Below are 57671 nucleotides of genomic sequence, written 5' to 3'. Positions count from 1 at the left end.
GCACAGATGGCGCGGATTGGCGCGATGGCCGGCGATGTGGATGTTGCGGGCGGTGGCCTCGAGTTCGCCCTCTCCTTCGAGCAAGGTCCCCTCCCCGTCGACGAGGAGCAGGTCCGAAGGGCGCATCTCCAGCCAATGCACGCCGTAGGGATTGAAGAGGTAGAGCTCCTCCGGGCCCGGGACCTGCACCGAGAAATGATTGCAGATGCCTTCATTGTAGTCGAGCTTTGCGGCGAGGCGGAGCGCGGCGGCGAGTTCGCGGCGATAGGTCGTCAGGTTGGACATGGGACAATTCCGGATTGTGCTGGTGGCAGGAGCCTGAGCAGAGATCACGGGCGGGAAGGCCCGGGATCTCCGCAGGACTCTGGAAGGACGCAGCGATTTTCGGATCCATCCATTGGATCGTCCCGAAAATTCTGCTTACCCTCTTTTATTCGACGGTCACGCTCTTCGCCAGATTGCGCGGCTGGTCGACGTCGGTGCCGATGATCACCGCCGTATGATAGGCCAGAAGCTGAATCGGCACCGAATAGACCAGCGGGGTCACCAGCGCCGGCATTTCGGGCAGGACGAGCGTCTTCAGTGTGGCCATGGAGGCAGCGGCGGCTCCCTTGGCGTCGGTGATCAGGATGATGCGGCCGCCACGGGCGGCCACCTCCTGCATGTTGGACACCGTCTTCTCGAAGATGTGGTCGTAGGGGGCGATCACCACCACGGGCATCGTCTCGTCGATGAGGGCGATCGGCCCGTGCTTCAGTTCGCCCGCCGCATAACCTTCAGCGTGTATGTAGCTGATTTCCTTCAGCTTCAGCGCGCCTTCGAGCGAGAGAGGGTAGCTCGTTCCCCGGCCGAGATAGAGCACGTCGGAGGCTTTGGCGAGGTCGCGCGAGAAGCTTTCGATCTCATGCTCCAGATGCAGGGCTTCGGCCATCAGGCGCGGCGTCTCGATCAGCGCATGGACGAGCTCGCGCTCCTGTTCGACCGAGAGGGTGCCGCGAGCCTTGCCCGCGCCGATGGCAAGGCTCGCCAGCGCGGCGAGCTGGCAGGTGAAGGCCTTCGTCGACGCGACGCCGATCTCGGGGCCGGCCAGGGTGCGCACGACGACGTCGCTGTCGCGGGCGATGGTGGACGTCGGCACGTTGACCACCGCCAGCGTGTGCTGGCCCTGCTCCTTGCAATAGCGCAAGGCGGCGAGCGTGTCGGCGGTCTCGCCGGACTGCGATACGAAGATCGCAAGGCCGCCCTCCTCGAGCGGCGCCTCGCGATAGCGGAACTCGGAGGCGATATCGACCTCCACCGGCAGGCGGGCGTAGCGCTCGAACCAGTATTTGGCGATCATGCCGGCGAAGGAGGCCGTGCCGCAGGCCGAGATCGTCAGGCGGCGCAGGTTTCGCCAGTCGAAGGGCAGGTTCTCCGGCAGGCGGATGGTCTCGTCGACCATGTCGACGAAGGATGCCAGCGTATGCGACACCACCTCCGGCTGCTCATGGATCTCCTTGGACATGAAATGCCGATGATTGCCCTTGTCGACGATCATGGCGGAAGCCTGCGACTTCTGGACCGGCCGATGGACCTGCCGGCGGGCGTCGTCATAGATGGTGGCCGAGTTATGGGTGAGCGCCACGCTGTCGCCGTCGTCGAGATAGGCCACCATGTCGGTGAAGGGCGCGAGCGCGATGGCGTCCGAGCCGAGATACATCTCGCCGTCGCCATAGCCGATCGCCAGCGGGGAACCGCGCCGGGCGCCGATGATGAGGTCCTCCTCGCCGGCGAAGATGAATCCGAGCGAGAACGCGCCCCGCAACCGCACGAGGGTGGCGTGCACGGCCGCCAGCGGCGTGAGACCCCGATCGATCTCGCGGGTGACCAGATGGGCGACGACCTCCGTATCGGTATCGCTCTGGAAGCGGGCGCCGTCCGCCGTGAGTTCCTCGCGCAGATCGCGGAAATTCTCGATGATGCCGTTGTGCACCACCGCGAGCCGCCCGGTCGCGTGGGGATGGGCGTTGGCCTCGGTCGGCCTGCCATGGGTCGCCCAGCGGGTATGTCCGATGCCGATGGTGCCGTTGAGCGGGTCGCGGCCGAGCTTGCTTTCGAGATTGCGCAGCTTGCCCTCGGCCCGCCGGCGGACGATCTCGCCGCCCTCGAGCGTGGCGACCCCGGCGGAATCATAGCCGCGATATTCAAGCCGGCGCAACGCGTCGACCAGCGGCAACGCGACCGCTTCCTTGCCCAAAATACCGACGATGCCGCACATCCGCCCCGAACTCCCGCTGACTCGCAAACGCGATCCTACGGCTAGGGGTTTAGGGCTTCGTGAAAGTCCTGCGAAATCAAAATGCCTGACAGATTATGACAGGTCCGCCCTGGGATCAGGAACGGCCGGATATCCGCTCGATCTCCTGGCGGACGAGCCGCTCGACCAGACCGGGCAGATGGGCATCGAGCCAGCTCTGCAGCATCGGGCGCAGGAGATCCTGCATGACATCCTCGACGGTGCGGGCATTCTTGTTGAACACGGCCTGCCCCAGGGTGGCAAAGGACGCAGCCGCTTCGGCGCGGACGGCCGGCGACACCAAAGCGGCGGTGACCGCAGGATCCGGCACGCCAGGGCTGTTCTTGGCCGTAGCCCCGGCCGCCTCCGCCTGTGCAACCGCCGGCGCCTTCTGCTGCCTCGGCGATGCGCTGGAACCGGCGGCGGCCTCGGCCGGTTTGGCCGCCGAGGCGCGTCCCCCGGCCTTCGCGGTCGGGACATCGTCGGAAACGATCTTGCGGATCGATGCGAGGATCTCGTCCATCGACGGCTCCTTCGCAGCCCGCGGCTGATCTACCCGGATGCTGGAAGCGCTGGCTTTAAGCTTCTCGGGTGAAACGGAATTGCCGCGCGCCGGGGGAACCTCGGGAGAGGCATCCTTGCGCCCCCCTTCCGCTTCGCCGCGCGCCCCGCCTGGAAACTCGTTGTTGCTCTGCGGAATCACGTTCACCTTCCATCTGGAATGTCAGTGCCGATCCACTTGTCGCGTACCTGGTTGTAATGAGTTGTCGGGTCGTAGCGGCGAACCTTGAGACCGAGCGCGGTCGCATTGAGCTTGCCGATGGAAGAGAGCAGCGTGTAGGCGGCGACGACCTGGTCGCGCTGCGCCGTGATCAGCGAAGCGCGCGAATTGAGAAGCACCTGCTGCTGCTGCAGGACGTCGAAGGTGGTGCGCTGGCCGACCTTGGCTTCCTCACGCACGCCGGCAAGGGCCACGCCGGCCGCCGTCACCCCGGCCTGGTTCGCCTGGATTTCCGATCGCGAAGCGTCGAAATTGCCCCATGCCTGGACGACGGCGGCCCGCACCTGCTCGCGAAGCACATCCGCCTGGATGCGCGCCTGGCCGAGATTCTCCTTCGCCTGGCGGATCTTCGAATAATCCGCCCCGCCTTCGTAGATCGGAATGGTCAGGAAGGCGCCGATCGACACGGAAGTGTCCATGCGGACCGACGTATCGGAATCATAGGTGTGCTGGAACGAACCCTGGGCGTTCAACGTCGGATAAAGGGCGGCTTCGGCGACCTTCACCTGCTCCGCCGCCATATCGACATTGTGCAGGGCGGACAAGATGGCCGGATGGCCGCCGAGTCCCTGCTGAACGGCGGCGGCCTGGCTTTTCGGCAAGATCCTGAGGGGCTTGGCCGGCGCCAGGCGCTTGGGCTGCGAGCCGATGACCTGGCGGTAGACCGCGGTCGAGGCGTTGAGCTGGGCCTGCGCTGCGATCTCCTGCGAGCGCGCGCTGGCGAGACTGGCATTCGCCTGCTCGACGTCGGTCCGCGTCACCTCGCCGACATCGAAGCGATCCTGGGTCTGCTTGAGCTGCTCCTGGAGCACCTCGACATTGTTCTGCTGGAGATTGTAGAGCGCGGCGTCGCGCAGGACGTTCATATAGGCGGTCACGGCATCGAGCAGGACCGTCTGCTCGGAATCGCGCAGCGATTCCCGCTGGCTGAGGACACCCGCTTCCGCCGACCGGACGGCATTCGCCGTCTTGAAGCCGTCGAACAGCGGCTGTGTGACCGTGAGGCCGACGCCGCGGGGAAAGCGGGTATCTTGATCGTGTCCGGCCCGGGGTACCTTGAAATAGTCCCTCTCGGCACTGGCATTCGCCGTCGCGGTGACCGAAGGACGATAGCCGCTCAAGGCCTGAGGAACGTTTTCGTCGTAGGCACGGGCCCCCGCCCGCTGCGCATTCAAGGTCGGATTGGAAGTGTAGGCTTGAGAAAGGGCCGACTCCAGCGACTGGGCCTGGGCCTGCGAAGCGAGAAAGGCAAGCGAAACGCCAGCCACCAGGGACGACAGGATACGCACAGGTTTCATGACTCTGACCAACCCAAAGTGAAATTGAAACGGTCGCCCGTTCAACCATTTACTGAAAAGTAACGTGTGAAAAGAAAATCACCAAGCCCGAATCGGGGCGGCGAATCGATAATTCCCAGGTTGAAGCAAAAAAGAGACAGTACCCTGGCCCTATGGTTAATTTTGATGGTAAATCAAAACTATACGGGCCTTTTCATAGAACCGGCTAGAAGGTGAAAACCGGCTTGCGTTCAAATCCCGGGAGAGGCGGCAAGGCCGCATCGAAGGCGACGCGGCCGGAAAAGTCTTCGCCGACACGCACGAAGATGGTGGCCCGGCCGGATCGCCCGCGACCGACGACGGCGAGCAGCCTGCCGCCTTCCCGCAGCGAATGAAAGAGGTCCGGGGGAATTTCCTCCACCGACCCCTCCAAGATGATGACGTCGTAAGGGCCGGAAGCGGCGGCCCCCCTCTCCAGCGGGCCGGTGGCGACGGAGACATTGCCGTAAGGCGCGAGCGCCGTCTTCGCGTCGGCGGCAATATCGTCGTCGCATTCGAGGGCGACGACCTTGGCTCCGAGATGGGACAGGACGGCCGAAGAATAGCCCGTGCCCGCACCGACGTCGAGGATCGCATCCGTGTGGAGGATCGTCGCAGCCTGCGCCATCTTCGCCAGGATCATCGGCGGGATCAGATGGCGGGGGGCGCTGGTTTTGCCGAGGGGAATGTCGATATCCGCATAGGCCAGCGCCTTTCGGTCGGCGGGCAGGAAATCTTCACGGGGCACGGCGAGAAAGGCATCGATGACGCGACCTTCGGTGACGTCGTTGGGCCGGATCTGGCAGTCCACCATCGTCCGGCGCGCGTGGGCGAAATCGGTCATCGAGCGAAACCCTTTATTAACCTTGCGTTGTTTGCGGCAAGCTTCCGCAAAAGGCAAGCGGGCAGTCTGCCTCATCCAAGGGCAATCGCGATGGGGCCGGCAAGCCTCCCCTGCAGCCGTCCGGCTCCGGATCCGATCGGGCCGAGGCCCTCCGGCGCTGCCGAGGAACAAACGGGTCTTCCAGTCATAAAATACGCAGAAGGCGGTATTTTATCGAAGATCGAGGTCCAGCGGCGCCGTGATCAAGCCTGGACGTCGATCACGACGTCGACGATCTCGCCGTCCGAATTGACGATCCGATACCCTTCCGCCGCATCGCCGGCCGGGCGTCCTTTCCACAGCAATTGGGCTTCGTGCCGGGCATCTTCAAGCGTGGGTCCGGCCAGGATCGTCCGTTCGGCGTCCACGGGCTCGCAGCCGGGCTTGCCGAGCGCAAGACGCGCGATGAGGGGTCCGATGCTGTCTCGGGCGACGATGCGCTGCATGGCGTAGGGCGGCAGGCCCGGGTCGGAGAGGTTGAGATATTTCTCCATGCAAGGAACCTCCTCGCTGTCGGCTCAGTCGCCGCCTGCAAGGCGCCCCGAGGCGGGCCCATCCGTGCGACGATCGCCCTTCCGGTCAACGGGCGAGTCGTCGGCCTGTTCCCGCCGGATCCGACGTCGCGGCCAGCTCGGCAGGACGGCGTCGACGGCGAGCGGACATGGCGCTGCAGCCCCGATGGGCCGTCGCGCCGGCTCGGGAGCCGACGCCCGACTCCGGCGGCCCGGGGTCAAGGGCATGCGGCCTGCGCTGTACGCATCGCGTTGGTCACGCCGTCGAGAGAGAAGCGGTATTTCGTTTCATTGCCGCGGCTCGACACCGCCTCCACCGTCATCTCGCGGCCCCGCTCGAGAGCGCGGACGAATTCGTCCTCCCGTCCTTTGCCTTCGCGCAGCCAGGCGCTGTTGCCGGCCGAGAACATGTGGAACGCCGCACCGTCGACGCGCGCGCGTATCTCCGATCCCGGCGCGAAGCGGTATCCGGTTTGAAAACTGGCCTCTGTCGATGTGCTCTTGCGAAGAGTGGTGCGGACGAAAAACGTCACCGCTCCGTGATCGAGGCCGGCCGGTTCGCTTAAGACCGGGTTTGAATAGACAAAGCAATGACTGCGCCCTTCATCGAGGTAAGTCCAGGCGCTCCATTTCCCGAAGACACCCAGCGATTTAGGCGTTGCAGCAATTGCAGCGACAGTTGCCAGAAAGAATATCGCAATCGTCAAAGTCATTTGTTGTAACATCGTTGAATTCACCTTCTCCTGTTTACCTTCAAAAGGTCATACCCTAAAGCTTAACAAATTATGAAATGCAAATACTCATCTGCGCACTGGAAGGTTAAATATAATTAACTCGCCAAGACGTTCTTGATCCACCAATCAAGGACGGTCGATTGGTTCTTTGTTCGTTTTAACTATCGGTCAAAGGAGGTGCTTCGGTGACGCTGATTCTGGTCGCGACCCTGCTCGCGGCGACCGCGTTCGCATTTTTCGACCTCTCCGCATGGTGGGCGCAGACGGTCGTCCTCGGCGATGGCAATTTGGTCATTGCCGGCTCGGCCATCGCGTCGATTGCCCTGCTGGCCGTGGCTTTCGAGCTGTTCGCCACCTTTCACGCCAGGCGCTCGACGAGATAGCGCGCCGACAAAACAGGAGGACCTTCATGTCGAATGAGGGACATTTCTTTCCGCCTATGAAGGTTTCGGTTTCAGGGGAACAGCACATGGACGATGTAGCGGTCGACATCACGGCCGGTATCGTGACGGCCTATGTCTCTCATAACAACGTGGCCTCGATCGAACTGCCCAAGCTCATTGCGGACGTCCACGCCGCCCTGAGGAAACTGGCGAAGGGTGAGGCTCCGGAACAGCCGCCGGAGGCCAGACCGGTTCCTGCCGTTCCCATCAGAAAGTCGATAACGCCCGATTACCTCGTCAGCCTCGAGGACGGCAGGAAATACAAGTCGCTCAGGCGCCACCTCAGCGTGCAGTACAATATGACGCCGGACGACTATCGGGCGAAATGGAACCTGCCGGCCGACTATCCGATGGTGGCACCGAACTACTCCAAATCGCGTTCGGACCTCGCCAGGCGGATCGGTTTCGGGCAGACGCTGCGAAAGCGCCCCGCGCCGAAAATGGCTGCCGTGCAGCAATAGGGTGCCGTCGGCGCCATGGTTCACGGCGGGGCGGCTGGAACGGCCGGTCGCCCGACTTGTCGGATTGGGCGAGAGCCTGTATCGGGGATAATTTGCGAGGCCGCGCCCGGAATCGAACCGGGGTAAGGATTTGCAGGCTATAAAGCCCTGCACTTTTACGAATATGTCGGTTCCGCGCATCGGCAAATATGTGGTCGCCGGCACCGAGAAGGACACGCCCTAAGCGCGACTCGGGAACGCCTGGCTGAAGGTAACGGTCAAAAGCAGCTTTTCCTCGGAAGTGTTTTTTACCCTCGCAAGAACTGATAGCCGGAAGTCAGTGTCATTCTCCATAAGCTCGAGAACGATTGTGATCGCCGCAAAGTTAGGCTCTGACAGATAAAGCTCCTCGGGCGTCAGTCCTTGATTGCGCTGCGAAAGCGGTAGTGGGTGCCATACCTGACCAAGCTCTTGTTCCCGCTTCTTATTTTTCTTTGTCCAATTCAAGACCGCATCACCAGTGACCCTCTTGGCGTTGGGAAGGGCAAGAATTTCTGCTCGGCCACGTTGCCATTGGGAGGAAGGTTGTAAGCGCCTGGGCGCATTCCGGGCGACGCCTCGGCGAATTCGCCAGCACCGCCGCCGCGGTGGCTGCGCTAAAATCCGAACATATGCTCGATGGAGCGAGAGCTTCATGAAGCTCGAACCAAGATTCCGGACAATCTTCGATCCGAACTCCAAGTGTATGGCCATCAGGAGGCACAGCGCCTCTCCTCCGCGGTGGCGGCCCTCGCGGAAGGCTGTTCCTCCGACACGTTCGATGAGGTTTGGGCTGATCAGTCCGGCGCGCCGGCCGCCGGCAGGCACATGATGGCGAGTGCGGCAGCTCGCATCATGACACGTCCCCACGCGAAGGCGCCATAATCCCAGCGCCAATTTCTCGCAACGCCTCTCTTTTTGTAGATACGCGAATGGACATTCCAAATAAACGTAGATACAATATATTGTCTGCAAGAGGCAAACCGCCTCGCGCACAACTCGAAGACAGGGACCCCCTCCATGACAAAGCTCATCGCAATAAGCAGGATACCCCCATGCCTTCCTTCGATCCGCAGAAAGATCTGCTGAACCAGAGAAACCACGGAATATCGCTGTCGGCTGCCGAGCATTTCGATTGGGAAACAGCCCTGATCGAGGAGGATCGCGATGAGGCCTATGGCGAGTATCGCGGCCGTGCAATCGGCTGTATTGGCGATCGTCTCTTTGTCTACGTTTACACCACCCGGGGAGACGAGGAACGCGCGATCAGCCTGCGCCACGCGACGAGGCAGGAGATACGACACTATGGTGAAAATATCTGATGAGGAATGGCTGAGGGCCAAGCGAGAGGACGCACGCGCCCGAGCGGCGAAGCTCGCTGACGAAATGACCGACGAGGAAAACGCCGCGCTGACGGCGGCGGCCGTCGCCGATCCGGACAATCCACCCCTTCCCGATGACGCCAAATTGGTGACCTATCAGGAGGCTAGGCGCCGTGGCCGGCCGCGCGTGCCGAAGCCGAAACACCTGATATCGATGCGTCTCGACGATGATGTCGTGACGGGCCTGCGCGCCTTGGGCGACGGCTGGCAGACGAGGGCGAATGCTATCCTCAAGGAATGGCTCGAAAAGGCAGGTTGACGTCGGCAAATGCGCGCGCGGAGGCAGGCGTTTGAAAGCCGCTAGCCCAAAGGGGACGATCAGGGGTCGGGGGGGGCAAACGTATGGAGCAATCCGAATGGACCCAAGATCCTTACGCAGCTGAAACCCTTGCAGAGCGCTGGGGGGGCACGCCGAACCATGTTAGAGCACTGATCAGGCGCGGCGAGCTTGTGCATTTCGTATCGGACCGCGTCTTCTCAGAATTCCGGCTGATGCGGTCAAACAATTTGAACAGAGAACCACGATACAGACGGCTATTGACCGCCCCGCGAGCCTGCCACCCGACGAGCCTATTATCCTGACGCTTACGCCAGGCGCTTTGGCACTCTCAAAAAGCCGGCAGGCACGCGATAGCGCCGTTCTGATCTCTAAGTCAGGAGCACATAGTCACGGTTGAGGGGCTCCCCAAATTTGGGGGCACCTACCAGGGCGCCCAAGGCAAAGCGCGGCTTGCTTCAATCTCCCGGAGGGAGGATATGCGGCCGCAGGTTCTTGCGAACCGCCGGCTTTGCACGCATTGCCACACTGGGTGTGAGAGCCCGGACCGGTGATAGGCCGCATTTCCTCTGGCAAGGATCGTCAGCCCTTGGCGGGGCGCGGCGGCGGCTGAGGTGCCCTCGCCGTCATACCTCCCGGAAAGACATCCTCTCAGAATCTGATGCGGCCATGCACTCTATTGCGATCGCAATCTCATTGAACGTTTCTTCCTGAAGCTCAGACACTTCAAGACTTGCCGCACGAGATGAAAAGACCCGAGGGCATACTTGTCCATGCCCTCTGTCGCCAGCGCAGTCATTTGATCCAAATGAATTTCAACGCGCTCCAGCTTGAGTGAAATCAGCAGTAAATTGACTCAAATCAATCCCGTAGATCAGCATCCGCTGGATAAAAGTGTCGTGGGCAACGATCTTCGCTCAACCTTGAACAACGGAGATCGAGAACACAGAAAAGTGCTGCGGTGCGGGCTTGACCATGACCATGACAGGTGCGGTCGCCACGCCTGGGCCTAAAGCGAGGAACGTGTCGGCATGAATACCTTAGGAGCATGGCTTTCGACTCTGGTGATGGCATCTGCGGTCGGTCCGGCGCTGGCCCGATCACCCTCGGCGGCGTCCTGCCTCGTCGGGGGCGACAAGGTCGCCATCGCAGCAGGCGTGCGGGCGGATACGGTCAAGGACTCGGCGGAATGCCATCTGACCTGGCAAGAGGCAGGCATCATGGTCGGGTTTCCGCCGGCGCCGGACAAACTGGTCACGCCGGACAACCTGTTTCGCTATCCGTTTGTCCGCTGGACGCTTCAGCACACCAGCCGGTTCACGCGCACCGCGCCGATGCTGGTCGAGCGTCCGGCACCCTCCCCGATTCCGGAAAAGCTGGACAAGGCCCTGCTCGACACAAAGCTCACGATAAACGGCGTCAGTGACACGATCGGCGACTATGCAGGCAAGTCGTTCACCGATGCCCTGGTGGTGATCAAGGACGGCAAGCTCGTTGCCGAATGGTACGGCGACGGCATGAGCGCCAGCAAGCCGCACTATATCTCGTCGGTGACCAAGGGCGTGACCGGGCTCCTGGCGGAATTGCTGATCGCTCAGGGCAAGCTCGACGAAACCCGCCTGGTCAAGTCCTACGTGCCGGAATTGGCGAAGACGCCGTTCGGCGACGCGACCGTGCGCGACGTGCTGGACATGAAGGTCAATGTCGGGGCCGGGGAAACCAGCGGCGAGACCGATGTCGCGGATGCCGCCTTGTGGTCGACGATGGCGCTGAACAGCCGCCAGTCGGCTTATGCCACACTCGAGGCGGTAAAGGCGGACGGCCCGAAAGACGGCCATTTCCACTATGCGTCGATGACGACCGAAGCCGCAGGCTGGATCATCACCAGGGCCGCCGGCGAGCCTTTCGAGCAATTGGCGAGCGACCTGCTGTGGTCCAAGCTCGGCCTGCAGGACGATCTCTACGAGCCCGTCGATCCCACCGGCAAGATGTATGTCAGCACGGGTTTGACGATCTCTGCGCGGGATCTCGCCAAGCTCGGGTTGATGATAGCCAATCACGGACAAGTCAACGGCCAACAGGTCTTTCCGGCAAGTGTGATTGATCGCCTCTACGAATATGGCGATGAAGTTGCTTGGAAAAACGGAAACTTCAAATCCAATCCCATCATTCGCTCCTATCGGTCATATTGGTACCAATTGATGGGAGACGATCATGCGCTGATGGGGCTTGGGGTATACGGCCAGGGATTATACATCAATCCCGGCAAGCATATTGTAACGGTCCGTTATTCATCGACGCCGGCGCATTCGATCGTCGAATACCTGAAAGGATGGAACGACATCAGGGCGTGGCTGGATCAAACCGCCAAAGCCTCTGACTGATCCGACCGGCTTTTCGAGGTCCAGATCGCGCGAATGCCGGGACGTCGTTTGCGCGGGGTGCTTTGAGCCGGCAGTCATGGACTGCAACGACGCCGTCGTTCCGCGGTGTCGGGCTCATTTCAGGTTTTCGATTTGAAAAGGAGCCATCATGTGCATCGGATGCGACTGGGGGACCTATCGGGATATCTTTGCGGGCTCTTCGCACGAGATTGGCCCGCTACGACGCCAGGGGCTTATCAAGGGCGCGGCCTTTGCCGCCTCGGCCGTGGTGGCGGCCGCCTCCGCGGCGCCCATCTTCGCAGCGGATATCGTTGCCGGTTCCGATCCGAGCGCGGACATCGTCTTCAGGAACGGCCCGGTCTACACGGTCGCCCGCGACACGCCATGGGCGGGCGCCGTCGCCGTCAAGGGTAAACGGATCGTCTATGTCGGGGACGACGCAGGCGTGCAGGCCTATATCGGTGCGCGGACGCGGGTGGTCGATCTCGCCGGCAAGATGCTGCTGCCCGGCTTTGTCGAAGGCCACATTCATCCTCTCGTCGGGGCTACCCTCACACGGGGCGTCAATCTTCCATTCGATACGCACGAGGAAACGCTCGCCACCCTCAAAGCATACCGCGACGAGATCGGAACCGTGGATATCGTCCGCGGCTATGGCTGGCGATACTGCGCCTTTCCGGCGGCGGGTCCGCGCAAGGAAGACCTCGACGCCATCTGGCCGAACACCCCCGCCTTCCTGATCGCCATCGACGGCCATAGCGCCTGGGCCAATTCGAAGATGCTGACGCTTGCCGGAGTCACCAGGGATACGAAGGACCCGCTGCCCGGCTTCAGCTTCTTCCAGCGCGATGCCACGGGGGTGCCGACCGGCTATCTGGTCGAAGTTCCCGCCGAGTTGATGGTCAACAACGCGGTGGAGCCGTTCAGCGCAGAGTATGTCGCCACGTCGCTTACGGAATGGCTTCCCGAGGCTTCCGCGGCGGGCATCACGACCCTCTTCGACGCCGGCATGCAGGTCGTGCCCGAGGCGGACGGCTTCGCCATCTATGACGAACTGGAGCGGGAAGAAAAGCTGCCGTTCCGGGTGGTCGGCAGCTATTACCACAACAACCCGGCCATCGATCCCGTGCCGCTGATCCAGGCGCTGCACCGGGAATTCAACTCGGAGCTGGTGAAGGCGTCGGTGTTGAAGCTGAACATCGACGGCGGCGACGCGCAGCGGACGGCTGCGTTCTTCGCGCCCTATGCCGATGCGCCGGAAACCAGCGGCGATACGCTGCTGCCGCCCCCTCTCTTCGCCGACATCATCAGGCGCGCCGACCGCGAGGGCATCGACATCCACATCCATTCCTACGGTGACCGGGCGACGCACCTGTCGCTGGACGCATTCGAGGCCGCGATCGAGGCCAACCCGCCGCGCGATCGTCGAAACACCATAGCCCACCTGTTCCTGGTGAGCCCGGACGACATCCCGCGCTTTGCCAAGCTCGGTGTCGTCGCACAATTTTCGGCACAATGGGCGGTTCCCGATGCTTCGCAGGCGGTTACGCGAGCCCGGCTGGGGCTCCCCCGCAGCAACGAACTATATCCCTGGGGCTCGATACATCGTGCGGGCGGCGTGCTGTCGCTCGGCACCGATTGGCCGGCGGCGGGATATTACAGCACGTTCCGCCCGCTCGAGGCGATCGAGGTGGCGACGACGAGACGCGAGCTCGGCAAGCCGAACGGGCCTCCGCTCGCCCCCGCCGATGAGGTGGTCCCGCTCGATGTGGCGCTCAGCGCCGCGACGATGGGCCCGGCCTGGGAACTCGGAATGGAACGGGAAATCGGCTCGATCGAGGTCGGGAAACTCGCAGACCTCATCGTGCTGGAGCGAAACCTGTTCGAGGTCTCGCCGGACCAGATCCACAGGACGAAAGTGCTGATGACGGTGATGAACGGCCGGCTGAGGCACGAACACGGCGCTTGAACCGCCGCATTCCCATGCCACACCCCGCGACGACGCCGTAATGCCCGGGAAGTGTCTGCGACGCGCCGGAGGCGCCTCACGGCTCACTGCAGGCCAACGGGCGCACCCTGTCGGGCTCAGAAACTCTGCGTCCCCAGGCGTTCAACGAGAACTTTCTCGAAGCTCTCGTGTATCGAAAACCTCTGCGAGATCAATTTGGAGGCCACGCCCGGAATCGAACCGGGGTGCAAGGATTTGCAGTCCTCTGCGTAACCACTCCGCCACGTGGCCATCCATTGTCGAGCATTGCAGGACAAAGCGGAGGAGCGCGCTATATCAAGCAAGCCCCCCCGGTTCAACCGCTTTTACGCGCCGGTCGGTTTAATTGTGCGGCCGGTTGCCTGAAGAAGACCGGAGGCGTCCCGGTCCGTTGCGGGCCATGCCGGCCTCACGTCGAGGAAGCCGGCTTGCGGGCGAAGAAGCGCGACTCGCGGTAGAGGGCCGGCAGCGCCAGCGATGCGATCGCCCCGATCACCACCGCGGTCTTGGTCGCCTGGGTCCACGGCCCGAAATTCACGTCGAGTGCCTTGATGCCGTAGATCAGGAACACGTGGAGCGTATAGGTCTGCAGCGAATGGCGGCCGATGAACCGCAGGAAGGGCTGGTTGAACAGCCAGGTCAGGCCGGTCGCGATCGTCGCCAGCACGATGTTGCCGGTGCGCGGCCCGGCGATCAGCACCCATGCGATGAGATAGGCATCCACCGCGAAATTGGCGACATAGATGAAGCTCAATTCGTCGCGCCGGTCGAACAGGGTGATGCGGTCGACGAAGTCGGGCGGATAGACGCCGAAGGTGAGGCCGAGCCGAAGCGCGGCGAAGACCAGGAAGACCCCGAGGGCGAACCAGGCCAGGGCCGGCCTGCGCGGGTCCATCAACCGCTGCCAGTCGATCTGCCCGGTCATGGTGAGCGCGCCCAGCACGAGACCGGACATGAAGCAGATCTGCCAGGCGAACAGGTTGAAATAGATCTGGAGGAGACCCGGCGATTCGATCCGGCCGGCGAGCGCATGGAAGGTGTCGATGAAGGGCAGATGGACGCCGAACTGGATCGCCAGCCATACCGCGATGGAGCCGAAGAGCACGATCCGCCAGCGCCCCTGTATGCACAGCCAGACGAGGGGCGGCGCGACGAGCATGTAGAGGATATATTGCGGCAGGATGTCCATGAAGGTCGGCTGGAAGACAAGCAGGGCGGCCGCCAGCACGAACAGCGGATCCCGGTCGCCGAGTTGCAGCAGCCAGGGACGCCAGGCCTCCTGCGCCTCGGGAAAGATCACTGCCAAAAGAACGATGCCGACCAGGCAGCCGAGCGTGTAGCGGTAGATTTCCAGCGCCCGCCGCCACATCTTCAGGGCGCCGGCGCGAAAGCCCTGCTTCGTCATCCGGCGGCTGTAGACCATGCCGACCATCAGGCCGGAAAGGAAAACGAAGCCCTGCGCGTCCTGGACATAGCCCAATTCGCCGTGATTGACGTGCACGAGCCAGACGCCGCCCCTCAGCGCCACATGGTTCAGAACCATGAACACGAGGAAATACCCTCGGAATCCGTCCAGTATATTGAGCCGCTTCATATTTCTGTCGCCGAAAAAAGATAGCCGAAAAATGAGATGATCGATGGCCGTTCGGCTTCACGCGAGGAATGCCATCTCAGCCGGCGTCACCGAAAGAAAGCCCCGCTCCCGCCTCGCGGGAGCGTTAGGGCGAATCAACTTCGCCTCGAAGGAACAAAAATCGGCGGCGACCTTAGCAAGGATGCCTGGACAATTCCATGCACGGCGGAGCGGCCTCGCGGAAAGCGCCGTCGGCTCTCCAGGCTCTCTGCCTCGACGCGGCATCGGCTGCGATGCCATACGGCGCCGGAGGAAATTGTACCCTGACGGACGGCGGCCGGGCGCGAACGCCGCGGCACCAGACTATGTCGGGATCTCGACCCGGATGTCATGGAGATCGCCGGATTCGATGATTTCATAGCGTATGGTGATAGCGTTGACCGCACTCGACGGGGTCATTTCCACGGCGACGTCCCTGACCTCTATCAGCGGCTCGAAGACGTCGATGACGCGTCGGGCCTCCCGCGCCACGCAATCCTCGTTCAGCCCCGTCAGGGACCGCCCGCAGCCATTCAGCACGCGATTGCCGAAGCCGGGCTGGGACGGATTGTTCGTGGGCGGCGTGCGCAGGATGCTGCCGATCGCCACGCGGATGCTTTGCCGGGGCGCTGGCAGGTTGCCGCATCGCCGATCAACCTTGTCGCTCACGATGTGCCCCTCGTGGTTGCCCGATCCCACCGAAACCCTAGCAATTCGCGGGGGCCGGCACCGCCCGTGAAATTCGACGGGTTTCATCCCGGCGCCCGGGTCCGTTCAATTGCCAAAAGCTCCCGGCGCGGTCGGCAGGCGCCATGAGGAACTCATTCCCGGCCCGGCAGTTGTCCCGGCAGGGAATGCCCGATGTCGGGCATGGAGGGACTTTATGATGGGGATTCGCCTTCTCACGTCACTCGCCGCAGTGGCTTTGATTGCCAAGCTGGTCGATGACAACAGGCGCCTGCGCCAGGAACTGGACTATCGGAAGGCACGCGAGCAGGCGCTGGACCTGGCGATCATCCGCGCCGCCGGCGCCAATACGCGCGACGTGCCGCAGGTCGACGACCGGGAGGTGGACGAGACGCTGGAGGATTCGTTCCCCGCCAGCGATCCTCCATCCTTCAATACCAGGTACTGAAGGCGGCGGCGCGACGAATCACGCCCGGCGCCTGCCCCACCAGACGGCGAGCCGCCGCCGTCCACGACGGACGCGAGGAATATCGACGGAGAGGATGAGCAGGCCGACGGGAATCATCCAGAAGCCCAGCACGGGCAGGAAGCCGACAAGCCCGCCTGTGACGAACAATCCCCCGAGCCCGACGCGCACCCAGCGCGAACCCGGCAGATGAAAATGGCGTCCGGCAAATTTGAGCCGCGGACGGCCAATGTGGCTCTGTGGCGTCAAAACCCTCTCCTTTCCGGGAAAAACCGCAGGTTGCGCCGATCGCGCGATCCCTACCCCAGATAATAATCCGAAAAGAAGATGCAAACGAGGCAGCGGTGCCCCTTGGCAAGCCCCGATGTTGTTGCTATACGGCCGGCCTCGCAGGGTTCGCCCCTGTTCCGCGATAGCTCAGTTGGTAGAGCAAGCGACTGTTAATCGCTCGGTCGCAGGTTCGAGTCCTGCTCGCGGAGCCAATTTTATACCCAAGGCATTCAGTTGCCTTGGGTATTTTTATGTCTTCCGCAGATGTCCTGCGGCATGGCCGCTTGCCGTTCGTTTCCGTCGCCCCCCGCTATCCGCCGGCGCTCCCCTCCCGCGACGATTTGGGTTGATGGAGGCCCGGTCAGGGAGTATCAGGCAGACTATCTCCGATAGCCGACGGTTCAGGACCATATCATGCAGACGTCCGACGCCACGCGGCACCAGATCGAATGGCAGCAGAAGTTCATCCGCTGGCTCATTCCCCGCCTCGCCGGCTCCGACGAAGAAAAGGAAGCGGTGATGGGCGTCATCCTGGCCGCCCTGGCCGAGGCCCATGCGTCCGGCATCGACTACTGCGCCGACCTCATCGACAGCATCAACGTGAAAAGACCGGCGCACAACCTCGACGTGATTCGTAAGGCGCTGCGGGAACTGGCGCACCGGAACAGGCGGGATACCGCCTCCGGCCCGTCCGCCTGACGCCGCGAGGGCGCCGGCCGAACCACGCGTCGCCCGTCCCTGCGGCTCTCATGACGCATCCGGCTCCGAGCAGAGATTCTCGACGCCGCGCTTGAGCGAGGGCGAGGAGGCTGAAAGGCGGGCATGGGAAGTGCCGCAGAAGGCCTTTATTCCTCAGCGCCGCCGAGACGGGATCGACACGGGGTCCGCGCATCTGGCAGACTCGCGCGGCATCGCGTCAATAGGGCCCTCCTGTGCGAAACTCCCTGCGGCGGCCGCATGGGTTCGGCATCCGAACCCCGGCGGACGGCACTCCTTGCCCGACCTGAAACTGCCACCATCCAAACCGGAGTAAGAAAATGACGATGCAAGACAACAGCCGGCGGGCCTTCATTGCCGGGGCCGCGCTGGTCGCGGCAGGCCTGTGGGCCGGCGCGCCCGCCAAGGCGGACGGCCTCGACGACATCACCAAGGCCGGGGTGCTCAATGTCGGCGTATTTTCCGACTTTCCGCCTTTCTCGTCGGTCGCATCCGACATGAGCCTGCAAGGCTATGACGTCGACGTCGCCCAGATCCTGGCCGACACGCTGAACGTCAAGCTCAAGCTCGTCAGCGTCACCGGCCAGAACCGCATCCCCTATCTGACCGACCATCGCGTCGATCTTCTCATGAGCGTCGGCTACAGCGCGGAGCGGGCGAAGGTCATCGACTACACCGCCGCCTATGCGCCCTATTACATCGCGGTGATCGGTCCGCAGGCGGTCAAGGTCTCGGGCAAGGAAGACCTCGCCGGCAAGAGCATCGCCGTCAACCGCGGCACGCTCGAGGACACCTCGCTCACGGCGGCAGCGCCGGCTTCCGCCGATGTCAGGCGGTTCGACAATTACAACGCCGTGATCCAGGCCTTCCTCTCCGGCCAGGCGCAATTGATGGTGGTGGGCAACGATGTCGGCGCCCAGGTCCTGGCCAAGCAGGTCGATCTCAAGCCGGAACAGAAATTCCAGCTGCTGACCTCGCCCGATCACATCGGTCTCAACAAGAACGAGGATCGGCTCAAGCAGGCCGTCGACGGCGCCATCGCCAAGATGCTGGCCGGCGGCACGCTGAACCAGATCTCGACCCAATGGCTCGGCAAGCCCCTCGATCCCAAGGACCTCAAGGATTGAGGACCTGAAGGATCGGCGGCGTGAGGGACCGGACCTTTGCGATATGATCTCGATTTCGGCTGGCTGGCGGACGCACTCTCCCTGATCGGCCGCGGGGCGGCGACGACGGTCCTGCTGACCCTCGTCACCGCGGTGGTCGGCGCGGTGCTCAGCGTCCTCGGGGCGGCCGGGCGCCGCAGCCGCCATGCAGCCCTGCGCCATGTGATCGGCGCCTATGTCGAGATCATCCGCAACACGCCGTTCCTGGTGCAGCTGTTCTTTTTCTTCTTCGGGCTGCCGAGCGTCGGCGTCCGGCTCGATCCGTTCGCCGCCGCGGTCCTGGCGATGACGATCAACCTCGCGGCCTATGGCACCGAGATCGTCGGGGCGGGCCTGGACGCGGTGCCGGTCGGCCAGAAGGAAGCGGGCATGGCGCTGGGCCTGCGCGGGCGCCAGATCTTCGTCAAGATCGTGCTGCCGCAGGCCCTGCGGGTCATCTTTCCGGCTCTCGCCAGCCAGGTCGTCATCATGATGCTCGAATCCGCCGTCGTCTCGCAGATTTCCGTGCGGGAGCTGACCTATGAGGCGGACATGATCCAGTCCCGGACGTTCCGGGCCTTCGAAACCTATTTCGTCGTGACCATGGTCTATCTCGCCCTGAGCATCGTGCTGCGGCGGCTGATGTTCGCCGGCGGCAGGAAAATTCTGGGTGGCCTCTCGTGATGGATTTCACTCTTTGGGACATCCTGCGCAATCTGCTGCTCGCCGCCCGGTGGACCCTTGCTCTCTCCGCGGCGGCCTTCATCGGCGGCGGGGTCGTGGGCATCGCCGTCATGGTCGCCCGCATCGATCGCCGGCGCCCCGTGCAGCGTGGCGCGGAACTCTATATCGGCCTGTTCCAGGGCACGCCGCTGCTGATGCAGCTCTTCCTGGTGTTCTTCGGCCTGCCGATGCTCGGCTTGCGCATCGAACCCTGGACGGCGGCCGTCCTCGCCCTGACCTTGAGCGCCAGCGCCTATCTCGCCGAGATCTGGCGCGGCGGCGTGCAAGCGCTGCCCCTCGGGCAATGGGATGCCGGCGCCAGCCTCGGGCTGCATTACGTTGCGCAATTGCGCCTGGTCATCCTGCCGCAGGCGTTCCGCATCACCCGGGCGCCGACCGTCGGCTTTCTCGTGCAATTGGTGAAGAGCACGGCGCTGACCTCGATCATCGGCTTCGAGGAGATGATGCGGGCCGCCAACGCCATCAGCAACGCCACCTTCGCGCCCTTCGAGGTCTACGGCTTCGTCGCCCTGATCTATTTCGCGATGTGTTTTCCGCTGACGCGCTATGCCAGGGCCCTGGAGCGAAAAGAGTCCTTTGCCGGACGGTAGCGAGGCAGGCTCCATGTCGACCGGGCCTCGGCCGTCCTCGGCCCAGCCTTCCATAATCCGGCGCCATGCGCCCCCCTCCCATTGTCGGGCCCCGCGCCCGTGCCTTGCGCAAGATCCCATCGAGTGACCCGCGTGAACACCCCGTCCCCTCCCCGCATCTTCCATGGCTGGTTCGTCGTCGCCGCGGCCTTCGCCGTCACCTTTCTCGGCTTCGGCAGCGCCTACACCTTCAGCGCCTTCGTCGAACCGCTGCAGCGGGATTTCGGCGCCTCCCGCGGCTCGGTTTCGCTGGTGTTCTCCCTGGCGGGATTTGTCTATTTCGGCTTCGGCGTCCTCAGCGGGCCGCTGGCGGACCGGTGGGGCTCGCGCAGGCTGGCCGTGCTCGGCATGGCGCTGCTCGGAGCCGGCCTCGCCCTTGCGAGCATGGCGGGCAGCATCGTCGGGGTCTATGCGGCCTACGGCCTCGGGGTCGGGCTGGGTATCGGCTGCGCCTATGTGCCGGCCATCGGCGCGGTGCAGCACTGGTTCGTCAGGCGCCGCGGCTTTGCCTCCGGCCTCGCCGTCAGCGGCATCGGCGTGGGCACGCTCGTGATGCCGCCCCTCGCCGCCCATCTCATCGGCATGCTCGGATGGCGCGGCGCCTATCTCGTCCTCGGCGCCCTCGCCGCGACGGCTGGCATCGGCATGGCCCTCCTCCTCGACGGCGACCCGGCCGCCCGCGGCCTCGGGCCGGATGGCGATCCGCCGCGGCGGCATGCGCAGGGAAGCCGTCCGGGCGGCATGCCGCTGCGCGAGGCGGTGACGTCGCGCCCGTTCGTCACCCTCTATGCCGCCTGCCTGATCAGTTCGTTCGGCGTGTTCGTGCCGTTCGTCCATCTCGTGCCCTATGCGGTGGATGGCGGCGTGCCGCCGGCCTCGGCCGTGCTTCTCCTCGGCGTGATCGGCGCCGGCAGCACGGCGGGACGCTTCTTTCTCGGCGGGCTCGCCGACCGGATCGGGCGGCAGCCCTTCCTCGTGGCGATGTTCGTCGGCATGGCGCTGGCGCTCGCCATCTGGGGCCTGTCAGCCGGCTTCTGGGCCCTCGCCGTCTTCGCCCTGTTGTTCGGCGTCTTCTATGGCGGCTGGGTCGCCGTCATGCCGGCCGTCGTCATGGATCATTTCGGCGGACGCAACATCAGCGGCATCATCGGCGTCCTCTACACCAGCGTCGCTTTCGGCACGCTGGTCGGCCCCAGCGTCGCCGGCTTCGCCTTCGACGCGAGCCACAGCTATGCCCTGCCGATCCTCGCCAGCGTCGGCGCCAACCTCGCCGCCGCCGCCATTGCGGCGTCGGTGTCGAAGGCCGGCCTGCCGCCGGGCGGAGAACGGGCCTCGCCGCGGGCAGGATAGAGGCCGGCGAATATTTGTCGGACGGGAGCATGGCCGGAATTTTCGTAGAATCTGGCGCCGCCGGTGTTGACGCCATGCGCGGATATCATCGAACTGTGCATGGACGGCTATGGCGATACGGTGCTGTCTAGCCTGGCGGCGGCAATCGATCTATCCTGGGCTGTAAAGATCCACGGGAACTTCAGGGAATGCTGTTCGGCGCTTTGGATCCCGATATCTTCATGCTGTTTTCGGGAGAAAACAGGCGCCTCTACGAGGAGGTATTGGTCAAGATATACGACAGCTGCTTCGGATCGGACCTGCTGTTTCCGACCCAGAACGAACTCGTCGGCATCATCTACGACATTCTCGCCGAGAGGCCGGGCCTCTGGCACGAGGAAGGCGCGCTCGTCACCCTCGACGAAATTTCGTCCGAGCGCCGCCGCCGGCTTCGGCGCCGCCGCCAGCCCGGGGCGCATGAGCAGGCCACCGGCGAGGCGATGGCGAGGGCGCGCCACATCTATGCGCGCCTCCTGCAGACCGGATGGCTCGAGGAAAGCCGCTACGGCCTGCGCATCACCGTCGACATGCCCGCCGGCGCCATGCGCCTCGCCGAATTCCTCTGCACGCTGCGCGAAGGCTCGATGGAGCAACTCGGCGGCCTGGTCATCGAGGTGAAGAATGCCCTGGAGGGCGTGCGGGCGAGCGCCAAGGAGAACGCCCTCGGGCTGCACAAGGCGGCACGGGATGCGGTCGGCTTCGGCCGCTACCTGCGCAGCGTCCTTTCGGCGCTGCGGGAGATCGACCGTCACGTCATGGAGAGCGAGAGCCTCAACGAAAGGCTACAGCATTATTTCGAGGACTTCGTCGAGCGGGTGCTCCTGAAGGACTATGCGGCGATCGCCACCACGTCGCATCCCTACCGCTTCCGGCACCGCATCTTCGACGTCCTGCAGTCGCTGGAGGATTCGCCCGTCGACATCGAGAGCCTCGCGGCCGCCTATCACGAGGCCGGCCTCGCCCCGGCCATGGCTGCCGCCCGCGACCTCGTCTTCGACGATCTCGACAAGATCCGGCGCGTGTTCCAGCGCATCGACGAAGCCTTCCGCCGCATCCAGCAGCATCGCGGCCAGCTCGAGGCGCGGCTGAGGAACACCGTCCGCTATGCCGGACGCCGCGCCGACGCCTATCTGCGGCGAAGCGAGCAGATCATCCTGCGGCTCGACCGCCTGACGGCGCGCCATGCTGGCGACCCGCGCGCCCCGACGATTCCCGGCCATCTGGATGCCGTGCGTGCGCCCTTCGCGCCCGAACTCCTGGCCCGGCCGCGCCGGGAGCGGTCCCCCATCGTCTCCGGCGTGCTCGCCTTGCCGGCCTTCGACCCGTTGCGGGAACTCCGGAAGCAGCTCGAAAGGGCCTATCTGGCCCGCATCGCCATACGCCCCCGCCAGGTCCTGCGCTTCCTGGAGCGGCGGGTTCCGCCCTTCGGCTCCACCGAGGCCAAGCATCTGGCCATCGACGACCTCGACGATTTCCTCGCTTTCGAAACCCTGCGCCATGCCGTCCGCGGCGTCATGCACGGCAAGGAGGAGGATCTCCTGGCGCGCCACCTCGCGCGGCATTTCGCCTTCGATGCCGGGCGGAGCGGCATCGTGGACAATGAATGGCTGACCTGCGAGAATTTCCACATTCGCCGCAAGGACGACCATGTGAGCCTGGAGGTCGACTTTGCTGATTGAATTCAAGGACCTCGAAGCCCGCGAGCCGCGTACCATGGAACGCGTCTCGCAGACCATCCATCATCTCCTGCGCCACCAGTTCATCCATACGGACGACCGCGGCTCGGCCTCCCTCCTGGAGATCGTGCGGCGGCCGACGACGGGGGCCCTCCTCGGCTCGTTCTTCGACACGGCCGGATACAAGCTCGTCCTGCGCGAGAGCGAGGGGTGGGCGGGCATCCTGCCGGACACCGAGCGCATGGCCCCGCCGCGCATGCGCATCGAGGAGACCCTGGTGCTGCTCGTGCTGGCGCGGCTGTGGCAGGAGGGCGTGCAGGACGGCGAGGTCGGCGAATACAGCAATGTGCTGACGACCCTGAACGACGCCTATGACGCCTATCAGGGCCTGGCGTCGCGGTCGCGCCGCGCGGCCCTGCGCATCGAGGCGTTCCGCGACATCGTCCATGAACTCGCCCGCCGCGCCGTGGTGCGTCTCCATGGCTATGACGAGGAATTCCAGGACCAGGAACTCACGATCCGCCCGATCGTCACGCTCCTGGCCGGCGAGGACTTCCTCGCCACCATCGAGATCTTCCTGCAGGAACACGAGGTGCCGGCGGAAGAGGAGGAAGAGGGCCCCGAGGCGGCGACGGACGGCGGCGCGCCATGATGCATCTGAGGCGCATCTCGCTCGTCAGCTGGCACCTCTTCGCGCGGGCGGATCTCGACCTGGCCGGCAACGGCGCGATCCTCGGCAAGAACGCCACCGGCAAGTCGACGCTGATCGACCTCGTCCAGGCGGTGATGACCGGCGGCTCCGGCAATCTCTACCGCTTCAACCGCTCCGCCGGCGAAGGCGGCGGCCGCTCCGAACGGACGCTGCGCGGCTACTGCCTCGGCCAGACGGACCAGCACGTCACCTTGCGCGAGCAGGGCATCACCCATGTCGCGCTGGTGTTCGAGGACACCGCCGGCCTCCGTCCGCCCGTCACGCTCGGCCTCTGCCTGGAGGCGCGCCGCAACGAGGAGGTCCGCACCAGCGGGCGCTATGTCGCCGAGGGCGTCGCGATCGACAGCCGCCACTTCGTCGAGGCCGAGGGGAGCGAGGAAAGACCGGCGCCCTGGGCGCTGGTCCGTGCGCGCCTCGACCTCGCCTGCCGGCAGGCCGGCGGCCAGCTGCACCAGCACCCCGCCGCGGCGCGCACCTATATCCGCGAATATATGCGCCTGCTGTTCACCGGCCGGCGATCGCCGGACCCCGACCGCTTCATCAAGGCCTTCGTCATGGCGCTGTCCTTCGAGGACATGCGTTCGGTCGAGGATTTCGTCCGCAGCTACCTGCTCGAACGCAACGACATCGACATCGCCGAATTGCGGGAGTCCATCCAGCGCTACCGGCAGATCCAGAAGGACATCCACGAGCTCGAGCGCAAGCTCGCGGCGCTGAAGCTGATCCGCGGCGAGATCGAGCGCTTCGACCGCCTGGTGGCGCAGGAAGAGCTCGGCCTTCGCATGCAGCGGCTCGCCGTCCTCCTGGAAAGCGGCAAGGCGCTGTTCGCCAATCTCGAAGGCAAGCGCCGGAAGAAGCGGGCGCTCGACACCATCGAAGCCGAGATCGAGCGCATCGACGCGGAAATCGAAAGCACGGCGCGGGAGGAGGAGAGCCTTCGCGCCCAGATCGAGGCGACCGGCGTCGAAGGCAAGCGCTACGGCCTGAAGCAGGAGATCGCCCTCGTCGAGCGCGACCGCACGGACCTCCTGCGGCGATTGAAGGAGCGCCATCTCGGCACGGCGCGCGCCGTGGAGCTCCTGCGGCACCGCGAGCGCCTCAAGGGCCTGGGCCTCGGCGAGATCTTCACGGCGCTCGAAGCCATCGAGGCCTCAAGCGAAGGCCTGGCCCCGCCGGCCTGGCCGCGCGACCCCGGCGCCATGGAGAAGCGCATCGCCGTCGCCGCTGCCGTCGCGGCGGAGAGGCTGCCGCGGCTGGAGGACCGGCGCGACGAGGCGATCGGATACAGGCGCCAATGCGAGCACAGGATCGCCGAGATCCGCACGCGCATCGCAGAATCCCGGCAGGGCCGCGTGCTGCTTCAGCCCAATACCCTCGCGCTGATGGAGGCGTTGCGCAGCCGGGGCTTCCGCCCCCGCGCGCTGTGCCAGGTGCTGGAGGTGCTGGACGAAAGCTGGCGCAACGCCGCCGAAGCCCTGCTCGGCCGCGACCGGGAGACGATCCTCGTCGATCCCGGCCATGCGGAGGACGCCGTGTCGCTACTGCGCCGCGAGCGCGACCGTTTCAAGGGGTGCCGCGTCGCCAATTCGCGCAAGCTCGCCGGCCTGGCCAAGGCGGCCCAGGCCGGCTCGCTGGCCTCCATCCTGCGCAGCGACGACGAGCTGGCCATGGCCCTCGTCGTGCAGCGCCTCGGCTCCATACGCCTCGCCGAGACGCAGGAGGAATTGTTCCTGCCCGGCCGCGCCATCATGCGCGACGGCACCTATGACGACGGCATCGTCATCGAGGTGCGCCATCCAGACGGGCTGAAGATCGGCCGCGTGGCCGCCGAGCTGATGCTCGACCGTCTCCAGGCCGAGCTGACCGACGAGCAGCAGCTGGCGCAGACCCATCGGGGCCATGCGGATTTCCTCACCGATATCTGCGGCCGCCTGCATCTGCTGACGATCGCGCCGGCCGAGACCGAGACGCTCGAAACCCTGGCATCGGCCCTCGCCGAGATCGACGATCGCCGCGCCGACCTGCAGGAACGGATCGATCGCGTCGGCCTCCTGCTCGATCCGGCCATCCAGGAGAGTTTTTCGAAGGTGCGGCGCCGCCTTAAGGTCCTCCATGAGGAGAGGGGCGAGCGGCAGACCGACCGGGGCGGATTGCGGGCCGAACTGACCGCCCTCGACATCCGGCTGAACGCCGGCGAGGGCGAGATCGGATCCTGGTGGTCGCTCCGGACCCGCCGCCGCCTCTTCCGCGATCGCCTGCCGGACCTCGCGAGCTTCATTGCGGTCCGCCCGGCCTACGCCAAGCGCTCGGCCGGGCGCAGCCATGGCCGCGCCGCTCAGGAAATCCAGGACGAGACCCGCCGCCTGGCGCAGGAGCGCCAGGACTGCGTCGCCGATATCCGCGGCAAGGTCATCGAATATTGCGTGACCTTCGCCGCGCAGCGCCCCTTCGACCGGGAGTCCGATATTTCCGCCGTCGTCAAGATCTGGGCCGGCGAGACGATCGGCGCGCTGGAGGACAACGAACTGATCCGCTACCGCCAGCAGGCGGATCAGGCGGCCGAACGGGTCATCCACCTCTTCCGCAGCTCCTTCATCCATGAGCTGAACAGCCGCTTCCGCAATCTGGAAACCGAGATGGAGGATCTGCGCGCGGCCCTGCGGTCCAAGCAGCTGCATGGCGAGGTCTATTCGCTGCACGCTCTCGTCAAGCCGGAATTCCGCAGCCTCCACGACCTCGCCCGCGCCAGCGAGAACGACGAGCGCATCCTGCTGCCGCTGTTCGGGGCGGCGGCCGCCGCCGACCACCCCTACAAGCAGGCGCTCGGCGAGGTCGAGAAGCTGCTGCAGGACGAGGAGCTGAATTTCGAGGTCTATCAGGACTACCGCAATTATTACAGCTTCGACCTGCGCATGCGCAATGCGAGCGGTCACGAGACCAGCTATGACCGCCGGCGGGGCGTCGCCAGCGGCGCCGAACGGCAGGTGCCGTTCTACGTCATCATCGGCGCGGCCCTCGCCAGCATCTATCACGGGACGCGCAAGGCCGGCGACGAGAGCGCGCGCGGCATGGGCCTCGCCGTGTTCGACGAAGCCTTCAGCAAGCTGGACGGGCAGAACCAGCGCACGATCCTGCATTTCTACAACGATGTGGGCCTCCAGGTCCTGATCGCGGCGCCGACGGAAAAGCGCGCCGTCGTCTATGAGAATCTCGATACCGTCATCGACGTCTTCCGCTTCGGCGACGAGGCGGAGGCCGAGGTCTCGCATATCAAGGAACTTGCCCGCCAGGCGATCCGCCGCGCCAATCCGCAGCATCTGAGCGACGAGGATTTGCGGGCGCAGCTCGCGGCCTCGGCCGCCGATGCGTTCTCCAAATAATGGTGCGGCGCTTCACCGACGCCTCGGCGCTCGTCGCCGACCTGCTCGACCGGCACGAGGCCCGCGGCGGCGTGCGCCTTCTCGCCCATGTCGACTATCACGGCTTCCGCAGCATCGCCGACCAGGACGATTGTCTCGCCCAACTGCAGGCGCTCGAACGGGCCGGCGGGGTCGTGCTGAAGAGCGAGCGGAGCGACGGCGCCGAGCGGATCCTCCATGTCCGCTTGGCCGATGCGGACGTCCTCTACCGGCATCTCGGCCGCTCTCCGGCCGCCCGAGCGGCGGCGGCCTCCCTCGCGGGCCTGCGCGGGCGCGCCGATCTTCCCGACAGCCTGGCGCCCCTGCTCGACGAGGTCCAGGACAGGTGGTCGCGCAATGTGGGCTGGTCCCTGCTGCGGCCCGGCCAGAGCGAGGCCCTGAGCCGAGCGGTCGACCTCGCCGCCGCGCTCGCCCGGCGCGCGAATGCCGGGGCGGCGGCGGTCGACTACCGCACCTTCTCGCGCCGCACGGTCGGCGACAGCAAGGCGCTGGAACTCTTGGCGACGGCCGTCGTCGATATTCTCGCTCGTCTCTTTCCGGACGCGGTCCCCGATCCGGATCTCGAAGCCGGGGAGGTCCTGTCCTCCCTCGGCGTCACCCGCCTGCCGCAACCCTTTTTGGCGAGCGGCGCCCTGACGCTCGACGGCCACGCCTTTCCGGACATGCCCTATGTCGGCGTCCCCCCCGAGATCGCTCATCGCCTGACGCCGGCGCGGCCGGTCGATTATGTGCTGACGATCGAGAACCACACCTCGTTCGTCCGCCACGCCGCCGAGATCAATGCCGGGAAGAGCGGCCTCGTGATCTATACGGGCGGCTTTCCGGCGCGCACCAGCCTCGCCGCCATGGTGGAACTCGCCATGCGGGCCGGCGCGCCGGTGTTCCATTGGGGCGACATCGATCCCGGCGGCCTGCGCATCTTCGTCCATCTCGAACGCGCGCTGCGCGAGCGCGGATTGCCGCTGATGCCCCATCTGATGGATGCCGGCCTCCTGCGCAGCCACGGTCAGCCGGCGGGTAGGCCCACCCGCCGCCTGCCGGTCGGAAAAGCCGGCGACAGCGCCCTCGGCGCCCTCTGGGACATGATGGCCGGCGACCCGGCCGGGCTGGAACTGGAGCAGGAAGCGCTCGATCCATCGGCGCCCCGTCCCGGCCGGACAGGTCGGATCCGACCCGCCGCGTCTCTTTGAAGGGCGGGCAATCGCCTCAGCAGTTCCGGCAGCGCGGTCTGCACCGTTTCCCAGGTTACATCGAGGTCGACGTCGAAATAGGCATGGGTGAGGCGGTTGCGCATGCCTCGCATGCTGCGCCACGGCACTTCGGCATGCGTCAAGGTGAACGCAGCATCGCCTTCCATGATCCGGGTGGCCGCTTCCCCGATGACGATGAGGCACATGATCACTGCCCGCTGCGTGCGCCTATCCAGCAGGAAGTCGCCTTTCTCCAAACCCTCGACAAAGCTGCAGGCCTCGGTCGCGGCCTGTTGCATATGCTGCAGGTAGTCGGGCAGGCGCGTCCTGCTCATACCGGTTGTGCCTCCGCGAGCACTTCGATCCGAAACTTCGACGGAAGGTCGGCCGGCGTCAGGAGATCGACAGGAACGCCGAGCAGCGATTCCAGTTCGTCTTGCAGCCCCCCGAGATCGAACAGTGTCGCGCCGGGCAGCGCATCGACCAGGAGATCGAGATCGCTGCCGTCCCGGTCCGCGCCGTGGAGCACCGAGCCGAACACGCGCAGGTTCGCCAGAGGGAAGCGGTTCACCGCTTCGCGCACGGCGTTTCGTTTGAGCTCGAACATCAGCGAGGGGCGCATGGACGATGTTCCACGTTGAAATTCTCGAGTTGAATAGCATGTTCGCATGATCGGGCTGCCCTCGATGTGACAGACCCGCCGCGGAACGGTCAACGCCTCCCTCCTCCGCCGCCGGCGGTGACCGCGTGGCCCGTCACACCAGCGCTTCGATCAGCCGGGGGCCGCGCTGGCCCATGGCGGACTTCAGGGCGGCGTCGAGACCGCGCGTATCGTCGACCCGCACGGCCTCGACCCCCATGCCCTCCGCAAGCTTGACCCAGTCCAGCACGGGATCGTGGAGGTCGAGCATCGGGAAGGCGTTCGACCCGGCCCGGTCGGCGCCGACGAAGCGAAGCTCGTCGAGCAGGACCTTGTAGGCGCGGTTGGCGTAGATGACCGTGGTGACGTCAAGCCTCTCGCGGGCCTGCGTCCACAGCGCCTGCAGCGTGTACATCGCGCTGCCGTCGGCCTGCAGGGAGACGACCTTGCGGTCCGGACAGGCGACGGCGGCGCCGGTCGCCACCGGCATGCCGTCGCCGATGGCGCCGCCGGCAAGCTGCAGGCAGTCATGCGGGGCCGCCGTTTCCAGGAGGGGATAATGCGGGAAGCCGGCGGTGATGCTCTCGTCGCTGACGATCGCATTGTCAGGCAGATATCGCCCGACGAGGCGCATCACCGCTTCGTCCGTCAGGGCGCCGTCAGCCGGCATGTCCGGCAGGCGAAAGGGCGAGAGGCTTGGCGGCGCCTTGGCGCCGAGCGCGTCCGCCAACGCCTCCAGCGCCGCGGTGGCGTCCTCGTGCGGATGGGCGAGCACGAGGGGTTCGCAGCCCGGCGGCGTCAATTCGCTCGGCTGGTCGGGATAAGCGAAGAAGCCGACCGGCGCCTGCGTGCCGACGAGGATGAGCGTCGCCGTGCCCTGCAGGAAGGCGATGGCCGGCCCCGGGCGATAAGGCAGCCGCTCGACGGGCACGCGGCCGGCGCCCCTTTCGATACGCGGCGTGAAGGTGTCGCAGACGAGGCGCGCGCCGGTGGCGGCGGCGATCCGGCCGGCGGCCTGCAGCCCGCGCCCGCGCAGGGCCTCCCCGCGCAACAGGAAGGCGACCGGCTTGCCGGCACGCAGCGCCCTCGCCGACTGGGCGATCGCCAGGTCCGACACCGGGGCCGGGCCGATCACCGGCAGGGCGGGCGACGGCCGTTCGGCGGGAAGCCAGGCGGCGTCCGCCGCCAGGATGAGGCTGGCGATCTGCCCCGGCGCCGTGCGGGCGGCCTGCACCGCCCTCGCCGCGTCGGCGGCGACGGTCCGCGGCCCCGCGGACGAGGCGACCCAATGCGAGACGGTATGGGCGAAGGCCGCGACGTCCGACGTCAGCGGCGCGTCGAAGCGCTGATGCGTGCTGGCGTGATTGCCGATGATGTTGACGACGGAGATCGGCACCTTGCGGGCATTGTGCAGGTTGGCCAGGCCGTTGGCGAGGCCCGGGCCGAGATGGAGCAGCGTCGCCGCCGGCTTGCCCGCCATGCGCGCATAACCGTCCGCAGCCCCGGTCGCGACGCCTTCGAACAGGCAGAGCACCGCCCTCATGCCGTCGACGCGGTCCAGCGCGTTGACGAAGCTCATCTCGGACGTGCCGGGATTGGCGAAGCAGACCTCGACGCCGCTCGCCACCAGCGTATGCAGCAGGCTTTCGGCGCCGTTCATGGCGCCGGGCGGCAGGATCTCGCCGGCTCCGGCCGCCTCGCTCCGATCTTGGGGCGATCTCACCATATTGGACTTTCCTGTCAAATATCACTTTCCCCGCGGATGCCCTGCGCCTAGCGCAGCAGGTTCGACCGCGCGAGCTCGACGACCTCGTCGGCCCGGCCGTTGAGGACGGCCTTCAGCATATAGAGCGTGAAGCCCTTCGCCATCTCCGTCGTCACCTTGGGCGGCATGGCGAGTTCCATGCGGTTGACGACGGCGTCGACGAGGACCGGGCCGGGATGGGCGAGCGCCTCGGCGAGCTTGTCCTCCACCTCGGCCGGATCCTCGATGCGGATCCCCTTGATGCCGACCGCCTCGGCCATGGCCGCGAAATTCGGATTGACGAGTTCCGTGCCGCTGTCGAGGAAGCCGGACGATTTCTGCTCGAGCTCGATGAAGCCGAGCGATCCGTTGTTGAAGACGACGATCTTGGCCGGCAGCTTGAGCTGCACCAGGCTGAGAAGGTCACCCATCAGCATGGTGAAGCCGCCGTCCCCCGACAGCGAGATCACCTGCCGGCCGGGAAAGGCGGCCTGGGCGCCGATCGCCTGCGCCATCGCATTGGCCATCGAGCCGTGCCAGAAGGAGCCGATCAGGCGCCGGCGGCCGTTCATGGCGACATAGCGGGCGGCCCACACCGTCGGCAGGCCGACATCGCAGGTGAAGATGGCGTCGTCGCTGGCGAGCCGGCTGAGCGCATGGGCGATGTGCTGGGGGTGGAGCTGGCCGCCCGGCTTGCCCGTCGCCAATTCGTCGAGACCGCGCCGGGCTTCCTGGTAATGCTTGACCGCCGCTTCCAGATGCGCCTTGTCCGCCTTCGGCTTCAGGCGCGGCAGCAGCATCCTCAAGGTCGGCGCCACCGCGCCGAGCAGGCCGAATTCGACCGGCGCCCGCCGGCCGATCGCCTCCGGCCGGATGTCGATCTGCGCGATGCGGGCCGCCTTCGGGTAGAATTGCCGGTAGGGGAAATCCGTCCCCAGCATCAGCAGGACATTGCAGGATTCCATGGCGTAATAGCCGGAGGAAAAGCCGATCAGGCCGGTCATGCCGACGTCGTAGGGGTTGTCCCACTCGACATGCTCCTTGCCCCGCATGGCGTGGACGATCGGCGCCTGCAGCGCCTCGGCGAGCCGGATCAGCTCGTCATGCGCGCCCTCGCACCCGGCCCCGCACAGCAAGGTGATCCGCCGCGCGCTGTTGAGGAGCGCGGCGAGGCGGTCGACCTCGTCCTCCGGCGGCGTCACCGTCGGCTGCGCCAGCGCCAGGCCGGATGCCTTCGAGGCCGGTGCGGAGGAGGCCGGCCGCAAGGCGATGTCGCCGGGGATGACGAGCACGCTGACGCAGCGCTCCGCGATCGCGCGGCGCACCGCGATCTCCATCGCCCGCGGCATCTGCTCCGGGCTGGAGACCAGCTCGCAATAGCTGCTGCATTCGCGGAACAGATGTTCGGGGTGCGTCTCCTGGAAATAGCCCGAGCCGATCTCCGGCGAGGGGATATGGGCGGCGATGGCGACGACGGGAACGCGCGAGCGCTGGCAGTCGAACAGGCCGTTGATCAGATGCAGGTTGCCGGGGCCGCAACTGCCGGCGCAGACGGCAAGGGCGCCGCTCACATGGGCGTCGGCGCCGGCGGCGAAGGCGGCGACCTCCTCGTGCCGCACATGCAGCCATTCGATGCCGCCATGGCGGCGCAGCGCATCGGTGAATCCGTTGAGACTGTCGCCCACAATGCCATAGATGCGCCGCACACCGGCCGCGGCGAGGGTCTCGACCATCTGGTCGGCAACTGTTCTGGCCATGATTCTCTCCTCATGGGGCGTCTCGCCCTGTCCTGCCGGACAGTCTCGATGCATCCGCCCCCGACTGACGATCGGACGGTACAATTTCCCCTCCGGCCGGATATGTCCACCATGCAGGGCCGAATGGCATGTCCGACGGGGCAATTTTGCGTGCCGCCCTCGATGCGCCCTGCGGGTCACGGCGCCGGCAGGCGCGAGATCATGGGGGAACTCCCCCTTGCGGGGCTCGCTCCGGCCTATCGGCGCGGCGAAACATCCAATATCGTCCGCAGCTCCATCGCATGCGCCGTGGCCTGATCCTCACCGATCGGCGCGCCGGCTCCTCCGAGCTGCCGACGCATCGCTTCTTGTCACCACGGGTTCATTCATGAGCAATTTCGATCTGGCGATCATCGGCGGCGGCATCGTGGGACTGGCGACCGCGCTGGCGGTGACCGAGCGTTTCCCCGGCCTTTCCTTCGTGGTGCTCGAAAAGGAGCCGGAGCTCGCGCTCCACCAGACTGGGCGGAACAGCGGCGTCATCCATGCCGGGGTCTATTACCAGCCGGGCAGCCTCAAGGCGCGCCTGTGCAAGGAAGGCTCCGAGGCGACCATCCGCTTCTGCACCGAGCACGGCCTGCCCTTCGACCAATGCGGCAAGCTGCTGGTGGCGACCGACGAGCTCGAGATGACCCGCATGGCGGCGCTGGAGCAGCGCTGCGTCCAGAACGGCATTCCGGTCGAGCGGCTCGACGCCGCCGAGCTGGCGCGGCGCGAGCCGCATATCAGCGGGCTCGGCGCGCTGTTCGTGCCGACGAGCGGCATCACCGATTATGGCGCCATCGCCCGGCGCATGGCGGCGCTCGCCGTCGAGCGCGGCGGCACGATCCTCACCGGCAGCGAGGTCCGCGCCATCCGCGAGGAGGCCTCGGGCGTCACCATCGAGGCCGGCGGCGCGGTCATCACCGCCCGCCACCTCATCGCCTGCGCCGGCATGATGGCGGACCGCATCGCCGGCCTCTGCGGCCTCGACCTCGATTTCCGCATGGTGCCGTTCCGCGGCGAATATTACCGCCTCGGCAGCGACAGGAACGACATCGTCAAGCACCTGATCTATCCGATCCCCGACCCCGCTTTGCCCTTCCTCGGCGTCCATCTGACGCGCATGATCGGCGGCTATGTCACCGTCGGGCCCAATGCCGTGCTCGCCTTCGCCCGCGAGGGCTACCGCTTCACCGACGTCAACCTGAAGGATCTCGGCGAGATGATCGCCTATCCCGGCTTCCGGCGCCTCATCGGCAAGAACCTGAAATCGGGCATCGACGAGATGCGGAATTCGCTGAGCCGGAGCCGCTACCTGAAGCTCTGCCAGCGCTATTGCCCGGAACTCGGCCTGGCCGACCTCACCCCCTACCGCCCGGGCATCCGCGCCCAGGCGGTGCTGCGCGACGGCACGCTGGTGCACGACTTCCTCATCCGCGAGACGGCGCGCACCGTCCATGTCTGCAATGCGCCCTCGCCGGCCGCGACCTCGTCGATCCCGATCGGCAACGAGATCGTCGACAGGGCGGTCGCGCGGTTCGGATGGAAGCCGGCGTGAGGCCTTGCGCGGGCGTGTACAAGCATGACGCCCCCCATGTCCGCTTCATGCCCCGGGACGCGACGCGGTTGGATGGAAACGTGGCCGTCCTACCGGGACGCCCGAAGGGCGGGCCCGGAACCCATAGACACTGTCCTGTCAGTATTGCGGGTATGGGTTCCGGCCTTTCGCTTCGGTTCACCCGGAATGACGGGCTCTGCGGTTCGACCTGAAACCATGACGCTCTATCGGAACGCCGGCGGCCGGAGGTCGACGGCCGGCCTCGCGCGTTCGACCGCCGAGGCAACCCGTACCACGTCGGCTTCGCCCAGGGCGCGGCCCACCACCTGCAATCCGACCGGCATCCCATCCGATGCGAGGCCGGCGCAGACGGAGGCCGCGGGTTGGCCGGTGAGGTTGAACGGATAGGTGTAGAACACCCAGCTCACGAGATTGCGGTCCGCCAGAGCGGGCGGGATGTCGCAGCCGACGGGCAGCGAGGTCACCGGCAGGACGGGCGAGAGCAGCACGTCATAGCGTTCGAAGAAGCTGCGGACGGCGTCCCGCAGCGCGTGGCGCCGGAACACCGTCTCGTAGTAGGCCTGCATCTCCTGCCTGAGCGCCACGTCCAGCACCTCGGCGACGGCGGGATCGAGCAGGCCGCGCTGGTCCTGCATGACGGCGCGCAGCCGCGTGCCGACGCCGGCATAGAATTCCGCCGTCCACAGATCGGCCGGATCGGCTTCGAAAACGCTGTCGACCTCCTCGACCACGGCGCCGAGGTCCTGCAGCCGCAGGGCTGCCTGCGCGCAGAGCCGCACGACCTCCGGCTCGGGCCGGGCATAGCCGAGCGTCGGGCTCCAGGCGATGCGCAGGCCCGCCACCGGGGCACCGACGGCCCCGAGCACATCCGGGACCGGTCCGGCGACGCCGGCGGGGTCGCGGGCGTCGTAGCCGGCGATGGCGCTGAACAGCAAAGCGGCGTCGCCCATATTGCGGGCGATCGGCCCGACATGGGCAAGGCTCGGCGTCGCCGAGGTCGGCCAGACCGGCACCCGGCCGAACTGCCCCTTGAGACCGGCGAGGCCGCTGAACGAACAGGGAATGCGGATGGATCCGCCGCCATCCGTGCCGAGCGCGAAGGGCGTGATGCCGGCCGCCACGGAAGCCGCGGCACCCGCGCTGGAGCCGCCCGGCGTCTTGTCGAGGTTCCAGGGGTTGCGGGTCACGCCGGTCAGCGGGCTGTCCCCCACCGGCTTGCATCCGAACTCGCTCGTCGTCGTCTTGCCGATGAAGATGCCGCCGGCGGCGCGGGCCCGCTCCACCGACGGCGCGTCGACGCGGGCGACGTTGCCGGCCATGGCGCGCGAGCCCGAGGCATAAGGCAGGCCCGCGACGGCGATGAGGTCCTTCACCGAGAACGGCAGGCCGTGCAGCGGCCCGAGAGGTTCGCCCGCCGTCACCTTGTCTTCGGCACGCCGGGCGGCCGCCATCGCCTCCTCGGGCACGAGGACGAAGAAGGCGTTGAGCGTATCCTGCGTCGCCTGCGCCTTCTCCAGCGCCCGCCGCGTCACCTCGACGGGCGAGATGTCCCTGCGCGCCATGCGGGCGCGCAGCTCAAGGGCGGTCATATGGTCGAATTCAGCCGACATGCCGCCCTCCCCGGTCAGTTCGGCAGGATGGCGAAGGCGCGCACCGGCGAGCCGGAACCGCCCTTGAACTTCAGCGGCACGCCGAAGAACTGGAACTCGCCCTTGCCGAGGAGCTCTTCCAGGTTCACCAGCCATTCCCAATGGCTGATGCCGAGATCGCGGCAGAGCCGGTGCTGCGCGAAGATGTTGTCGGTCGGCTTGTCGGTCGAGGGGCCTTCGACGCCATGCATGCGCGAGCCGCGCTCATGCAGCCATTTCGTCGCCGCCACCGTCAGCAGCGGGTTCTTCCACACCGAATCGATGCTCGGATAGTTGCGGTTGTGGAAGCCGGTGCACAGCAGCACGATATGGCCGTCGACCGTCACGCCCGCCTTCTTCTCGGCCTCCTCCATGTCGGAGGCCTCGATGTCGCCGAGATCGGGAATGTGGCGCAGGTCGAAGCAGACGGCCTTGCCCATGAACATGTCGAGCGGCATCTCGTCGATGGGCGCTCCGTCCTCCTTCACATGCCGGAAGGCATCGACATGGGTGCCGACATGGTCGAGCATGGCGATGAAATTGGTCTGGAACGTCATGGCGTCGCCGGGAACGCCGAGGCCGAAGGATTTGGTGCTCTCATGGCTCAGATGCTTGGTGATCACCGGGCGCTGGAAGAGCTTGTGCGCCGGCATGTTGTCTTCGATGGCGAGGCTGAGATCGACGATGCGCTGGGCCATGTCCGTTTCCCTGGATGCTGGCGATCGCGACGGGCTCGAGCGGACCGGCCCGGGCGATCGGCCAAATGAATTCCCACCTCCGGACGATATCCGCAGCTTGGGCCGGGCGGCAAAGATGGATTTCCGATCCGAGCCATAGGGCAGGCCTATGGAGTCCGCCGGGAACTGCCTCCTCCCTGGGCATGCGGCAGGAACACCGGCCGATTTCAAACAGTTGGATGAAAAATTGCGCAATATCGCGAGGCGATAGCCCGCTTTCTTTGCATACGCCCTGCCCGGGCGATCCGCCGGCGGCCCGGAGCGGAAAGCGCTATACAATCGCGCCGGCCGCGCCAGAATGATCCCGATCGGCCGCCGGGCCGGCCCAACCTGCGATCGCCGAACGCCATGGATCTTCGCCAGCTTCGCTATTTCGTGCAGATCGCCGATTGCGGAAGCTTTTCGCGGGCGGCCGAGATGCTGCGCGTGGCGCAGCCTTCCCTGAGCCAGCAGATCAAGAGCCTGGAGGAAGAGCTGGGCGTGGAACTCTTCATGCGCCATGCGCGGGGCGTGGCGCTCACCGAGTTGGGGCTGCAGTTCTGCGACCATGCCCGCCGCCTCATCCAGGAGGCCGACCACGCCAGGGACTCCATACGATCCCAGGCGGCAAGCCCGTCGGGACGGGTCTCGGTGGGCTTGCCGACATCGGCGTGCCGAGGCCTGTCGCTGCCTTTGTTCCAGGCGTTGTCGCAGCGGCTCCCGCATATCCGGCTGCACATCGTCGAGACGATGACCGGCTATCTCGATGAATTGCTGCGGGCCGGCCGGCTCGACGTGGCGCTGCTCTATGACCACAAGGCGTTCGAGCACGTCGCCTGGACCGAGATGATGGCGGAGGAGCTGATGCTGCTCGGGCCGCCCGACGGCCCGCTCACGGGTGCGGCCTCCGTCCCCTTCCGTCAGGTGTTCGAGCAGCCATTGGTGCTGCCGGGCCGCCCCAACGTGGCGCGCATTCTCGTCGAGCGGCTCGCCTCACGCCAGGACATCGAGGTCGCCGCCATGGATTGCGACAGCCTGCCGGCCATCGCCCAGCTCGTGCGCTTTTCCGGCTTTCACACCATCCTGCCGCATTTCGCCCTGGCGACGGAGATCGAGCGCGGCGAGATGGCGGCCATCCCGATCGTCGATCCCGCGCCATCCTGGCGGCTGTCGGTGGTGGTCTCCCAGCGCACCCTCAACCCGCGCGGCAGCGACGGCGTCGCCCGGGTGCTGGCGGAGGTCATCGCCGACCTCGTCGACAGGGGCGTGTGGCGGGCACGCCTGACGGCCGAGAGGCCGCCGGGCGGGCGCATGCGGTAGAAGGTGTGTCCATATGCGCTAGCATAGGGGAATTACCCGCCTTATCCCGAGCCGGAAGAAGGTCCCGGCAGGGGGATGAGGGTCTAAACTTCAACGCAGAGAACTCAATAGTCGTGCTGGAATTGCAGAAGTCCAGACCCTCATCCGGCGCTTCGCGCCACCTTCTCCCGCATGGGAGAAGGAAAATCGCGTTATTTTCGGTAAAGTCAGCGCATATGGGAGGGGTGTCGACGGTCGAAGAACCGTCGGCAACCTGGCCATGCCGCCTATTGCACGCCCCAGATCTTCTTATAGGCGTCGCGATAGCCGTTGTCGGGATCGAAGACGTTCTTCGGTCCGCCGTCGAAGGCGATGTTGTCGGGCGTCACCAGATGGACGCCGGGCACGTAGCCTGACCATTTCTGGCCGGAGAAGGCGCGGTTGAGCTCGTCGACGATCTGCCAGCCCTGCATCGCCAGCGGCTCCGGCACCGTGCCCGCCTGGTGATCTCTAGCGCGGATGCGCTGATAGGCGGCTTCCGAGCCGTCGCCGGCCGAGATGTTCTGCGGATCGCCGTCGCCGGCGATGCCGGCCGCCGAGAGCGCCGGCGGCATGAAGTCATAATAGAGGTCGTTGATGGCGAGCGAATGGGTCCATTTGGCGCCGTTCTGCTGCAGCAGCGTCGTCGTGAGCTGCGGGATGCGGGTGGAGACGTCGGAGAGCGGCGTGTCCTCGAAGGCCAGCACGGAGCAGCCGGTGCATTTCTTGATCTCGGCTTCCATCGCGCGGCCCTTGGCGATGGCGATGGCGTAGGTGGAATCGGCGAAGATCACCACGCCGGCCTTGCCGTCGGAATCGGCGATCGCCTTCATCGCCGCCACCTTCGCCACCTGCATGGCGTCCGTGGTGATGTTGGCGAAGATCGGCACGCCGTCGAGCGGGCCGGGCTTGGCGCCGGCATGCCAGCCGACCAGGGTGATGCCCTGCTTGGCGGCATCCTCGATGCCCGCCTTCTGCTCCACCGCGTCGCTGCCGCCGACGATGATCGCGTCGGGCTTCAGCGCCACCGCCTGGCTCAGCGCCGCGGCCTGGCCGGACACGGTGCCCTGCCCGTCGATCTCGCGATAGGTCCAGCCGATGACGCCGGCCGCCTCCTTGACGCCCTGGGAGACGCCGAGAATGCCGCCGTTGCGCATGTCGCCGGCGACATAGACGATCGTCTTCTTGCCGACCGCCTTCGGGCCGGTGGTGGGGCCGTCCCATTTGTCGGCGCGCCCCGTCGCCTTGGCGACCACGGCCTTCGCCTCGTCGACCAGGGAGTCGGCGCGGGCGGCCAGTGGCGCCAGCGTCAGGCATGCGGCGCTGGCAGCCGCCATCAGAAGGGTACGTCTCAACATAGGTTTCCTCCGGTGCATGACGGGTCAGGCGCCCGTCTTCTTGAAGTTCTTGAGTACCGAGCCGCGGCGCCGCTGGGCATAGCCCGCAATACCGATGGCGATGAGCAAAGTGACGCCGTTGAACAGCGGCTCCACCCAGAACGAGCCGCCGAACTGCTGGATGCCGGCGATGCCGACGGCGAGGATGGCGACGCCGAACATCGTGCCCCACACATTGACGCGGCCGGGCTTGATGGTGGTCGAGCCGAGGAAGGCGCCGACCAGGGCCGGCAGCAGATATTCGAGGCCGACGCTGGCCTGGCCGATGCGCAGCTTGGAGGCGAGCAGGACGCCGGCCACCGCCGTCAGGGCGCCCGAGGCGATGAAGGCGCCGACGGTGAAGCGCTGCACGGGAATGCCGTTCAGCGCCGCCGCCTTGGGATTGGCGCCGATGGCGTAGAGATAGCGGCCGATCGGCAGATGCTCGAGGATCAGCCACAGCAGGATGGCGAGCCCCAGCACGTAGAAGCCGCTGATCGGCAGGCCGAAAACCATGGTGCCGTTGAGCGCCAGGAAGCCCTGCGGCAGGGTGCCGACCACCTGCCGCCCGCCGGTATGGCAGAGCGCGATGGCGTAGAGCACCGTGCCGGTGCCGAGGGTAGCGATGAAGCTGTCGATCCGCGCCACCTCGACCAGCACGCCGTTGAGGAGGCCGATCAGCCCGCCGAGCACGATGACGATGACCACGGCGGCTTCCCAGGGCAGGCCGAGCATGGTCTGCAGGCTGATGGCGAGGATGTGCCAGAGCACGATGCCGTAGCCGACGGTGAGGTCGATCTTGCCGGCCGCCATCGGGATCATCGCCGCCAGCGACAGCATGGCGATGATCGCCTTGTCCATGACGATGGAACGCACGTTCAGCATGGTCGGGAAGGTCTGGGGCAGGATCGCCGAGAACAGCACGATCAGCACCAGCGTCAGGATCGGCAGGCCGTAGACCGGCAGCCGCCGGAGCAGGCGCTCCCCGGCCGAGGCGTTCTTCAGCTCGCCGCGCGTCGGCTCCAGCGCGTCGGATTTGATCGAGTTCGTCGACATGGCAACTCCTTGCGCTCAGGCCGCTTCCGATGCGGAGGCCGCGGTGATCACCGCTTCGGTGGTGAGGCCGGAGCCCGAAAGCTCCGCGATGATCCGGCCCCGGTTGAACACCAGGGTGCGGTGGCAGATATGGGCGATCTCCTCGAAGTCGGTGGAGACCACGACGACCGCCAGTCCCTCCTCCAGGGCTCGGGCGATCAGCCGGTAGATCTCCGCCTTGGCCCCGACATCGACGCCGGCGGTGGGGTCCTCCGCCACCAGCAGGCGCCGGCCGGTGGCGAGCCAGCGCCCGACCACCACCTTCTGCTGGTTGCCGCCGGACAGGCCCTCGATCGGCAGGTCGGGATCGTTGGGCCTGAGGCCGACGGTGACGCCGAGCGCGCTCGCCCGGCGGGCCTCGGCGGCGGGCGACAGCGGCGAGAACAGGCCGCGCCCGGTCGCCGCCGGATTGAGATAGGCGTTCTCGCGGATGGTGAGCGAGGGAGCGAGCGATTCCTCCATGCGGTCGCGGGCGACGAGGCCGATGCCCGCCTTCAGCGCGGTGCGGGGCGAGGACAGGTCCGGAACCGCGCCGTCGAGCAGGATGGTGCCGCGATGCGGCACGGCGCCGAACAAGGCGCGCCCGATCTCCTCATGCCCGGCGCCGCGCAGGCCGACGAGGCCGAGGAGCTCGCCCTGGCGCACCTCGAAGCTCACCGGCCCGGCCGAGGGCGTCACCACGTCGCGCACCGCGACGCGGACCGGGCCGGAATGCCAGTCCGCCTTGCGGAAGAGTTCGAGCGTCGAGCGCCCGACGATGAGGCTCACCAGTTCGTCCGGCGTCGTCTCCGAGACCGGCTTCTCGCCGACCTTGAGCCCGTCGCGCATCACCACGACCCGGTCGGCGATGCGGAAGATCTCGTCGAGGCGGTGCGAGACATAGATCATGCCGACGCCGCGCGCGCGCAGCCGGCGGATCGCCTCGAACAGGCGCTCCACCTCGTCGGCGGGCAGGCTCGCGGTCGGCTCGTCCAGCACCAGGAAATCGCAGTCGACCACCAGAGCGCGGGCGATGGCGACGAGCGATTTCTCGGTGCGGCTGAGGCTGTGCACCCGCATGGTCGGGTCGATGTCGCAGCCGACCAGCTTCAGCGCGGCCTCGGCCCGGCGCTCGGCCTGGCGCCAGTCGATCAGGCGGAACAGGCCCGACCAGCCATGGCTGGAAAAGCCCTGCGGCAGGCTCATGTTCTCGGCCACCGTCATCCATTCGACGAGGCCGAGGTCCTGGTGGATGAAGGCGACGCTCTGGCGCTCGCCGCGCGCCTGCACGCGGTGGCGATAGGGCTCGCCGCCGATGGTGATGGTGCCGCTGTCTGCCCGGAAGATGCCGCCGAGGATCTTGATGAGGGTGGATTTGCCGGCGCCGTTCTCGCCGAGGAGCGCGACGACCTCGCCTCGGCGGACATCGAGGCTGACGCCCTTCAGCGCGCGCGTGCCGCCGAACGTCTTGACGACGTCCTCGAAACGGAGAGTCCCCTCCCCCTGCATGGCGCATCCTCCCGGTGCCGGATCGTGCCGGCGATTCCTCGGTACTCCGACCGATTTCGTCTGTTATCGGGAACTCCGGGCGAGCTGTCAAAGACCTCTGCGGAACAATCGGCGGATCGACGAGGGAAATTGCGCCGGAGGGGAGTAGGCGGCGGCTTGACGGGCGAGAGCGCCTTCGGAATGGCGTTCGCCGTTGGGGGCTGCTGCCGCGGCCGAAAGGGAGGTCCTTGTCGTGAGGTCCCACATCTTCGCTATGGCGCTCGGCCTGCGGCCTGTCGGGCCATCGATCGGCACGTCTGCGATCGCGTCAGACGTTTCCTTGCCAAGCGGCACAAGGAAAGTGGACGAGGAACGCGGCCCCCTGGGGAAAAATCTTCGCGACACTCGGCGTCAAACATCTCACCACGACGCCGAACGCCACCACAGTGAGCCTGCAATGAAGTCTGTCGGAAAGCCGGATGCGGGAAAACCGCACGTGCGGTTTGATGCGTGGGGAAGGGAAACGAGGCGTTGCCTATGTACCCACTATAACACGCCCTTTCAACTTTCTATATTGTATAGTCGATTATTCACGGATATTTCACGCAGACCTTCTATCCTGCAGCAACTTGGTAGCGGTGGATAATAGGCATTCGCAGCGTTCACGCTATCCTCGCAGCCGCTCGTATCTTCTTGTCTCTGCGCTGGGAAATAAAACTATTGGACGTGCAGAGAGGCTTGCATTAGCTTCCCAGAGCCAGAATATCGTGTAATTCGAGATAAATATACTCGGAGAAATGCTTCGCTACCCACTGATTTTTATAAACCAATCGACAAATTAAAGTACCTGTATCGCGGCGGATGTTTATATTCATGTTTCTATACCTATTAAATAAATATTAATGTTTCGCCTACCCGTGAGGTTCCATGTCGTTCATGCATGTCAATGCCGAATACGAAACTTGGCTCCGCAAGCAATGCGATGTGGTCGAGGCGGACCTTGAGCGAAAGCATTGTCGTATGCGGCGTAATTCTTTTGTCTTTCTGAGAGCCACATACTTTCGCTGGGCAAGATCAATCGAAGGGGTTTGTCCCGGGCTGATCGATGCGCCTGCTGTTCTTGCAGTCGGCGACATCCACGTGGAGAATTTTGGAACCTGGCGCGATGCTGACGGTCGGCTTGTCTGGGGTGTGAACGATTTCGATGAAGCCGCAGTCATGCCCTATACTCTTGACCTGCTGCGGCTTGCCACGAGCGTCAGGCTCACGCCCAACCTCGCGCTTTCGTCCCGCCGCACTTGCGAGGCCGTCCTGTTCGGCTACGAGAAGGGGCTGGACAATCGCCGTCCGACCTTGCTCGATGAGCGTGCTACTTGGATGCGGAGTAGGATTGCCTGCTCCGATAGCGACCGTGAACGCTTTTGGCGGGATATCGAGGATCTTCGCCACGGCTCACCGCCAGCACTCGCACAGGAGGCGCTGCGGTTTGCCCTACCCGGCAACGCCTGCATTGAACATTTCGCTCCGCGCACCAAGGGAGGGGGCAGTCTCGGGAGACCTCGCTATATCGTGGTGGCAAAATGGTGCGGCGGTCGCATCGTTCGGGAAGCCAAGGCTGTCGTGCCATCCGCTTGGCACTGGGCGCATAGGCAACCAGGGCATCCTTCGAATTTCCTGAAGCTTGCACAAGGACGTTTTCGGGCCCCCGATCCTTTCTTGGCGCTTTACAAGGATCAATTCGTAGCTCGCCGACTTGCGGCCGACTCCCGTAAGATCGACCTCGGCGCCCCGGAAGGCGCTGACCTCGACGAGCGCCTGCTCACCGCCATGGGAGCCGATCTCGCTGCAATCCACGGTGTTCGTGACGAAGACACCAGAGATATCAAAGGGGACCTAGAGAAGCGGTCGGCAGACTGGCTATACAAAAGCGCCAAGGAAGCCGCCGAGTGGGTTGGGCGTGATTTCGATCGCTATGTCGCGGATACCGCGCAATTTGATGCTGAAACCTGAATAGGAATCCAATATTCCTTCGATCCCGCGTTACTCCGCGAAGTCAAGTCGCGCCATGAATACGCAGTCTGTATTTTCTCATCTGAGAAACTAAGTATTATTAATATAAAGAAATAAAACTTTGTAAAATTTTGGTTTTAAATAAATTTATTCGGAATAAATAATGCGATATTTCTGATGGGTCGTTTCATCTTCGTGGCAAGGATAAGAAAAATGGTAAGTATCGTCAAGGCTATCGCGTTTTCGAACAATGAAGTGGGATTTCTGGCTTGGCGTCTTGATCATGATCTTGTTGAGGGATGCCTCGGGTTTAACATCGTGCGCGAGTACCTCGACGAGGGAGGTGACGTTACACTCCGACGGCCGCTCGCCTCCTATGTACCGTTCCTTGGTCAACACAATACGAAATGGCAAGCACAGAATACAACTATTTGGCCGATACAAAAATTCACCTGGCGCGATCTTACGTTGCGCAAGAAGCGCGATGGCTCTGGGCGACGCCCCGATAATGAGCGTGTTCGGTACCAAATTCGCGCCGTGGGTGATCTCAAACCCGGGCTTGAGAAAGTCGAAACCATCCCGGAAAGTCACATCGATCGTGCCACCGGACAAGTCGTAGCTCATACATACGATGGCCCACCGAGGGCCCTAGGTTACCTAACGCCTGCGGCCTTTACCAATGTCGTAGAAGTGACGGCGTTGCGACCGCCCTTCCGCGCGACGTTTACCAATGGCATCCTATCCACACAGTTCCTGCGCAATGTGCTGTCGGAAGATGGCAAGGTGGAGGACGGCGAACTCGTTAGGCATCTCACCACACCTGGTGACTGGCTGCGCAATTATTTAACGGGTGATGTCATCCCGCTTATGCATGATTTCTTCGAAAAGAATGTCGGAGGCCGTTTCCGGGCGGCACTCTATGAACTCGATGACAAGGAACTGGTCGACCTGCTTGCTGTCCACGCCGACCGAATTGACCTTATCCTTTCGGATGCCGGCGACGCCTCAATTGAAGGATCGGACGGAGCAAAACAAACTATCTACGATACCCGCAACTCATCCGCACGTCAGAAGTTGCGCGCCATTGCAGATCGGCCGGGTTCGAAATTTCGGTTGATCAATCGGATGTTCAACGGTTCCGGTCATATCGGTCACAACAAATTCGTTGTCTTCATGCCGAATCCTCAAACTGCTACGCAAGTATTGACTGGTTCGACGAACTGGACCTCGACCGGCATCGCTGGACAAAGCAATAACTGTACCGTCATCGACGACGCGGTCGTCGCCGCAGGCTATGTTTCCTATTGGGACCAAATGTTCAAGGACAAGCAAATGGATCCTGTACCCTTGAACGCTGTCGCGACCGGTGCTGGTCAAGGTGACGACCTGAAGAAATTTGATCTCGCTCCAGTAACCACAACGTTCAGTGGCGGAGCCACATTGGAAGCTTGGTACTCACCAAATGTTCCGGGGGCTTCTCAGCCAACTACGAGCAAGACCAAAGCTCCCTCTGTCCCTCCGGATATGGCACGGCTATTTTCATTCATGCGACAAGCCAAGCGCTCGATCTTTTTTCTCATATTTTATCCTTCCCAAGGCGGTACTAATTCGATCGTGGGAGAGGCGATCAATCTAGGAATAAGGGACACCTCGCTTGAGGTGATCGGAGCCATATCTGATCCGAAGGCTATGTGGCTCTATCAACCCGGCCGCAAAGCAGGATCGGGGCCTAAGATACCCGCCTGGTCCCCGCATGTATTTCAGCAAGCTGGCGTCTCCGTCGTGAGGGCCACCGCGTTGACCGACAAAAACCTCGTTCAGGGCCTGGGCGACTTCAAATTGAATGAACGATTGACAGCATTCGGCAATGGCGCCGGCGCCATCATTCACGACAAGATATTGGTGATTGATCCAATGGATTCGCAAAGTTGCGTTGTTGCATTTGGCAGTCATAACCAAGGCTACAAAGCCTCTTACAGCAACGATGAGAATTTGGTGATCGTGCGAGGGCATCAGGGGATTGCACAGGCTTATGCCGCACATGTGCTCGACGTCTACGATCATTACAAATTCCGGGCAACGGAGGCCGAGATCGCTGCCAAACAGAAGGGGCAGCAAAGTACGGCCGGCCCAGATCAAACCGGCTGGGAAGGATTTCTCAAAACGAGCGATAGCTGGCAGAAGACCGCATCCCGGCGCCTGGCGAGCTATTTTACGGAGTGACTAGGTTATGCCAATCGAAAATTATTCCGCCCTCAAGGGGCGTCCGATCAGTAGCCGCATCGCGACGGGCAAAAACCCGCATTACCAAGTGCTCGTGTCTGCCAATGGCGTCCTGTTTCGCATCGCCATCAATGTTCGCTCGGATGATGGGAGCGAAGTCGAATTTATCGTCAACTCACACTTCGAACATCCGATCACTGAAGTCTGGGAATCCTTGCCAGGCGGATTGACTGCAATTGCGAGCGCGCCAGGTGGTGCGGCGATTGATTTCATTCGCGGAAACCTTGCGCAGCCTTGGGAATTCAGGCCTCTCCCGATGTCAGCATCCGGTCCGGACAACGACCTGAATGAGAAGATCGATGCATACGTGCAGCGCGCCATGTCCGACGAATTTGCTGTCATCTATGCGTTTGGGGCAGCCTGGGGCCCCGAGGAGAATAAGGCCGACGCATATTTCGGTTTCAAACCGGGGCGGGGGATCCACGACATCCATATGAATCAAGGAAATCCCAAAGGCAAACATGATCAGGACAACGGTCCTTGGCAGGATGGGGGACTAGTCTTTTCCTTCCCAACCGAAAAACAGTGGGTGGCGGCCTTTTTGAAATTTCAAAGTCAGGCATGGCATTCGGACGATACGACGGCGCGGCCCATAATCCACGCCGATCCAGAGCATCCGCATCTTCCTCATACTCCCGTCAGTCGCGATGGAATTCCCACGCTCGATGTACCTGACGGGCTGGTACGGATCGTCGCCGCCTATGTGAACGATATTCGGACGCCGGAGCATGAGACCGTTACGCTGTTGAACACATCCGATTGTCCCGTCGACGTCACCGACTGGACACTGAAAGACAAGCAAAAAAATGCAATCCGCCTTCGGGGTGTGATCGCTCCCGGTATAACGAGGGTGGTGGATATCGAAGCACCAATGACGCTGTCGAACAAGGGGGGGGTCATCACATTACTCGATGGTCGTGGGATCAAGGTACACGGAGTTTCATATACGCGTGAACAGGCTCGGCAGCCTGGGCGCACAATCCCGTTCCAGTCCTGACGCGATCTGATCGGACAGTTGGTTGGATCGAACCTTCATGACAAAGGTCGCCTCAGGTGGCTGAGAGATCCAGCGGGCCATAGCCTTGGCCAGCGAGAATTCTCCTTCGAGATTCGGAACAAATCACGCACAAATCTTGACATCCGCCCTCCCCCATGGCCTACTTTCTCTCGGAATGAAGAGCGGCGGGGCCAAGGTTCGCGATACCGCCCCGTGCCTTCCACCCACTCCGGGCGATCCCGGTTTACGCTTGCGGCGCGCCAGCCGTATCGAGGCGCCTGTCCGTCTTGCCATGGTGTTGGAAGCCATGGCTGGGCCGGCGCCGAGAGGGATCGCTGCAGACCGCCCCATTGCTCTCACGAGCAATGCCGGGACCGCCGACATCCGGTAGCGCCGGGTGTGCGATCACCCGGCCGTCAGGTCTGCACACGGGGCTTGATGAGGAACGTGCCGGGATCGGGCCGCCTTCGGGCCTGCCGCAGATCCCGCGCGAGACAGGAGAGGCGCCGGCCTTCCAGGCCGGATCGCCTTGTCGGACGCCGGCGGCCGGCAAACCCGGCCCGCAGCGTCCGCGGCCGCAGCAGCACGGGGACCCGGCTGCTCCGGCCGGCGGGGTGCGGCGAAGATATAAGCCGTCCGCCAAGGCCCCTGTCCCGCCCGTTCCGTGGGTGAGGCTTGCGTCCCGACTGGCTTCCCTGGCCCGGAAGCGGTGGCGGGATGTGTGGCCTGTCCGGCAGGACTGGTGATGGAGGGAACCGTGCCCTCCGGCGCCGGCGATGCCTCCCGTCCGGCAGTCCGGGTTCAGGCCGAAAGCTTGATCGGATCGATGGGAAAGAGCCTGGCTCCGGCGCGTTGCCTGTTGGCGCGTCCCGGCCTGGCGGGAAAGGGGCGACGGCGGCCTTGCACAACATGCGAGGCCCCGATTCCTCACGACCACGATCCTACACCGCACCACGGCTGACACCAGAACAGCCGTCGTCGCCCCGATCTTCCCTTGCACAATCCGGCCCGGACAGGGCGCGGCGACGAAGACGCGTGCCCGCAGAGCTATCACCCGTCATCCCGTGCGCACGGCACCCCGCAGGGGTGCGGTGCAGATCCGGGATGACCAGCCGCACTATCGCCTGCCCGGCGTTCTTCCCTGGGACCGCGGGCGTCTCGCCCGCTCTTGCCACCCCCAAGCGCAACGTTTCAACCTTCGAGCGCGGCGTTTCCAGAGCGGGCGTCTCGCCCATATGCGCTAACTTTGCCGACAATAGCGCGATTTTCCTTCTCCCATGCCAGGCTGTGTGAAAACCCGTCCGAGCGATTCCCAAAGTACTTAGAATATGCTGTAATGTTATTCTACAGTATCGGAGGATCATTATGGCACATGTTGTTGGAGAATCGCGCTATCAACGATCTCTGGTGGCTTCGAGCCTTGATGAGATTGTTTGTGGTGATCATCCGGTGCGTGTCATCGATGCCTTTGTCGATGGCCTTGATTTGAATGGGCTGAAATTTTCGAAAGTCGAAGCCGAAGCAACAGGCCGGCCGCCCTATCGGCCTGCCGATCTACTGAAGCTGTACGTCTATGGTTACCTGAACCGTATACGCTCCAGCCGCAGCCTCGAACGGGAAGCCGTGCGCAATATCGAGGTACAATGGTTGGTCAACCGCGTGACGCCTTCCTTCAAGACGATTGCCGATTTCCGCAAGGAGCATGTCGAGGCGATCATAGGGGTGTGCCGATCCTTCATCCGGTTCTGCCGTGGCCAGTCCCTGTATGGTGGAGAGCTGGTAGCTCTAGACGGAACCAAGATCGAAGCCGTTGCCAGTCGCAAGAAGGTGATCACGCCCAAGGAACTGGAGAAGCGGATGGCCAAGCTCGACGCTCGGATTGCCGATCATCTGAAGGCGATGGATCAAGCCGATCGCGAGGAGGCCGCGGCCGAGGCTCAAACCAGACCGGAGGATGTCGCCAAAGCCCTTGCGAGCCTGCGTGTGCGACGCGAGGAGATCCAGGCCCAGGCCCGGGATCTGGCTGCCGCGGGGCTCAGCCAGAAGGTGATCGGCGAGGACGAGGCACGCCTGATGAAGACAGCCCGCCACGGCCATCAGGTTGCCTACAATGCCCAGAGCGTCGTGGATGACAAGCATGGCCTGATTGCGCAGTTCGACTTGATCAACGATTGCAACGATCAGGCCCAGCTCCTGCCGATGGCTCAGGCGGCCAAGGAGGCGCTGGAGGTGGAAAGCCTCGCCGTGGTCGCCGATACCGGCTATTCCAATGGCGAGCAGGGCGAGGCCTGCGCATCGGCGGGCATCACGGCTGCGGTTCCTCGCCAAAAGACCGTCAATGCCAGGAATGGCGACCTCTTCAGCCGCGAGGCCTTCTCCTATGATGCGGCCAGCGACAGCTGGACCTGTCCCGCGGGAGAGATCCTCTCGCTTCGTTGCATCTCCCAGACCGAGCAGGAGAAGCGCTACTCGACCACAGCCTGCGGCGGCTGTGCCCTGAAACCCAAATGCACCAAGGCTCAGAGCCGGCAGATCACGCGCCACCTTTATGAGGACGCTCGCCAGGCCATGCATCGGCGCACCATCGAGAACCCGACCCTGATGAAGCAGCGGCGCCAACTGGCAGAGCATCCCTTCGGCACCATCAAATGGATGCTGGGCTATCCCCGCTTCCTGCTGCGAGGCCTCCAGAAGGCAAAAGCTGAACTGGCTCTCGCCGTCCTGGGCTTCAATCTCAAGCGGGTTACCGCAATCCTGGGCATTCCAGCCCTCCTGGAAGCCCTCAAAGCAAATCCACTATGAAATCAATCTTCCTCGCCCACAGGTTCCGGACACAATCCAAGACTGCGCGGAGTTCTCGCACAGCCTGATGCGGGAGAAGGTGGCGCGAAGCGCCGGATGAGGGTCTAGACTTCTGCAATTCCAGCGCGACTATTGAGCTATCTGCGTTGAAGTTTAGACCCTCATCCCCCTGCCGGGACCTTCTCCCGAACAGGGAGAAGGCGGGTATTTCCGTTATGTTAGCGCATATGGGCGAGACGCCCGCGGTCCCAGGAGACACGAATGGCAAAAGTCGCGTCTTTGCTTTTCATCGCGGCGCCTTGGACAGACTGGCGTCCCCCTCGGGCCGCCCTATATTGCCTGCATCCGCTCCGCCGGAATTGAAAGCAAGCGCCGGAGTGTGCGCCATGCGGGCGAGGCCTATCGATGCGACATGATCAATCGAGGACAGATGCGATGAACGTCGCCATTGATACCGCGGATTTCCGCACGCCCGCCGAACGGGATCCGCGCTGGAGCATCCTTCTCAGCCGCGACCCTGCCGCCGACGGCACATTCGTCTATTCGGTGCGGACGACCGGCATCTATTGCCGGCCCACCTGCCCTTCCCGGCTGGCCAAGCCCGTGAACGTCGCCTTCCACGCCACCTGCGAGGAGGCGGAGCAGGCCGGCTTCCGGGCCTGCCGCCGCTGCCGCCCGAACGAGGCGCCGCTGGCGGAAAAACACGCCGCCGCGATCGCCCGGGCCTGCCGCCGCATCGAGAGCGCCGAGGAATTGCCGCCGCTGGAGGACCTCGCCCAGGCCGCCGCGATGAGCCCGTTCCATTTCCACCGTCTCTTCAAGGCGGCGACCGGGCTGACGCCGCGCACCTATGGCGCGGCCCATCGCGCCAAAAAGGTCCGCGAGCAGCTGGCGGACGGCAGGAACAGCGTCACGGAAGCGATCTACGATGCCGGCTTCAATTCGAGCAGCCGCTTCTACGAGCGCTCCAACGACGTCCTCGGCATGACGCCGACCGCCTTCCGCAATGGCGGGACGGATGCCGCGATCCGCTTCGCCGTCGGCGAATGCGCGCTGGGCTCCATCCTCGTCGCCTGCAGTGAGAAGGGCATCTGCGCCATCCTGCTCGGCGAGGATCCGGACAGGCTCGCCCGCGACCTCCAGGACATGTTCCCCAAGGCCCGACTGATCGGCGGCGATGCCACCTTCGAGGACCTCGTCGCCAGGGTCGTCGGCTTCGTCGAGGCGCCGGGCCTCGGGCTGGACCTGCCGCTCGACGTGCGCGGCACGGCCTTCCAGCAGCGGGTCTGGCAGGCGCTGAGGGCCATTCCCTGCGGGCAGACCGCGAGCTATGCGGAGATCGCCAGGCGCATCGGGGAACCCAAATCGGTCCGTGCCGTGGCGCAGGCCTGCGCCGCCAACCGGCTCGCCGTCGCCATCCCCTGCCACCGCGTCGTGCGCACCGACGGCGCCCTGTCCGGCTATCGCTGGGGCGTCGAGCGCAAGCGCCGCCTGATCGAGACGGAGGCGCAGGCGTGACCGTCATATGCGCTAACTTAACTTAGGCGGGTGCAACGCTCGGGTCTCCCTTCCCCTTGCGGGCGCCGCATTTCCTGCGGAAATGTCGGGGGGTAAGGGATGGGGGTCGAGACATAGTCTCGACCGATGAGATTGTCGTCCCGACCCCCACGCGTGACCGTCCGGCATCGGCGGCCGGGGCGAGGCTTCTCACCCCGGCGTGATGCACCGGCCGGAACTTGTCGGTTGATCCGCCGGTCCGGTTCCGGCACCAGGGGACGGTGACCGGATTCGGGAAGCCCCCGTCATCGATCCGGCGGTGAGGAGCAAGATGGTGAAGGTCTACCTGGCCGGCCCCGAGGTCTTTCTGAGCAATGCCCGGATGATCCTGGCGCGCAAGGCCGAACTCGCCCGGGCCGCAGGCTTCACGCCGCTCGTTCCCGGCGACCTCGCCATTCCCGAGACGAACAGCAAGCGCGAGCGGGGCGTGGCGATCAGCGGCGTCAATGAAGGCATGATGCGCCATGCCGACCTGATCATCGCCAATCTCACGCCGTTTCGCGGCATCAGCGCCGATGTCGGCACCGTGTTCGAGCTCGGCTTCATGTGCGGCCTCGGCCGGCCCGTCTACGCCTATACCAACAGCGCGCGCGGCTATTTCGAGCGCGCCCTGCACGACTATTACGGCGGCAGGGTTGCAAAGCGGCCCGACGGTGCGACGGCCGGCCCGGACGGTCTGAGCATCGAGGATTTCGACATGGCCGACAACCTCATGCTCGACGGCGGCATCGAAACGCGTGGCGGCACCTTCGTGCGGCGGCCGGTGCCGGAAGCGGAGCGCTTCACCAATCTGCAGGCCTTCGAGGAATGCCTCGCCATCGCGGCCCGGCGCCATCTCGCCTGAGTCCCGGCGAGCCGGTCCGCGGCCGGCCCTCCGCGAGGCGGCCTTCATGCGCCGCCCCGTCGAGGTTGGCGCGGCGCCTGTTCAGAGTGCCGGCTCGGATATCCTGAACGGAGCCTCTTCGCTCTGCATCGACTGGACCAGCGCGGCGATGTCGATGGTGGCGATGTGGCAGAAGGTATCGGAGACGGCATAGGGCAGGATGATCTGGTCGCCATGCCGCATGCCGCCGCAGGTATAGACGACGTTCGGCACATAGCCTTCGCTGCGCAGCGGGTCCGGCCGGATCAGCGGCTCGCGCAGGCGGGCCAGGATCCTGGAAGGATCGTGCTTGTCGAGAAGCACCGCGCCGATCGAATATTTGCGGATCGGACCGACGCCGTGCGTCAGCAGCAGCCAGCCCTCGTCGAGTTCGATCGGCGAGCCGCAATTGCCGATCTGGACGAATTCCCACGGAAATTCCGGCTTCAGGATGGCTTTGCCGTCATCCCATGCATAGAGATCGTCCGAATAGATGAGATAGAGGTTCTCATTGTCCTGGCGGCCGATCATGGCGTATTTGCCGCCGATCTTGCGGGGGAACAGCGCCATGCCCTTGTTGCGGGCGGCGGCGCCGGTCAAGGGCACCATGCCGAAGGATATGAAGTCCGTCGTCCGTATCAGCTCGGATCGGATCGCCCTGCCGTCATAGGCGGTATAGGTCGCGTAGAAGATCGTCTCGCCGTCCTCCTCGAACGCCACGAAGCGGGCATCCTCGATGCCGTTCGACTGCGACGCGGTCACGGGGAAGATCACGCGCTCGCTGATGACGCAGTCGGCTTCGAAGCTGACCTCGACCTGGTCTCCGTGCGGCGTCGCTATCCGGTCCTGCACCTTCGGAAGCGAGGCGAGGCGCGCCGCCGGCTCGACGGTGACGCAGCCATCGGCGGCGATGGATCCCTGACGGAAGGTCAGCGATGAAATATGTCCCTCGCCGACGGCCCGCAGGCTCAGGATGAAGCTGCTGCCGCCCTCCGGCGCACCGGATTGATCCGGATCGAGGACGATGCTGGGATTGAACAGGGCGGACGCCTCGAAGGAATATTCGTTCAGGAAATAGGCGCCGACCAGCAGGCGCTGCATCGGGCTGAAGACGGCGTGGGCCGCGAAGGCGTCCTCCATCTCCTCCGCCCGCGCTTCGATCACCGCGGGCAGGTTTCGATGGCGCTGTTTGAAATTATCCATGACGTCGGCCAGCTGACTGGCTGCCGTCTCGGCATCGAGCGTCAGGACACGGTCGACGATGTGGTTCGCCCTGGCCTTGTCGATCGGGGTGAAATCGCGGGGTTCGGTCGCCGGCCTGAACGGGCGGACGATGACACGGGCGGGGTCGGGCCGCAGATAGACCGGCTGGCGGCACAGGAGCGAAACATCAGACAAGGCTTCCTCAATTCTTGTGGGGCTTCAGGAGACCGAAGCGCGCATGGCCCGAAGCGATCCGATCTTGTGGCTGTCGCCGGTCTGGCGAGCGAGCTGGCGGATCTCCGCAAGGCTGAGAAGATAGGAGACGACGGATTCGCCGCCGCGATTTTCATTGGCGCGATCGGGATGGAGCCCGTCGCGGCAGCTTCCGGTTTCGGGATCGACCAGGGAGACCCACAGATCGTTGGTGCCGAGGAACCAGGCGAATATCCGGTTGGCCTCGACCTTCCAGTCGGGATTGCCGTCGACGCGCCACGCCTCGGCGCAGGCGGAAATCATCGCGGCGGCCTCGAGCGGCTGCTGGTCGAACGCCTCCGGCTGCACCCTCCTGTCGCCGAAGCTCTTCGAGCCGACAGGCCTGAACACGCCCGCCGAGGTGGTCTGCAGGGCCGCCAGCCAGCGCAGGGAGCGCAGGCCCGCCTCGACATCGGCCGGCGTCGGCAGCGCATGCCCCGTTACGATCAGGGCCTGGCACAGACGCGCATTGTCATAGGCCAGGCCGTCCTCGAACCAGACCCAGTCCTTCGTCTCCGCAGCCGACAGGAGCGCCATCAATCTGGCGGCGAGACGGCGGCGGACGAGATCGGCGGACCGGTCTTCGGGCTCGACGGCGCAGTAGCCGTCCAGGCCCAGCAGCGCGAACGCCCAGGCCCGCGGCGACCGGAAGGCCTCCACCGTCGGCAGGGCCCGGGCGAAGAGATCGGCTGCCCATTGCCGGCGCGACGGGCTGGTATCGCTGCGCGCGCATTCCCCGAGCGCCCAGAGCGTGCGCCCATGGCTGTCCTCCGATCCCGTGTCCTCGAGCCAGCGCCGGTCGAAGCTCATGAAGTTGCGGAACCGCGCGGTGTCGGGATTCCAGGCATGCTGCACGAAGGCGGCGAAACGGGCCGTCAGCGGTTCCGGCAGGCTCTGTTCGCCGGCATTGTTGAGCGCGCAGGCGACCAGCAGCGCGCGGGCATTGTCGTCGACGCAATAGCCGTGGGAACGGTCCGGCACCGAGTGCACCGCATGCTGGAAGAGCCCGGTATCGTCGCACATCGACAGGAAATGATCGGTCTGCATGGCCGGTGCGGCATTGGGCGCGCGCAGCGGAGCGTAATAATCCGGCCGGCCGATGGATTTGGCCCGATATTCGCGCCGGGCCGTCTCGAACAGGCCGAGATAGCGCTCGGCGGTCCGCTCCCACGTCATCGAGCGGCTGCTCGCATAGGCTCGCTTGCGCATCGCCTCGCGCCGCACGTCGTCGGTGAGCAGGCCGGAGATCGCCTCGCCGATGGCGGCGACGTCCCCGAAGGGCACGAGGATGCCGCGCTGATCGGCCAGCAATTCCCGGGCGTGCCAATAGGGCGTGGAGACGACGGCCTTGCCCAGGCCGAAGCTGTAGGCCAGGGTGCCCGACGTCATCTGCGCTTCATTGAGATAGGGCGTGACATAGACGTCGCACATCGAGATGAAGTCGAGCAGCGTCGCCTTGTCGACGAACTGGTCGAGGAAGACGACGTGGTCCTCGATGCCGAGTTCCCGCACGCGGGCCACCAGGCTCTCGCGATAGACTTCGCCGCGGTCGCGCAGGAGATTGGGATGGGTGGCGCCGAGTATGACGTAGACCGCATCGGCCCGGCTCTTCAGGATGGCGGGCATGGCATCGATCATCACCTCGATGCCCTTGTTGGGCGACAGCAGTCCGAAGGTCAGGATGACCGTCCTGCCGCCGAAGCCCAGCCTGTCCTTCACCGCATCGGGTTCGACGAAGGCAAAATCGGGAATTCCGTGGGGAATGACCTCGATCTTGCCGGGCGGCACCCGATAGACGGTGCGCAGCAGCTCCCGTCCCTTTTCGGCCATGACGACGACCTTCGCCGAAGCCGCCACGATCCGGTTGAGGACGCCGCGCTGCACGGGTGTCGGCTCGGCCAGAACCGTGTGGAGCGTGGTCACGACCGGCATGGTCAGCCGCGACAGCAGCGCCATGATGTCGCCGCCGGCCTCGCCGCCGAAAATGCCGAATTCATGCTGGAGCGAAACGAGTTCGACCCGCCTGGCGTTCAGGAATTCAGCGGCGCGGATATAGTCCCCCACCCTGTCGTCATGGATCTCGAAGCGCACGGCAGGCGGGTAGTCATAGCTGTGGCCGCGATCGGTCATGGCGACGATCGACGTCTCCACGCCTGGGCGCGATGTCGAGATCGCCTGCTGCAGGTCGGTCGTGAAGGTGGCGATCCCGCAGCGGCGCGGCAGCGAGTTGCCGATGAAGGCCAGGCGGTCCAACGTAATCATCACAGAACTCCTCTCGGCATCGCACTGGCCGGATCGTGAATGCCGAGCGGCAGGGAAGGACCTCCGACGCGGGATATGCCGTCACCGGCGCGGAGCAGGAGAGACGGCTTCGCATGCGGCGCGGCATAGGCGAGGAGGCCGCTGAGGCCTTGCGGGCCGACTTCGAGGACGACACGATCCTCTTCCAGGAAGAGGGCCTCGCCGATCCGCATCGTCGTCGTCCCGGTCGGAGCGCCGCCCTCGAAGGCGAGGAGCCAGGCCTCGCCCGACGCATCGAGTTCCCACGCCGTCGCCGGCGGGAGATCGACCCGCTCGAGCGCGAAATAGGGATTGGCCACCAGGAGGGTCCTTTCCCCGGAAAGCCGCACGGGGATTGGTTGCGTCGCCGCCGGTCCGGCGTCGGAAACCGCCACGGCGCTGTCGACGTGAAGCTGGCGGTGCCGGCCATAGTCGAACAAGCGGTATGTCGTGTCGCTTCTCTGCTGGATCTCGGCCAGGACGAGCCCCGCTCCGATGGCATGGATGGTGCCGGCGGGAATTGAAACGAGATCGCCCTTCAGGACACCGCGCCACTGAACGAGGTCTTCGATCGAGCCGTCCTCGATCGAAGCGCGCAACTGGGGCGGCGTAAGCCTGCCGGCGAGCCCGGCGGCGACCTTCGCCCCAGGCTCGGCCGAGAGGACATACCAGGCTTCCGTCTTGCCGTGATCGAGGCCGACCGATCGGGCGAAGCTGTCGTCCGGATGGACCTGGATGGAGAGCGGGGCGGTGGTGAACAGGAGCTTGAGGAGAAGAGCGGAGGGCGAGGCGTCCGGGTCGCTGCGCTCGAACCACAATTCGCCGATTGCGGCGCCGTCCTGCAGCTTGCTCCACGGCCGGAGGTCGCGGCTGCCCCATGGCTTGTCCACGACTCGTATCGCAGCATGTTCGATCGTCATGCGGTATCTCCTGATCCTACCGCACGGAACGTTGCCGGAGGCGGCTGTTGGCACACACGTGCGAGGCCCGGCTGACTGCCGGTGGCATCAACGCGTGCGCTGTCGTTGGCCGCGATGCACTCCTTCAAAAGATCTGAATCGGGACATCCTCGCGATGGACGCAGATAGCGGCCTCAGGGGCCGCGATCCGTGTCGTGGAGGGATGCGGACGGCAAATCGGGGCGTCAGCCCTTCTTCTTCGGCGTATTGAAGGTCACGGGCGTCAGGGCTCCCCTGACAAGGCTCGTCGCGACGACCGGTGCGGCGGGCTTGGCGGTCTTTGGCTTGCGGGTCTCGCGATTGCCGCGTTTCTGCTCTTTGGCCATGCCGGCCTCCTATGCGCTCGATCGACAGTAACGCCCGGCGCAGGCAGAGCCCGCGCCGCGGCACGATGATGGTCGCCGGGCCCTAGCGCCGCCGACATGCCGGCCAGACCAGATCCGGTCAGTCCAGGACCTTGAGGTTGTCGGCGGACATCTTGCCGCTCTTGCGATCGGCGACGAGTTCGAAACCGACCTTCTGGCCTTCGCGCAATTCGCTCAGGCCGGCCCGCTCAACCGCACTGATATGGACGAAGGCATCGTTGCCACCATTGTCAGGTGCGATGAAGCCGAAGCCCTTTTGGAAGTTGAACCACTTGACGGTTCCCGATGCCATGGGAAACCCTTTCTTAAACAAAACGTTGCTTGCCCGCGAACTACCGAAGGCCGTCGAAATCGCGTTTTTCAGGAAGAATATTGTCAGCCTGTTCGCAGTTTTCGTGCAAAAAGCTAAGTCATACGACCATCTATCGACGCATTTACCATGAACCTCGTTCAAATGAATTACAAGAATTATTATGATTAAACAAAAATCCCTACGCCGAATTAATTTACGGCCAAACAATTTCTTGGCAAGAACGGCGATGGCTGCACGCCGATCGTCGCTTCGTTGGGCCCATCCGGGGCAGCGATCGGCCGGGAACAGGAGAGATCGCCCCCTATCCCGCGCGGTAAA

Annotated in this window: 48 protein-coding genes, 2 tRNA genes and 1 pseudogene (1 of these 51 cut by a window edge); 25 read left to right on the top strand and 26 right to left on the bottom strand. The window is 64.8% G+C overall.

All coding sequences use genetic code 11. The annotated features are described in order from the left end of the window. From J3R73_RS13365 to J3R73_RS13335, 7 genes are all read right to left on the bottom strand, one after another. Positions 1–333, bottom strand: the 5' portion of a protein-coding gene (locus J3R73_RS13365) for an aldolase (RefSeq protein WP_307427537.1). The gene continues 432 nt to the left of window position 1, outside the view; only the first 333 of its 765 coding nucleotides appear in the window; its start codon is at positions 331–333; the stop codon falls past the left edge of the window. Positions 334–430: 97 nt separating this feature from the next. Then, entirely contained in the window at positions 431–2257 is a 1827-nt protein-coding gene (glmS, locus tag J3R73_RS13360; protein ID WP_307427535.1) for a glutamine--fructose-6-phosphate transaminase (isomerizing), read from the bottom strand. A gap of 115 nt (positions 2258–2372) precedes the next feature. Next, positions 2373–2984 carry a DUF2497 domain-containing protein gene (locus J3R73_RS13355; protein ID WP_307427533.1) on the bottom strand — a complete coding sequence of 204 codons (612 nt, stop codon included), beginning with the start codon at positions 2982–2984 and terminating at the stop codon, positions 2373–2375. Further along, the gene (locus J3R73_RS13350; protein ID WP_307427531.1) at positions 2981–4354 is read right to left on the bottom strand and encodes a TolC family outer membrane protein; all 1374 of its coding nucleotides are present in this window, start codon (positions 4352–4354) and stop codon (positions 2981–2983) included. The genes J3R73_RS13355 and J3R73_RS13350 overlap by 4 nt, the downstream gene beginning before the upstream one ends. 205 nt (positions 4355–4559) lie before the next feature. Next, positions 4560–5216, bottom strand: a complete 657-nt coding sequence (locus tag J3R73_RS13345; RefSeq protein WP_307427528.1) for a protein-L-isoaspartate O-methyltransferase family protein — start codon at positions 5214–5216, stop codon at positions 4560–4562. 242 nt (positions 5217–5458) lie between these two features. Further along, positions 5459–5749: a hypothetical protein gene (locus J3R73_RS13340; protein WP_307427526.1), complete on the bottom strand. Its 291-nt coding sequence runs from the start codon at positions 5747–5749 to the stop codon at positions 5459–5461. A gap of 236 nt (positions 5750–5985) precedes the next feature. Further along, positions 5986–6480 carry an invasion associated locus B family protein gene (locus J3R73_RS13335; RefSeq protein WP_307427524.1) on the bottom strand — a complete coding sequence of 165 codons (495 nt, stop codon included), beginning with the start codon at positions 6478–6480 and terminating at the stop codon, positions 5986–5988. Between the two features lie 206 nt (positions 6481–6686). On the opposite strand from J3R73_RS13335, the gene J3R73_RS13330 reads away from it, so the two are divergent. Together J3R73_RS13330 and J3R73_RS13325 are read left to right on the top strand one after the other, a co-directional pair. Next, positions 6687–6884, top strand: a complete 198-nt coding sequence (locus J3R73_RS13330) for a hypothetical protein (protein WP_307427522.1) — start codon at positions 6687–6689, stop codon at positions 6882–6884. An 86-nt stretch (positions 6885–6970) separates the two neighbouring features. Next, the gene (locus J3R73_RS13325) at positions 6971–7405 is read left to right on the top strand and encodes a Ros/MucR family transcriptional regulator (RefSeq protein WP_307427520.1); all 435 of its coding nucleotides are present in this window, start codon (positions 6971–6973) and stop codon (positions 7403–7405) included. A 219-nt stretch (positions 7406–7624) separates the two neighbouring features. Here J3R73_RS13325 and J3R73_RS13320 read toward each other — a convergent pair whose 3' ends face one another. Next, complete coding sequence (locus tag J3R73_RS13320) at positions 7625–7891, bottom strand: hypothetical protein (RefSeq protein ID WP_307427518.1); 267 nt, start codon at positions 7889–7891, stop codon at positions 7625–7627. A gap of 587 nt (positions 7892–8478) precedes the next feature. Between J3R73_RS13320 and J3R73_RS13315 the strand changes: the two genes are divergently transcribed. The 4 genes from J3R73_RS13315 (at position 8479) to J3R73_RS13300 (ending at position 13435) form a co-directional block, all read left to right on the top strand. Beyond that, entirely contained in the window at positions 8479–8745 is a 267-nt protein-coding gene (locus tag J3R73_RS13315; protein ID WP_307427516.1) for a BrnT family toxin, read from the top strand. A 64-nt stretch (positions 8746–8809) separates the two neighbouring features. After that, positions 8810–9064: a BrnA antitoxin family protein gene (locus J3R73_RS13310; RefSeq protein ID WP_307427513.1), complete on the top strand. Its 255-nt coding sequence runs from the start codon at positions 8810–8812 to the stop codon at positions 9062–9064. 1049 nt (positions 9065–10113) lie between these two features. After that, entirely contained in the window at positions 10114–11466 is a 1353-nt protein-coding gene (locus tag J3R73_RS13305; RefSeq protein ID WP_307427510.1) for a serine hydrolase domain-containing protein, read from the top strand. Between the two features lie 148 nt (positions 11467–11614). Next, positions 11615–13435, top strand: a complete 1821-nt coding sequence (locus tag J3R73_RS13300; protein ID WP_307427509.1) for an amidohydrolase — start codon at positions 11615–11617, stop codon at positions 13433–13435. A gap of 196 nt (positions 13436–13631) precedes the next feature. Here the strand turns inward: J3R73_RS13300 and J3R73_RS13295 are convergent. The 3 genes from J3R73_RS13295 to J3R73_RS13285 form a co-directional block, all read right to left on the bottom strand. Then, a tRNA-Cys gene (locus tag J3R73_RS13295) sits at positions 13632–13705 on the bottom strand. Positions 13706–13862: 157 nt separating this feature from the next. Next, positions 13863–15047 carry an OpgC family protein gene (locus J3R73_RS13290; RefSeq protein WP_307427507.1) on the bottom strand — a complete coding sequence of 395 codons (1185 nt, stop codon included), beginning with the start codon at positions 15045–15047 and terminating at the stop codon, positions 13863–13865. Between the two features lie 342 nt (positions 15048–15389). Next, positions 15390–15734: a GPW/gp25 family protein gene (locus J3R73_RS13285; protein WP_307427505.1), complete on the bottom strand. Its 345-nt coding sequence runs from the start codon at positions 15732–15734 to the stop codon at positions 15390–15392. 214 nt (positions 15735–15948) lie between these two features. Here J3R73_RS13285 and J3R73_RS13280 point away from each other — a divergent pair, with 214 nt between their 5' ends. Beyond that, positions 15949–16200 (top strand): hypothetical protein, encoded by a 252-nt coding sequence (locus J3R73_RS13280; RefSeq protein WP_307427502.1) that lies wholly within the window; start codon positions 15949–15951, stop codon positions 16198–16200. 18 nt (positions 16201–16218) lie between these two features. On the opposite strand, the gene J3R73_RS13275 is transcribed toward J3R73_RS13280, so the two are convergent. Beyond that, the gene (locus J3R73_RS13275) at positions 16219–16467 is read right to left on the bottom strand and encodes a hypothetical protein (protein ID WP_307427500.1); all 249 of its coding nucleotides are present in this window, start codon (positions 16465–16467) and stop codon (positions 16219–16221) included. Positions 16468–16624: 157 nt separating this feature from the next. On the opposite strand from J3R73_RS13275, the gene J3R73_RS13270 reads away from it, so the two are divergent. The 10 genes from J3R73_RS13270 to J3R73_RS13225 all read left to right on the top strand — a co-directional run bounded on the left by J3R73_RS13270 (position 16625) and on the right by J3R73_RS13225 (position 28109). Then, a tRNA-Asn gene (locus J3R73_RS13270) sits at positions 16625–16700 on the top strand. A gap of 202 nt (positions 16701–16902) precedes the next feature. Further along, positions 16903–17187, top strand: coding sequence for a hypothetical protein (locus tag J3R73_RS13265; RefSeq protein WP_307427497.1), 285 nt, complete (start codon positions 16903–16905; stop codon positions 17185–17187). Positions 17188–17525: 338 nt separating this feature from the next. Next, entirely contained in the window at positions 17526–18332 is an 807-nt protein-coding gene (locus J3R73_RS13260) for a transporter substrate-binding domain-containing protein (protein ID WP_307427494.1), read from the top strand. Positions 18333–18368: 36 nt separating this feature from the next. After that, positions 18369–19034, top strand: a complete 666-nt coding sequence (locus J3R73_RS13255; protein WP_307427490.1) for an amino acid ABC transporter permease — start codon at positions 18369–18371, stop codon at positions 19032–19034. Further along, positions 19031–19684, top strand: coding sequence for an amino acid ABC transporter permease (locus tag J3R73_RS13250; protein WP_307427487.1), 654 nt, complete (start codon positions 19031–19033; stop codon positions 19682–19684). Before J3R73_RS13255 ends, J3R73_RS13250 begins: the two co-directional genes overlap by 4 nt. A gap of 123 nt (positions 19685–19807) precedes the next feature. Beyond that, positions 19808–21073: an MFS transporter gene (locus tag J3R73_RS13245; protein WP_307427484.1), complete on the top strand. Its 1266-nt coding sequence runs from the start codon at positions 19808–19810 to the stop codon at positions 21071–21073. A gap of 188 nt (positions 21074–21261) precedes the next feature. After that, positions 21262–22791: a Wadjet anti-phage system protein JetA family protein gene (locus tag J3R73_RS13240; protein WP_307427481.1), complete on the top strand. Its 1530-nt coding sequence runs from the start codon at positions 21262–21264 to the stop codon at positions 22789–22791. After that, positions 22781–23440: a DUF4194 domain-containing protein gene (locus tag J3R73_RS13235; RefSeq protein WP_307427479.1), complete on the top strand. Its 660-nt coding sequence runs from the start codon at positions 22781–22783 to the stop codon at positions 23438–23440. The genes J3R73_RS13240 and J3R73_RS13235 overlap by 11 nt, the downstream gene beginning before the upstream one ends. Beyond that, positions 23437–26880, top strand: coding sequence for an SbcC/MukB-like Walker B domain-containing protein (locus J3R73_RS13230; protein WP_307427476.1), 3444 nt, complete (start codon positions 23437–23439; stop codon positions 26878–26880). Before J3R73_RS13235 ends, J3R73_RS13230 begins: the two co-directional genes overlap by 4 nt. A 2-nt stretch (positions 26881–26882) precedes the next feature. Further along, entirely contained in the window at positions 26883–28109 is a 1227-nt protein-coding gene (locus J3R73_RS13225) for a Wadjet anti-phage system protein JetD domain-containing protein (RefSeq protein WP_370879903.1), read from the top strand. A gap of 20 nt (positions 28110–28129) precedes the next feature. On the opposite strand, the pseudogene J3R73_RS13220 reads toward J3R73_RS13225, so the two are convergent. The 4 genes and pseudogenes from J3R73_RS13220 to poxB form a co-directional block, all read right to left on the bottom strand. Beyond that, positions 28130–28408, bottom strand: a pseudogene (locus tag J3R73_RS13220) (HepT-like ribonuclease domain-containing protein); the annotation flags it as partial. A 32-nt stretch (positions 28409–28440) separates the two neighbouring features. After that, the gene (locus J3R73_RS13215; RefSeq protein WP_307427471.1) at positions 28441–28731 is read right to left on the bottom strand and encodes a nucleotidyltransferase family protein; all 291 of its coding nucleotides are present in this window, start codon (positions 28729–28731) and stop codon (positions 28441–28443) included. Positions 28732–28864: 133 nt separating this feature from the next. Beyond that, entirely contained in the window at positions 28865–30409 is a 1545-nt protein-coding gene (locus J3R73_RS13210; RefSeq protein WP_307437319.1) for an acetolactate synthase large subunit, read from the bottom strand. A 113-nt stretch (positions 30410–30522) separates the two neighbouring features. After that, positions 30523–32250: a ubiquinone-dependent pyruvate dehydrogenase gene (poxB, locus tag J3R73_RS13205; protein WP_307427466.1), complete on the bottom strand. Its 1728-nt coding sequence runs from the start codon at positions 32248–32250 to the stop codon at positions 30523–30525. 367 nt (positions 32251–32617) lie between these two features. Between poxB and lhgD the strand changes: the two genes are divergently transcribed. After that, the gene (lhgD, locus tag J3R73_RS13200; protein ID WP_307427463.1) at positions 32618–33829 is read left to right on the top strand and encodes an L-2-hydroxyglutarate dehydrogenase; all 1212 of its coding nucleotides are present in this window, start codon (positions 32618–32620) and stop codon (positions 33827–33829) included. 224 nt (positions 33830–34053) lie between these two features. Here the strand turns inward: lhgD and J3R73_RS13195 are convergent, their stop codons facing one another. Both J3R73_RS13195 and J3R73_RS13190 read right to left on the bottom strand, forming a co-directional pair. Further along, positions 34054–35460 (bottom strand): amidase, encoded by a 1407-nt coding sequence (locus J3R73_RS13195; RefSeq protein WP_307427460.1) that lies wholly within the window; start codon positions 35458–35460, stop codon positions 34054–34056. Positions 35461–35474: 14 nt separating this feature from the next. Beyond that, positions 35475–36176 (bottom strand): cyclase family protein, encoded by a 702-nt coding sequence (locus J3R73_RS13190; RefSeq protein WP_307427457.1) that lies wholly within the window; start codon positions 36174–36176, stop codon positions 35475–35477. A 387-nt stretch (positions 36177–36563) separates the two neighbouring features. Here J3R73_RS13190 and J3R73_RS13185 point away from each other — a divergent pair, with 387 nt between their 5' ends. After that, positions 36564–37514 (top strand): LysR family transcriptional regulator, encoded by a 951-nt coding sequence (locus J3R73_RS13185; RefSeq protein WP_307427454.1) that lies wholly within the window; start codon positions 36564–36566, stop codon positions 37512–37514. Between the two features lie 266 nt (positions 37515–37780). Here J3R73_RS13185 and J3R73_RS13180 read toward each other — a convergent pair whose 3' ends face one another. The 3 genes from J3R73_RS13180 to J3R73_RS13170 are packed head-to-tail and all read right to left on the bottom strand — an operon-like array spanning position 37781 to position 41491. Beyond that, the gene (locus tag J3R73_RS13180; RefSeq protein WP_307427451.1) at positions 37781–38890 is read right to left on the bottom strand and encodes an ABC transporter substrate-binding protein; all 1110 of its coding nucleotides are present in this window, start codon (positions 38888–38890) and stop codon (positions 37781–37783) included. 24 nt (positions 38891–38914) lie between these two features. After that, positions 38915–39964, bottom strand: coding sequence for an ABC transporter permease (locus tag J3R73_RS13175; RefSeq protein WP_307427447.1), 1050 nt, complete (start codon positions 39962–39964; stop codon positions 38915–38917). Between the two features lie 15 nt (positions 39965–39979). After that, positions 39980–41491, bottom strand: coding sequence for a sugar ABC transporter ATP-binding protein (locus J3R73_RS13170; protein WP_307427444.1), 1512 nt, complete (start codon positions 41489–41491; stop codon positions 39980–39982). A 906-nt stretch (positions 41492–42397) separates the two neighbouring features. Between J3R73_RS13170 and J3R73_RS13165 the strand changes: the two genes are divergently transcribed. From J3R73_RS13165 to J3R73_RS13140, 6 genes are all read left to right on the top strand, one after another. Next, positions 42398–43480 (top strand): DUF2252 family protein, encoded by a 1083-nt coding sequence (locus tag J3R73_RS13165; RefSeq protein ID WP_307427441.1) that lies wholly within the window; start codon positions 42398–42400, stop codon positions 43478–43480. Positions 43481–43693: 213 nt separating this feature from the next. Continuing rightward, entirely contained in the window at positions 43694–45703 is a 2010-nt protein-coding gene (locus J3R73_RS13160; RefSeq protein WP_307427438.1) for a phospholipase D-like domain-containing protein, read from the top strand. Positions 45704–45710: 7 nt separating this feature from the next. After that, positions 45711–46760, top strand: a complete 1050-nt coding sequence (locus tag J3R73_RS13155) for a DUF2278 family protein (protein WP_307427435.1) — start codon at positions 45711–45713, stop codon at positions 46758–46760. A 1365-nt stretch (positions 46761–48125) separates the two neighbouring features. Next, positions 48126–49562 (top strand): IS1182 family transposase, encoded by a 1437-nt coding sequence (locus J3R73_RS13150; protein WP_307427432.1) that lies wholly within the window; start codon positions 48126–48128, stop codon positions 49560–49562. A 435-nt stretch (positions 49563–49997) separates the two neighbouring features. Next, positions 49998–51080, top strand: coding sequence for a bifunctional DNA-binding transcriptional regulator/O6-methylguanine-DNA methyltransferase Ada (ada, locus tag J3R73_RS13145; RefSeq protein ID WP_307427430.1), 1083 nt, complete (start codon positions 49998–50000; stop codon positions 51078–51080). A gap of 310 nt (positions 51081–51390) precedes the next feature. Next, entirely contained in the window at positions 51391–51963 is a 573-nt protein-coding gene (locus tag J3R73_RS13140; RefSeq protein WP_307427427.1) for a nucleoside 2-deoxyribosyltransferase, read from the top strand. An 81-nt stretch (positions 51964–52044) separates the two neighbouring features. Here the strand turns inward: J3R73_RS13140 and J3R73_RS13135 are convergent, their stop codons facing one another. The 5 genes from J3R73_RS13135 to J3R73_RS13115 all read right to left on the bottom strand — a co-directional run bounded on the left by J3R73_RS13135 (position 52045) and on the right by J3R73_RS13115 (position 57332). Continuing rightward, positions 52045–53379: a glycoside hydrolase family 130 protein gene (locus tag J3R73_RS13135; protein WP_307427424.1), complete on the bottom strand. Its 1335-nt coding sequence runs from the start codon at positions 53377–53379 to the stop codon at positions 52045–52047. 24 nt (positions 53380–53403) lie between these two features. Further along, a complete protein-coding gene (locus J3R73_RS13130) occupies positions 53404–55698 on the bottom strand; it encodes a glycosyltransferase family 4 protein (protein ID WP_307427421.1) in 2295 nt (764 codons plus the stop codon). Next, positions 55698–56636, bottom strand: coding sequence for a class I mannose-6-phosphate isomerase (locus J3R73_RS13125; protein ID WP_307427418.1), 939 nt, complete (start codon positions 56634–56636; stop codon positions 55698–55700). The genes J3R73_RS13130 and J3R73_RS13125 overlap by 1 nt, the downstream gene beginning before the upstream one ends. Positions 56637–56860: 224 nt before the next feature. After that, entirely contained in the window at positions 56861–57001 is a 141-nt protein-coding gene (locus J3R73_RS13120) for a hypothetical protein (protein ID WP_307427416.1), read from the bottom strand. 118 nt (positions 57002–57119) lie between these two features. Continuing rightward, positions 57120–57332 carry a cold-shock protein gene (locus tag J3R73_RS13115; protein ID WP_307427414.1) on the bottom strand — a complete coding sequence of 71 codons (213 nt, stop codon included), beginning with the start codon at positions 57330–57332 and terminating at the stop codon, positions 57120–57122. Positions 57333–57671: the final 339 nt, after the last annotated feature.

This window comes from Labrys monachus (assembly GCF_030814655.1).
In the GTDB taxonomy this organism is placed as follows: domain Bacteria; phylum Pseudomonadota; class Alphaproteobacteria; order Rhizobiales; family Labraceae; genus Labrys; species Labrys monacha.
Note: the sequence above shows the minus strand (reverse complement) of the source record. Positions and strands in the feature narration are given on the sequence as shown.

Bases quoted from the DNA above. Each gene is read 5' to 3' on its own strand.
- glmS (WP_307427535.1), bottom strand. From the start codon at position 2,257: ATGTGCGGCATCGTCGGTATTTTGGGCAAGGAAGCGGTCGCGTTGCCG.
- J3R73_RS13350 (WP_307427531.1), bottom strand. From the start codon at position 4,354: ATGAAACCTGTGCGTATCCTGTCGTCCCTGGTGGCTGGCGTTTCGCTT.
- J3R73_RS13345 (WP_307427528.1), bottom strand. From the start codon at position 5,216: ATGACCGATTTCGCCCACGCGCGCCGGACGATGGTGGACTGCCAGATC.
- J3R73_RS13340 (WP_307427526.1), bottom strand. From the start codon at position 5,749: ATGGAGAAATATCTCAACCTCTCCGACCCGGGCCTGCCGCCCTACGCC.
- J3R73_RS13335 (WP_307427524.1), bottom strand. From the start codon at position 6,480: ATGACTTTGACGATTGCGATATTCTTTCTGGCAACTGTCGCTGCAATT.
- J3R73_RS13325 (WP_307427520.1), top strand. From the start codon at position 6,971: ATGGACGATGTAGCGGTCGACATCACGGCCGGTATCGTGACGGCCTAT.
- J3R73_RS13315 (WP_307427516.1), top strand. From the start codon at position 8,479: ATGCCTTCCTTCGATCCGCAGAAAGATCTGCTGAACCAGAGAAACCAC.
- J3R73_RS13310 (WP_307427513.1), top strand. From the start codon at position 8,810: ATGACCGACGAGGAAAACGCCGCGCTGACGGCGGCGGCCGTCGCCGAT.
- J3R73_RS13305 (WP_307427510.1), top strand. From the start codon at position 10,114: ATGAATACCTTAGGAGCATGGCTTTCGACTCTGGTGATGGCATCTGCG.
- J3R73_RS13300 (WP_307427509.1), top strand. From the start codon at position 11,615: ATGTGCATCGGATGCGACTGGGGGACCTATCGGGATATCTTTGCGGGC.
- J3R73_RS13290 (WP_307427507.1), bottom strand. From the start codon at position 15,047: ATGAAGCGGCTCAATATACTGGACGGATTCCGAGGGTATTTCCTCGTG.
- J3R73_RS13280 (WP_307427502.1), top strand. From the start codon at position 15,949: ATGATGGGGATTCGCCTTCTCACGTCACTCGCCGCAGTGGCTTTGATT.
- J3R73_RS13265 (WP_307427497.1), top strand. From the start codon at position 16,903: ATGCAGACGTCCGACGCCACGCGGCACCAGATCGAATGGCAGCAGAAG.
- J3R73_RS13260 (WP_307427494.1), top strand. From the start codon at position 17,526: ATGACGATGCAAGACAACAGCCGGCGGGCCTTCATTGCCGGGGCCGCG.
- J3R73_RS13240 (WP_307427481.1), top strand. From the start codon at position 21,262: ATGCTGTTCGGCGCTTTGGATCCCGATATCTTCATGCTGTTTTCGGGA.
- J3R73_RS13230 (WP_307427476.1), top strand. From the start codon at position 23,437: ATGATGCATCTGAGGCGCATCTCGCTCGTCAGCTGGCACCTCTTCGCG.
- J3R73_RS13215 (WP_307427471.1), bottom strand. From the start codon at position 28,731: ATGCGCCCCTCGCTGATGTTCGAGCTCAAACGAAACGCCGTGCGCGAA.
- J3R73_RS13210 (WP_307437319.1), bottom strand. From the start codon at position 30,409: ATGAACGGCGCCGAAAGCCTGCTGCATACGCTGGTGGCGAGCGGCGTC.
- poxB (WP_307427466.1), bottom strand. From the start codon at position 32,250: ATGGCCAGAACAGTTGCCGACCAGATGGTCGAGACCCTCGCCGCGGCC.
- lhgD (WP_307427463.1), top strand. From the start codon at position 32,618: ATGAGCAATTTCGATCTGGCGATCATCGGCGGCGGCATCGTGGGACTG.
- J3R73_RS13195 (WP_307427460.1), bottom strand. From the start codon at position 35,460: ATGTCGGCTGAATTCGACCATATGACCGCCCTTGAGCTGCGCGCCCGC.
- J3R73_RS13190 (WP_307427457.1), bottom strand. From the start codon at position 36,176: ATGGCCCAGCGCATCGTCGATCTCAGCCTCGCCATCGAAGACAACATG.
- J3R73_RS13185 (WP_307427454.1), top strand. From the start codon at position 36,564: ATGGATCTTCGCCAGCTTCGCTATTTCGTGCAGATCGCCGATTGCGGA.
- J3R73_RS13180 (WP_307427451.1), bottom strand. From the start codon at position 38,890: ATGTTGAGACGTACCCTTCTGATGGCGGCTGCCAGCGCCGCATGCCTG.
- J3R73_RS13175 (WP_307427447.1), bottom strand. From the start codon at position 39,964: ATGTCGACGAACTCGATCAAATCCGACGCGCTGGAGCCGACGCGCGGC.
- J3R73_RS13170 (WP_307427444.1), bottom strand. From the start codon at position 41,491: ATGCAGGGGGAGGGGACTCTCCGTTTCGAGGACGTCGTCAAGACGTTC.
- J3R73_RS13165 (WP_307427441.1), top strand. From the start codon at position 42,398: ATGTCGTTCATGCATGTCAATGCCGAATACGAAACTTGGCTCCGCAAG.
- J3R73_RS13160 (WP_307427438.1), top strand. From the start codon at position 43,694: ATGGTAAGTATCGTCAAGGCTATCGCGTTTTCGAACAATGAAGTGGGA.
- J3R73_RS13155 (WP_307427435.1), top strand. From the start codon at position 45,711: ATGCCAATCGAAAATTATTCCGCCCTCAAGGGGCGTCCGATCAGTAGC.
- J3R73_RS13150 (WP_307427432.1), top strand. From the start codon at position 48,126: ATGGCACATGTTGTTGGAGAATCGCGCTATCAACGATCTCTGGTGGCT.
- ada (WP_307427430.1), top strand. From the start codon at position 49,998: ATGAACGTCGCCATTGATACCGCGGATTTCCGCACGCCCGCCGAACGG.
- J3R73_RS13140 (WP_307427427.1), top strand. From the start codon at position 51,391: ATGGTGAAGGTCTACCTGGCCGGCCCCGAGGTCTTTCTGAGCAATGCC.
- J3R73_RS13130 (WP_307427421.1), bottom strand. From the start codon at position 55,698: ATGATTACGTTGGACCGCCTGGCCTTCATCGGCAACTCGCTGCCGCGC.
- J3R73_RS13125 (WP_307427418.1), bottom strand. From the start codon at position 56,636: ATGACGATCGAACATGCTGCGATACGAGTCGTGGACAAGCCATGGGGC.
- J3R73_RS13120 (WP_307427416.1), bottom strand. From the start codon at position 57,001: ATGGCCAAAGAGCAGAAACGCGGCAATCGCGAGACCCGCAAGCCAAAG.
- J3R73_RS13115 (WP_307427414.1), bottom strand. From the start codon at position 57,332: ATGGCATCGGGAACCGTCAAGTGGTTCAACTTCCAAAAGGGCTTCGGC.